General features: G+C 70.9%; 40 protein-coding genes (1 of these 40 running past the window's edge). 20 read left to right on the top strand and 20 right to left on the bottom strand.

Annotated features, from left to right (window positions below):
* The 4 genes from ACWDR4_RS33660 to ACWDR4_RS33645 all read right to left on the bottom strand — a co-directional run.
* A protein-coding gene (locus ACWDR4_RS33660; protein ID WP_450413995.1) for a hypothetical protein crosses the window boundary here: on the bottom strand, nt 1-197 show its 5' portion. 454 nt of this gene lie to the left of the window's left edge; 197 of the gene's 651 nt are visible here — the first part of the coding sequence; its start codon is at nt 195-197; its stop codon lies off the left edge, out of view.
* 153 nt (nt 198-350) lie between these two features.
* Nucleotides 351-2,786, bottom strand: a complete 2,436-nt coding sequence (locus ACWDR4_RS33655) for a glycosyltransferase (RefSeq protein ID WP_450413993.1) — start codon at nt 2,784-2,786, stop codon at nt 351-353.
* Nucleotides 2,783-3,757, bottom strand: coding sequence for a GntR family transcriptional regulator (locus ACWDR4_RS33650; RefSeq protein WP_450413991.1), 975 nt, complete (start codon nt 3,755-3,757; stop codon nt 2,783-2,785). The genes ACWDR4_RS33655 and ACWDR4_RS33650 overlap by 4 nt, the downstream gene beginning before the upstream one ends.
* Before the next feature lie 134 nt (nt 3,758-3,891).
* Nucleotides 3,892-5,247, bottom strand: a complete 1,356-nt coding sequence (locus ACWDR4_RS33645; protein ID WP_450413990.1) for an aminotransferase class III-fold pyridoxal phosphate-dependent enzyme — start codon at nt 5,245-5,247, stop codon at nt 3,892-3,894.
* Between the two features lie 476 nt (nt 5,248-5,723).
* Between ACWDR4_RS33645 and ACWDR4_RS33640 the strand changes: the two genes are divergently transcribed.
* Complete coding sequence (locus tag ACWDR4_RS33640; protein WP_450413988.1) at nt 5,724-7,100, top strand: protein kinase domain-containing protein; 1,377 nt, start codon at nt 5,724-5,726, stop codon at nt 7,098-7,100.
* An 85-nt stretch (nt 7,101-7,185) separates the two neighbouring features.
* Here ACWDR4_RS33640 and ACWDR4_RS33635 read toward each other — a convergent pair whose 3' ends face one another.
* From ACWDR4_RS33635 to ACWDR4_RS33625, 3 genes are all read right to left on the bottom strand, one after another.
* Nucleotides 7,186-8,103 (bottom strand): hypothetical protein, encoded by a 918-nt coding sequence (locus ACWDR4_RS33635; RefSeq protein ID WP_450413986.1) that lies wholly within the window; start codon nt 8,101-8,103, stop codon nt 7,186-7,188.
* Nucleotides 8,100-9,359 carry an RNA-guided endonuclease InsQ/TnpB family protein gene (locus ACWDR4_RS33630; protein ID WP_450413984.1) on the bottom strand — a complete coding sequence of 420 codons (1,260 nt, stop codon included), beginning with the start codon at nt 9,357-9,359 and terminating at the stop codon, nt 8,100-8,102. Before ACWDR4_RS33630 ends, ACWDR4_RS33635 begins: the two co-directional genes overlap by 4 nt.
* A 163-nt stretch (nt 9,360-9,522) precedes the next feature.
* The gene (locus ACWDR4_RS33625; RefSeq protein WP_450413982.1) at nt 9,523-9,852 is read right to left on the bottom strand and encodes a hypothetical protein; all 330 of its coding nucleotides are present in this window, start codon (nt 9,850-9,852) and stop codon (nt 9,523-9,525) included.
* Between the two features lie 147 nt (nt 9,853-9,999).
* Between ACWDR4_RS33625 and ACWDR4_RS33620 the strand changes: the two genes are divergently transcribed.
* A complete protein-coding gene (locus tag ACWDR4_RS33620; protein WP_450413981.1) occupies nt 10,000-11,394 on the top strand; it encodes a M20/M25/M40 family metallo-hydrolase in 1,395 nt (464 codons plus the stop codon).
* A 282-nt stretch (nt 11,395-11,676) separates the two neighbouring features.
* Here ACWDR4_RS33620 and ACWDR4_RS33615 read toward each other — a convergent pair whose 3' ends face one another.
* Nucleotides 11,677-12,450, bottom strand: a complete 774-nt coding sequence (locus ACWDR4_RS33615) for an SLATT domain-containing protein (RefSeq protein WP_450413979.1) — start codon at nt 12,448-12,450, stop codon at nt 11,677-11,679.
* Nucleotides 12,451-12,842: 392 nt separating this feature from the next.
* Here ACWDR4_RS33615 and ACWDR4_RS33610 point away from each other — a divergent pair, with 392 nt between their 5' ends.
* From ACWDR4_RS33610 to ACWDR4_RS33595, 4 genes are all read left to right on the top strand, one after another.
* The gene (locus tag ACWDR4_RS33610) at nt 12,843-14,855 is read left to right on the top strand and encodes a zinc ribbon domain-containing protein (protein WP_450413977.1); all 2,013 of its coding nucleotides are present in this window, start codon (nt 12,843-12,845) and stop codon (nt 14,853-14,855) included.
* 80 nt (nt 14,856-14,935) lie between these two features.
* The gene (locus tag ACWDR4_RS33605) at nt 14,936-15,283 is read left to right on the top strand and encodes a YbaB/EbfC family nucleoid-associated protein (protein ID WP_006373444.1); all 348 of its coding nucleotides are present in this window, start codon (nt 14,936-14,938) and stop codon (nt 15,281-15,283) included.
* Between the two features lie 114 nt (nt 15,284-15,397).
* Nucleotides 15,398-15,997: a recombination mediator RecR gene (gene recR, locus ACWDR4_RS33600; protein WP_450413974.1), complete on the top strand. Its 600-nt coding sequence runs from the start codon at nt 15,398-15,400 to the stop codon at nt 15,995-15,997.
* Complete coding sequence (locus tag ACWDR4_RS33595; protein WP_450413973.1) at nt 15,990-16,649, top strand: DUF5063 domain-containing protein; 660 nt, start codon at nt 15,990-15,992, stop codon at nt 16,647-16,649. Before recR ends, ACWDR4_RS33595 begins: the two co-directional genes overlap by 8 nt.
* Before the next feature lie 16 nt (nt 16,650-16,665).
* Here the strand turns inward: ACWDR4_RS33595 and ACWDR4_RS33590 are convergent, their stop codons facing one another.
* The 3 genes from ACWDR4_RS33590 to ACWDR4_RS33580 are packed head-to-tail and all read right to left on the bottom strand — an operon-like array spanning nt 16,666 to nt 19,021.
* Nucleotides 16,666-17,271: a hypothetical protein gene (locus ACWDR4_RS33590; RefSeq protein ID WP_450413971.1), complete on the bottom strand. Its 606-nt coding sequence runs from the start codon at nt 17,269-17,271 to the stop codon at nt 16,666-16,668.
* A gap of 25 nt (nt 17,272-17,296) precedes the next feature.
* Nucleotides 17,297-18,028, bottom strand: a complete 732-nt coding sequence (locus ACWDR4_RS33585; protein WP_450413969.1) for a sulfite exporter TauE/SafE family protein — start codon at nt 18,026-18,028, stop codon at nt 17,297-17,299.
* A gap of 21 nt (nt 18,029-18,049) precedes the next feature.
* Nucleotides 18,050-19,021: a hypothetical protein gene (locus ACWDR4_RS33580; protein ID WP_450413967.1), complete on the bottom strand. Its 972-nt coding sequence runs from the start codon at nt 19,019-19,021 to the stop codon at nt 18,050-18,052.
* A gap of 232 nt (nt 19,022-19,253) precedes the next feature.
* Here ACWDR4_RS33580 and ACWDR4_RS33575 point away from each other — a divergent pair, with 232 nt between their 5' ends.
* Nucleotides 19,254-19,751 (top strand): SgcJ/EcaC family oxidoreductase, encoded by a 498-nt coding sequence (locus ACWDR4_RS33575; protein ID WP_450413965.1) that lies wholly within the window; start codon nt 19,254-19,256, stop codon nt 19,749-19,751.
* 22 nt (nt 19,752-19,773) lie between these two features.
* Here ACWDR4_RS33575 and ACWDR4_RS33570 read toward each other — a convergent pair whose 3' ends face one another.
* Both ACWDR4_RS33570 and ACWDR4_RS33565 read right to left on the bottom strand, forming a co-directional pair.
* Entirely contained in the window at nt 19,774-21,129 is a 1,356-nt protein-coding gene (locus ACWDR4_RS33570) for a sensor histidine kinase (protein WP_450413964.1), read from the bottom strand.
* The gene (locus ACWDR4_RS33565) at nt 21,126-21,848 is read right to left on the bottom strand and encodes a response regulator transcription factor (RefSeq protein WP_450413962.1); all 723 of its coding nucleotides are present in this window, start codon (nt 21,846-21,848) and stop codon (nt 21,126-21,128) included. The genes ACWDR4_RS33570 and ACWDR4_RS33565 overlap by 4 nt, the downstream gene beginning before the upstream one ends.
* 252 nt (nt 21,849-22,100) lie before the next feature.
* Here ACWDR4_RS33565 and ACWDR4_RS33560 point away from each other — a divergent pair, with 252 nt between their 5' ends.
* The 4 genes from ACWDR4_RS33560 (at nt 22,101) to ACWDR4_RS33545 (ending at nt 26,990) form a co-directional block, all read left to right on the top strand.
* A complete protein-coding gene (locus ACWDR4_RS33560) occupies nt 22,101-23,381 on the top strand; it encodes an aspartate kinase (RefSeq protein ID WP_450413960.1) in 1,281 nt (426 codons plus the stop codon).
* A complete protein-coding gene (locus ACWDR4_RS33555) occupies nt 23,381-24,439 on the top strand; it encodes an aspartate-semialdehyde dehydrogenase (RefSeq protein WP_450413958.1) in 1,059 nt (352 codons plus the stop codon). Before ACWDR4_RS33560 ends, ACWDR4_RS33555 begins: the two co-directional genes overlap by 1 nt.
* Before the next feature lie 467 nt (nt 24,440-24,906).
* Nucleotides 24,907-25,482 carry a SigE family RNA polymerase sigma factor gene (locus ACWDR4_RS33550; RefSeq protein ID WP_450414033.1) on the top strand — a complete coding sequence of 192 codons (576 nt, stop codon included), beginning with the start codon at nt 24,907-24,909 and terminating at the stop codon, nt 25,480-25,482.
* Nucleotides 25,479-26,990: a hypothetical protein gene (locus ACWDR4_RS33545; RefSeq protein WP_450413956.1), complete on the top strand. Its 1,512-nt coding sequence runs from the start codon at nt 25,479-25,481 to the stop codon at nt 26,988-26,990. The genes ACWDR4_RS33550 and ACWDR4_RS33545 overlap by 4 nt, the downstream gene beginning before the upstream one ends.
* Nucleotides 26,991-27,023: 33 nt before the next feature.
* Here the strand turns inward: ACWDR4_RS33545 and ACWDR4_RS33540 are convergent, their stop codons facing one another.
* The 7 genes from ACWDR4_RS33540 to ACWDR4_RS33510 form a co-directional block, all read right to left on the bottom strand.
* Nucleotides 27,024-27,851, bottom strand: a complete 828-nt coding sequence (locus ACWDR4_RS33540) for an SURF1 family protein (protein ID WP_450413954.1) — start codon at nt 27,849-27,851, stop codon at nt 27,024-27,026.
* 53 nt (nt 27,852-27,904) lie between these two features.
* Complete coding sequence (locus ACWDR4_RS33535) at nt 27,905-28,333, bottom strand: nuclear transport factor 2 family protein (protein WP_450413952.1); 429 nt, start codon at nt 28,331-28,333, stop codon at nt 27,905-27,907.
* Between the two features lie 71 nt (nt 28,334-28,404).
* Nucleotides 28,405-33,048: an FtsK/SpoIIIE domain-containing protein gene (locus tag ACWDR4_RS33530; RefSeq protein WP_450413950.1), complete on the bottom strand. Its 4,644-nt coding sequence runs from the start codon at nt 33,046-33,048 to the stop codon at nt 28,405-28,407.
* 149 nt (nt 33,049-33,197) lie between these two features.
* Complete coding sequence (locus ACWDR4_RS33525) at nt 33,198-34,490, bottom strand: hypothetical protein (RefSeq protein WP_450413949.1); 1,293 nt, start codon at nt 34,488-34,490, stop codon at nt 33,198-33,200.
* Complete coding sequence (locus ACWDR4_RS33520; protein WP_450413947.1) at nt 34,487-35,068, bottom strand: sigma-70 family RNA polymerase sigma factor; 582 nt, start codon at nt 35,066-35,068, stop codon at nt 34,487-34,489. The genes ACWDR4_RS33525 and ACWDR4_RS33520 overlap by 4 nt, the downstream gene beginning before the upstream one ends.
* Nucleotides 35,069-35,395: 327 nt before the next feature.
* Nucleotides 35,396-35,695: a hypothetical protein gene (locus ACWDR4_RS33515; protein ID WP_450413945.1), complete on the bottom strand. Its 300-nt coding sequence runs from the start codon at nt 35,693-35,695 to the stop codon at nt 35,396-35,398.
* 128 nt (nt 35,696-35,823) lie between these two features.
* Complete coding sequence (locus ACWDR4_RS33510) at nt 35,824-38,076, bottom strand: hypothetical protein (RefSeq protein ID WP_450413943.1); 2,253 nt, start codon at nt 38,074-38,076, stop codon at nt 35,824-35,826.
* A gap of 227 nt (nt 38,077-38,303) precedes the next feature.
* Between ACWDR4_RS33510 and ACWDR4_RS33505 the strand changes: the two genes are divergently transcribed.
* The 9 genes from ACWDR4_RS33505 (at nt 38,304) to ACWDR4_RS33465 (ending at nt 57,586) form a co-directional block, all read left to right on the top strand.
* Nucleotides 38,304-48,632 (top strand): scabin-related ADP-ribosyltransferase, encoded by a 10,329-nt coding sequence (locus ACWDR4_RS33505; RefSeq protein ID WP_450413941.1) that lies wholly within the window; start codon nt 38,304-38,306, stop codon nt 48,630-48,632.
* Complete coding sequence (locus ACWDR4_RS33500) at nt 48,629-51,307, top strand: right-handed parallel beta-helix repeat-containing protein (protein ID WP_450413939.1); 2,679 nt, start codon at nt 48,629-48,631, stop codon at nt 51,305-51,307. The genes ACWDR4_RS33505 and ACWDR4_RS33500 overlap by 4 nt, the downstream gene beginning before the upstream one ends.
* A 61-nt stretch (nt 51,308-51,368) precedes the next feature.
* Nucleotides 51,369-52,283, top strand: coding sequence for a hypothetical protein (locus tag ACWDR4_RS33495; protein ID WP_450413937.1), 915 nt, complete (start codon nt 51,369-51,371; stop codon nt 52,281-52,283).
* Between the two features lie 79 nt (nt 52,284-52,362).
* Nucleotides 52,363-54,165, top strand: a complete 1,803-nt coding sequence (locus tag ACWDR4_RS33490) for a prolyl oligopeptidase family serine peptidase (RefSeq protein ID WP_450413935.1) — start codon at nt 52,363-52,365, stop codon at nt 54,163-54,165.
* A gap of 185 nt (nt 54,166-54,350) precedes the next feature.
* Nucleotides 54,351-54,977, top strand: coding sequence for an HAD family hydrolase (locus ACWDR4_RS33485; RefSeq protein ID WP_450413934.1), 627 nt, complete (start codon nt 54,351-54,353; stop codon nt 54,975-54,977).
* Nucleotides 54,978-55,088: 111 nt separating this feature from the next.
* Complete coding sequence (locus ACWDR4_RS33480; protein ID WP_450413932.1) at nt 55,089-56,276, top strand: helix-turn-helix domain-containing protein; 1,188 nt, start codon at nt 55,089-55,091, stop codon at nt 56,274-56,276.
* Nucleotides 56,277-56,373: 97 nt separating this feature from the next.
* Nucleotides 56,374-56,559 carry a hypothetical protein gene (locus ACWDR4_RS33475; protein WP_450413931.1) on the top strand — a complete coding sequence of 62 codons (186 nt, stop codon included), beginning with the start codon at nt 56,374-56,376 and terminating at the stop codon, nt 56,557-56,559.
* Nucleotides 56,560-56,954: 395 nt separating this feature from the next.
* Complete coding sequence (locus tag ACWDR4_RS33470; protein ID WP_450414032.1) at nt 56,955-57,179, top strand: hypothetical protein; 225 nt, start codon at nt 56,955-56,957, stop codon at nt 57,177-57,179.
* Between the two features lie 2 nt (nt 57,180-57,181).
* On the top strand, nt 57,182-57,586 hold the full coding sequence (locus ACWDR4_RS33465) for a DUF6415 family natural product biosynthesis protein (RefSeq protein WP_450413929.1): 405 nt from the start codon (nt 57,182-57,184) through the stop codon (nt 57,584-57,586).
* Nucleotides 57,587-57,671 lie beyond the last annotated feature (85 nt).

Raw genomic sequence — 57,671 nt, 5'->3', positions numbered from 1 at the left:
TGCAGCGCGTCGTAGTCGAAGCCCGCGATCGGGGCCACGTCGCCGGACAGGCCCGGCATGTACGAGTACACCGGCACCGGCGGCAGTCCGGCCTCGCTCAGCACCTTGTCGTAGAGGGCGAGTTCCTCGGCGAAGGGATTGTCGGGGGTGTGACACAGCACGTCGACGAGTGGGACCAGCCACAGGTCACAGGCCAAAGGAGCACTCCTCGCATCGTCATAGGCGTCCAGGCCCGCAGGCCTCTAGGCGTCAGGGAAGCGTAATGGGTCGTCGGCGGGTCAGTCCCCTGTGAGATGGGCCAGACACCGACAGGAACAGGTCACCCGGTCGCCCCGGACCCGGTCACCGGGTCATGCCCCGTCGTGCAGGTCCCACACCCACACCCCGCCCGTCCACTTCCCCTGCTTCCCCGTCAACTGCTCCAGCGTCTCCCGCAGCACCCCGTCGTTGCCCTGCGGGGCCAGTACCAGCACGCCCGCCTTCCAGAACGCGAAGTCCTTCTTGGCCTGCGCCCGCCAGTTGGCGCCGATCGTCGGCGCGACGCCGTTGTAGCGGACGTCCCGCAGCATGTTGGAGGTGAAGCGGGGCGCGGCGCCGTAGATGCCGACGCGGTCGTCGCCGTACGGGCCGTTGAAGTAGCCGCCCGGCAGCTTGAAGCCGAGGTCGGCCGCCGTCTGCCAGTGCAGCGCCTCCGCGTTGCCGGGATCGGGCAACGGCACCGGGACCAGAGACTCGCCCTTCCCGACGTACGACTTCCACATGCCGTCCGCGATGAAGGGCGGCACGTCCACGCGTTCCACCGACTTCAGCGGGGCCGGGACGATCGGCAGCACCGCCAGGACGACCGCCAGCATGCCGAAGTACAGCGTGGACAGGTTGGGGGTCGCCGTCACTCGCTCCACCGCGACGGCCAGAAGCATGCCCAGCGCGGGCGCGCAGATCATCGCGACCCGGCCCTCGATCACCGACTCGAACAGCGGCTGCTTCGCGAGCAGCGCCCACGGGCCCGGCAGCACGATGTCGCTGAGCGGGATACGGAACTCGGGGCCGAGGGAGAGGAGGGCCGCGGCGACCGCCGTGAAGGCCAGCGCCTTCACCAGCGTGCGCTCCCACAGCCGTACGACGATCGCGAGGGCCAGGGCGACCAGCGGCCAGCCGTAGAAGGCGTTCTGCTCGGTCGGGTTGAGGGAGAGGGCGTTGGCCCGGTCCGCGTCGCCCGCTATCAACGAACGCTCGGCGAAGGAGATCAGCGCGAGCGGGCTGTTGCCGGCGTTGTCGCCGTGCAGCACGCTGTGGTAGCTCTGCGGGCCGAAGAACTGCCAGTAGAGGGGGACGGCGACGATCGGCAGGCACACCGCCATACCCGTCAGAAGGCCGCGCGACAGGGGGCGCCAGGCCGTCCTCGCCACGTCCCGGCGTACGGCCGCGTAGGCGACCGCGAACAGGGTCATTCCCATCGCCGCCAGCAGCAACGGCTCCTCGCCGAGGAAGATCTGGTACGCCGTCATCAGGCCCAGGATCACGCCGTTGCGGCGGACCCTCTCGCCCTCGCACAGCCTCAGCGCGCGGTCGATGATCAGCGGCATCATGAAGAGGACGACGAAGTTCGGGTGTGCGTTGGCGTGGCTGATCATCGGGGGTGCGAAGGTCGCCAGGGTCGCGCCGGCGAAGGCCGCTCCCCGTTGCCGTACGACCCGCTTCACGATCAGCCAGTACCAGGCCGTCGCCGTCACCGCGAGGCCCAGCGTCGTCGCCAGGGCCAGGGAGATCGCCGGGCCCGCGAGGAGCGTGATCGGCGTCAAGGGGACCGACAGGCCGAGCATGACCGTGTTGGCCATGAGGTTCACACCGTCGGGGAAGCCCTGGAGGTCGGTGAAGAGGGGGTTCTGGAAGTGGCTGACGTTGTGTGCTGTGGCCGCGAAGAACCACTCCCACTGGTTCTGGTCCTGGAGGGAGTCGGGGAGATAGCGGCCGTTCGGGTCGGCCCAGCGGCCCGCGTACAGCGCGACGGCCATGAGGAGGAAGAGGGAGGCCGCGAGCAGGTCGGCCGGGCGGATCGCGCGTGCCTTGAGGGCCGTCAGTTCGGCGAGGACGCGGGCGTAGTCCAGCGGGCGTACCTTCGAGCCGGACTGGTGGGCCCAGCGGACCGGGATCTCGGCGACCGGCCAGTCGGCGCGGCGGAAGTGCTGGAGGACCTCGACGTCTATGCCCCAGCCGTTGAGCCGGGACGCGGCGAACGCCGTACGGGCCCGGTCGCCGTCGAACAGTTTGAAACCGCACTGGGTGTCCCGTATGCCGGGGACGGCGACCCCGCGTATCAGGAAGTTGCCGGCCCGGCCGAGGAGTTCACGCACCCTGTGCTGGTGGTGCTCGATCGTCGACCCGGGCACGGAACGGGAGCCGATCGCCGCCGCGTGCCCCTCGGTGAGCGCCTTGTCCAGGACCTCCAGCTCCGCTATCGGAGCGGCCAGATCGGCGTCCGTCACCAGGACGCGGGTGCCGCGCGAGGCGGCGACGCCGAGGCGCAGGGCGTGGCCCTTGCCCCGGTTGCGCGGGCTGGTGACCAGGTGGACGCGGGGGTCGGTGAGCGCGGTGACGAGGTCGCGGGTGCCGTCGGTGGAGCCGTCGTCGACGACCACCACCTCCCAGTCGCCCCAGCGGCCCTCGTTCTCCCGGAGATGGCCGGTGATGGCGGCGAGGGTGGGACCGAGGCGGGCTTCCTCGTTGTACGCGGGGACGACGACGGTCAGGCCGAGGGTGGCCGTGGTGCGGGTGGGAGCGCTCATTCGGCGGTGCCCCTCTTCCCCTCGTATTCCTTTTCCTTGTTCTCGCGCTTGTCGTCGAGTTCGTTGTCGAGTTTGTCGTCGTCGGAAGTGAGGACGGTGTTTTCGGCGTCGAGGTTCGCCAGGCCCTCGATGAGGGCGAGGGAGTGCATGTCGTACGTGTCGACTATCCGGTGCGCGTCGGCGAGGTCGCGGCGGGTCAGCGCGTCGACGACCTCGGTGTGGTCGGACCACAGCCGGCCGCGCAGATCGCCGATCCGGCTCAGGTGCTGCACCGCGCACACCCAGGACTGCACGCGTAGCCGGTGCAGGAAGTCGGTGAGGTACGGGTTGCCGAACAGGGCGCCCAGTTCGCGCCAGAAGCGCAGGTCGTACCCGATGAGGATGTTCAGCTCACCGGCGGTCGCGGCGCGCCGCGCCTCCTCGCCCCGGCGGCGGACTCCGGCGAGGGCGGCGGCGGCACGGGGGTCGCCGGCGCGGACGAAGAAGCCGCGCGGCCCTGGACTGTCGGCGGCGAAACCACCGGCCGTACTCGTGATGCCACCCGCACTGCCACCCGTACGGTGCCCCGCACTGCGACCCGTACCGCCACCCGTACTGTGCCCCGCACTACCCCCGGTACTACCCCCGACACTGCCCTCCGGGGCGGTCGGCAGGCCCTTCGCGAGCCCGTGGAACATGCCGTCGGTGACCAGGCCGCGGGCCTCGATCATGCCCCGGAAGTCGGCGAGCGAGTACTCGTGCACACGGAAGCCGCGGTGCTGGTCGGCCTCCAGCAGGCCCTGGGCCGACAGATCGACCAGGGCCTCGCGCACGGGCGTCGCGGAGACGCCGTACTGCTCGGCGATCTCCTTGACCGTGAACTCCTGGCCGGGCTGGAGACGGCCGGCCAGCACCTCGTCGCGGAGCGCGTCCGCGATCTGCTGCCGCAGGGTGCTACGGGTCACGGCGCCGTTGCCGCTGCTGGCGGGCATGGTCGGAACCCTCCCCCTTCGCGCGTGTGGATGACGTACTCGCATATGACTACGAGCACGTCACCTTACGCGTTCGGGTTCCGGCAGGAGTTTCCCGTGCGCTTACCCACATTCCCTCTTGCCGGGCTGTTCGCTCACTCGGTGTACTCGTCGGCGACCGACAGCGCGGCGTCCAGTGCGGCGAGCCCTTCCTTGGCCTCGGCCTCGGTCACGTTGCAGGGCGGGACGACATGCGTCCGGTTCATGTTGATGAACGGCCACAGCCCGTTCGCCTTCGCGGCGGCGCCGAACGCGGCCATCGGCGCGTTCGCCTCCCCGGCCGCGTTGTACGGCACCAGCGGCTCCCGGGTCTCCTTGTTCCGTACGAGGTCCAGGGCCCAGAAGACGCCCGTACCGCGCACTTCGCCGACGCTCGGATGCCGGGCCGCCAGCTCTCTGAGCGCCGGTCCGAGGATGGTCTCGCCGGTGCGGGCGGCCTGCCCGACGACGTCCTCCTCCGCCATCACCGTGAGCGTGGCGACGGCGGCGGCGCAGGCGAGCGGGTGCCCGGAGTAGGTGAGGCCGCCGGGGTAGGGGCGAGTGGCGAACGTCTCGGCGACGGCGCCGGAGATCGCCACACCGCCGAGGGGTACGTAGCCGGAGTTGACGCCCTTGGCGAAGGTCATCAGGTCGGGCACGACGTCGAACAGGTCGGCGGCGAACCACTCACCGGTCCGCCCGAACCCGGCCATCACCTCGTCCAGGACGAAGACGATCCCGTACTGGTCGCAGAGCGCGCGCACCCCGGTGAGATAGCCGGGCGGCGGGATCATGATGCCGGCGGTGCCGGGGACGGTTTCGAGGACGATCGCCGCGATGGTGGCGGGCCCCTCGAAGGTGATGGTGTCCTCAAGGTGCTGGAGGGCGCGGGCGCACTCCTCCTCCTCGGTCTCCGCGTAGAACCTGGAGCGGTAGAGGAAGGGCGCCCAGAAGTGGACGACCCCGGCGGTGCCATTGTCGGAGGGCCAGCGGCGGGGGTCGCCGGTGATGTTCACGGCCTGCTGGGTGCCGCCGTGGTAGGAGCGGTAGGCGGACAGCACCTTGGCGCGTCCGGTGTGCAGCCGGGCCATGCGCACGGCGTGCTCTACGGCGTCGGCGCCGCCGTTGGTGAAGAAGATCTTGTCCAGATCACCGGGGGTCCGCTCGGCAATGAGCCGAGCCGCTTCCGACCGGGCCTCGACGGCGAAGGCGGGCGCGAAGGTGGTCATCCGCCCGGCCTGCTCCTGAATGGCGGCGACGACCTTCGGGTGCTGGTAGCCGATGTTCGTGAAGACCAGCCCGCTGGTGAAGTCCAGGTACCGCCTGCCGTCGTAGTCCCAGAAGTAGGCCCCTTCGGCACCGGCGACGGCGAGCGGGTCGATGAGTTCCTGCGCGGACCAGGAGTGGAAGACGTGCGCGCGGTCGGCGGCCTTCACGGCCGCGCCCGCCTGGGGGTTGGGCTGAGGGGTCATGCCGGGGAGCGTAGGTGTCCCGGGCGACGGCGGGATATCGGCGTCCTGTCTGCGGTCCGGCGTTTTGCGCGACAGGTTGTCGCGTGTCCCGACGGGGTAGGGGGTGCGGGGCGCATGGGGAGGCGGGCATGGAGCGGCTCGGGGACGGGGATCCGGCACGGATAGGGACGTACCGGCTGATCGCGCGGCTCGGTACGGGCGGGGCGGGTGGTGCGGGTAGTACCGGCGGTGCGGGCAGTGCGGGCGGTGGGGGCAGTACCGGTGGTGCGGGCAGTCCCCGCGGTGCAGGCAGTGCGGGCGGTGCGGGCACAAACGGTGGTGTGGGCGGTGCAGGCAGTTCGGGCGGGACGGGCAGGGCGGGCGGTGCAGGTAGTACCGGCGGTGCAGGCAGTACCCGCCGTACAGGCAGTGCGGGTGGTACAGCCGGTCCGGGCGGGGGCGGGACGAGCGGGACCGGGACGAGCGGGACCGGGCAGGTGTATCTCGCGCGGTCCGAGCAGGGGCGGGCCGTCGCCGTGAAGGTCGTCCGGCGGGAACTGGCCGAGCAGGACGGGTTCCGGGACCGGTTCCGGCAGGAGGTCGCCGCCGCGCGACGCGTCGGGGGGCGCTGGACGGTGCCCGTGCTCGACGCCGACACCGAGGCCGCCGTGCCCTGGGCCGCCACCGGGTACGTCGCCGGGCCGAGCCTGCGTCAGATCGTCCCGTACGACCACGGGCCGCTGCCCGAGCGCTCGCTGCGCATCCTCGCCGCCGGGCTCGCGCACGCCCTCCAGGACATCCACGGCGCCGGGATCGTCCACCGCGGCCTCAAGCCGTCCAGCGTCCTGGTCACCATCGACGGGCCCCGCGTCGTCGACTTCGGTGTCGCCCGCGCCCTGGAGAGAGTCACCGACGGAGGGCTCACCGACGGCGGGCTCACCGGCGACGGCGATCCCATTGGCCACCCCGGGTACATGGCGCCCGAGCAACTGCACGGCGACCCGGTCACCGCCGCCACGGACGTCTTCTCCCTGGGCGCCGTCCTCGCATACGCCGCCACGGGCGCCCAGCCCTTCGGCGTGACCGGCAGGAGCGCCATCGCCTTGAGGTTCCGCATGGTCCGGGAGGAGCCCTACCTGGAAGGGGTCCCGCGGGGCGTGCTCGACCTCGTCCGCGACTGCCTGAGCAAGGACCCGGCCCAGCGCCCCACCCCGGAACAGATCCTGCGCCGTACGGGGGTGTCGGCGGACGCCGTCGCGGACGGGTACGAGCGGGACACCTGGCTGCCGGGTCCGCTGGTCGCCCGACTGGGACGGCACGCGGTGCGGCTGCTGGAGGTGGAGGCGGAGGCGGGGACGGCGGGGGAGGAGACAGTGGGGGAGGCGGGGGATGCGCCGCCCGAGCACGCGCCGCCCGAGCACGCACCGTCCGAGCATGTCCCGCCCGAGCACGCCCCGCCCGACGGGCCGCCCGCGCATCCGGCCCAGGGCCACCCCGCGCACCATCCGCAGCCCTTCGCCTCCGTCCCCGGAGGCGGCCAGCGGCCCCCTGTCTGGCCCGGGGACGGGGACCCGGCGCTCGAAGAGCCGGTCGTGCCGGTCGCGTGGAGCATGTCGCCCCCCGGCACGTCCGATGCCTACCGGGTGGGGCGAGCGCAGCGGGCGATGGGGCGCGCGCAGCCGGAGGAGCCCGCCAGGAGGTCCCGTATGTCGCTGGTGCTCATCGCCGCCGCGCTGGTCGTCACCCTCGCGGCCGGCGCCTCCGTCGTCGCCCTGCTGAACGGCGACGACGACACCGCACCCGTCAGGTCCCCCGCGCCGACCTCCAGCCCGTCGGTCTCGCCGCCTACGCCGACGTATCCGAAGGCGAGCTGACCGGCAGGCGAACTTCCTTTGCCTGCACGGGACTTCTTGCCTGTACGGGGCTTTGGGCCTGTACGGAACGTGAGGTGAGGTCGGGTCAGGACGCGCACGGCGGTCCCTGTTTCGCGCTCGACTCGTCCTCCCGGTACGCGCCGCACGCCACCACCGCCCGTGGCCCATCCGCCAGTTGGCGCAGCAGGACCAGCGTCTTGTCGACGGGCGGCGCGTTGCTGCCCTCGGCGTAGGAGACGGAACCGGTCGCCCCGTCGAAGCGGACCCCGTTGCGCAGCTCGATGAGCACGGAGTTGCGGGTGATGCCGGGATCGCTCTGATAGGCCTCGGACACCGCCTGGCTCAGCACGTGGAAGGCGTCGTACGAGACCGCCGAGTGGCCGTCCTGCCGCCAGGGGTCGGTGCCCTCGGTGGTGTCGGCCACGAAGTCCTTGTACTCCCGTACGAACTGCCGGGTCTTGACGCTCGCCCCGGCCGAGGCGTCGTCCGGCATCCGGTGCGCGGAGTAGTACAGCCGCAGCCAGTTCTTGTTCCGGAAGACACCGGTCTGGGCCACGTTGGTCAGCTCGTTGCCGCCGAGGACGGTGATGTCCTGGCCGAGACAAGTGCCCTCCAGATCCATGGAGTTGACGAACGCCGTGAAGTCCTTGGCCCGCGCCGACCAGTACACGACCGAGTTCGGCCGCTCGGAGAGCGTGTCGCAGATCCGCCGGGCGAGGATGTCGGCGCTGGTCAGATTGGCCTCGGCGGCGGGCGCCGGGGGATCGAAGTCGCCCTCCTGGTTGAAGTTGAGCACGGTCTCGCCGCCGGGGAAGTCCGCCATGAAGCGGGCGGCGAGACTGCGGCTGTAGAGGTCCGTGGAACTCTCGACCACGATGGCGTGCCCGGCGGGGGCGCACTCGTCCTCGCTGTCGGGCAGGGCGACGATGTTCTTCCGGTCGGCGAAGTCCGCCTCGATCCGGGCCTCCCGCGAGTTGGCGGGCGTGAACGGCCAGTAGGTCAACTACCCGGCGCGAAAAGCGCCGGATTTGCACAACGGGCATCACTGGCGGTGGTGCGTCGTTTGCGTCCAGTCCCGTCCCGGCCGGCTGGCTTCGGGGGTGGGTCGGGGGCCGTTGACTGGGCCCCGCGTCGCCACAACTCCCACGCGCGTGCGCGGATGTTGCGGGAGCTGTTCCGGTCCGCGTGATCAACGAATCCGCAGTTCCGGCACGCGAACCAGGCCTGACTGACCCGGTTCGCCTTGTCGATGTGGCCGCATTCGGCGCAGGTGCGGGAGGTGTACGCCGGATCGACGTACACCACCGGCACTCCCGCCCGGCGGGCCTTGTAGGCGATGAAGCTGCCGAGCTGGGCGAACGCCCAGCTGGAGTGGGTGGCCCGTTGGGGCTTCCTCAGCCGTACCCGCTCGCGGATGCCCGTCAGGTCCTCCAGGGCGATTCCACGACCGGTGCGTTCTGCCTCGGCCACCACATGCTTCGCGATCTTGTGGTTGATGTCCTTCGCCCGCCGCGCCTCCTTGCGCCTGCGCTTCTTCAAGCGGCGCTTGGCGGACGGGGTGTTCTTCTTCTGGAGCTTGGTCCGCAGCTCGCGTTCACGAGCCCGGACGCGGTTGAGTTCGCGTCCGGCCATGATCTCGCCGTCGGAGGTGGTGGCGATGTTCACGATGCCCAGATCGATCCCGAGGAAGTCGGACGGGTCGCTGTTCAGGGATGCTTCGGGGACCTCGCAGGTCGCGTTCAGGAACCACATGCCGTCCCGGCACACGAGGTCGGACTCGCCCTTGCGGTACAGCGCGAGGGTGGCCAACTGCTCCGGCGAGGCGGTGAACGCCACGTCCTTCACCCGACCCGCCACCGTCCACACGGAGATCCGCCGCTCGGCGACCTGCCAGGACAGCATCCGGTCGTCGTACGGCTGCGCCCCCTCCGGACGGAAGACCACCGGCTTCTCGGTGGCCTGGCGGTAACGCTTCGAGCCGGGCCTGCCCAGATTTCCGGCCTTCAGGCTCGCCCGCAGCGTCGCGTACGCGTCGCAGGTCTTCTTGATCACATGCTGGGCGGCCTGCGCCCCCAGCCCCCACCGCCCCTTCACCTCACCGTAGGTGTGCTCCCTCAGCGCGAAGTTCCTCTTCACATCCTTTTCGAAGGCCACCTGACTGACCCAGCATGCGGCCTCGTTGCAGGCGCGCAGAGTCGCGTCAAGTGCCGACGCCTGGGTAGGCGTCGGCAGCAGCTTCACCTGCACCACCAGCTTCACAACCGCGACGCTACTTACCCACCCACGCCCGCGCATTCGAACACCGCACATTCCCCTGATACCTCCCTCTCAATCGCAGGCCGGTATCTCCAACCCGTCCGGAGTTCGAGGGCGAGGCCTGTTCATGGCCGTAGCGGGGGACCTGGGGGCTCAGTCACCAGGCCTAGGGCGGGGGATGCCCGGTGGCACCCCGGCTCAACTCCGTCCCGGCCTCGGTGGAGAGCAGGTCGTGGTCGCCGGCGGTGGTGAGATGGGCGTACGGGACGCGTCGTGAGCTGTCGGTGCGCAGCGCGTCGATCAGCGGGTTGACGATGCGCTGCACACCGGTCTGGTACGTCGTCTCCGGCACCCGCAGGACGAAGAGAGGCGGGCTGGTGTTGAGGCTCGCGCGGCTGCCGTAGTCGGGGACCACGGCCGACCGGAACTCGCGGATGAAGTCGATGGCACGGTCACCGGGAAAGTTGCGGTCAGGTCTGTCGTCGTCGGATGGCATGCGGAACTCCCCCGCTGTCAACTGCGCCTGTCCGAAAGGAGGTTGAAGGTTACTCGGTGAACAGTGGTCACCACAACGAGTAGCGGCAACCGCTTCAACAATGGTGCCCTCTTGTCCCTGGTTGACGCGTACACAACCATGGGGCGCATGCGACGACCCAGCAGAAGAACCGTCCTGACGGCAACGGCGGCTGCTTCCGCCGCGACTGTCACTCCCGCGCAGGCCGCCGCCGCGTCGTCCGGCTCGCGTCCGCCCGCCACCGCCCAGCGACCGACCCCCGAACTCCGCGCCCTGCTAAGGGAGATCGACCCGAAACGAATCGAGACGACGGTCCGCAGACTGGCCTCCTTCGGCACCCGCCACACCCTCTCCACCCAGGACGACCCGGTACGCGGTATCGGCGCGGCGAGGGACTGGATAGCAGCCGAACTCCGGTCGTACGCCGCCGAGTCGGCAGGCCGGATGACGGTGGACCTCCAGTCGTACATCCAGGAACCGGCGAGCCGCATCCCGGTGGCGACGCGCATCACGAACGTGGTCGCGACCTTGCGCGGCTCGATTGCCCCGGAGCGCGTGTACGTGGTCTCCGGGCACTACGACTCCCGCGCCACGGACGTCATGGACGCGGTCTCGGACGCACCGGGCGCGGACGACGACGCGTCGGGCGTGGCCGTGGCCATGGAGTTGGCGAGGGTGATGGCGAAGCGCCGCCCGGCGGCGACGATCGTCTTCGCGGCGGTGGCGGGGGAGGAGCAGGGCCTGTACGGGGCGGCGTACATGGCGCAACAGTTCAAGTCGTCCGCTACGGACCTCCAAGCCATGTTCACGAACGACATAGTCGGCAGCCCGAAGGCGGACGACGGCACCGTGGACCCGTACACGATCCGCCTGTTCGCGGAGGGCGTCCCGTCTTCGGAGACCCCGGAGGAGGCGGCGGTACGGCGTTCGGTGGGCGGTGAGAACGACTCGCCGGCGCGGCAGTTGGCCCGCTTCGTGAGCGATGTCGCCGACAACGAGGCGACGGGGATGCACGTCCGGGTGGTGTACCGCAGGGACCGCTACCGTCGGGGCGGCGACCACATCCCCTTCCTGGAACGCGGCTACCCGGCCGCCCGCTTCACCGAACCGACCGAGGACTTCGCCCACCAGCACCAGGACGTACGGGTCGACGAGACCGGCAAACAGTACGGAGACCTGCCGGAGTTCTGCGACTTCCCGTACATCGCCCGGGTCGCGAGGGTGAACGCGGCGGCACTGTGGACGCTGGCCCAGGCCCCGGGCACACCACGCGGCGCCAAGATCCTGACGTCGACGCTGACGAACGCGACGCAGTTGGTGTGGACACGGGGTACCGAACCGGACCTGGCGGGCTACGAGATCGTCTGGCGCGAGACGACGTCCCCGGAGTGGACCCACGTGGTCCCCGTGGGAGACGTGACGTCGCACGAACTGGCCCTGTCAAAGGACAACGTGTTCTTCGGGGTACGAGCGGTGGGCGGGACGGGCCTGAGAAGCCAGGTGGCGTTCCCGGCGCCGGGGTAGGTCTTTCGCCCCCGCCGCCCTTACCCGTTCCCATCCTCGGGGGCTGCCGCCCCCGAACCCCCGCATCGCGCTAAAACGCGCTCGTCCTCAATCGCCGGACGGGCTGGATGGTGTCGGCCGGGGCTTGATGGTGCTGGCCGGGCTTGATCTTTCAGCGCCGGCCCGCATTTCCAGCCCGTCCGGCGATTGAGGACGAGGCCGTTCAGGCCGAAGGGGGGTCTGGGGGCGCAGCCCCCAGGAACGGGATGGGACGGGTAAGGGCGGCGGGGGCGAGAAAAACCCTTACCTCGCCTCCGGCGGCCGCTGCCGAGGCATGTTCGGTCGTGCCCCCGGTGCTGCGATCCCGAACCGCCCCTGGTGGACCGTCGCGTCCTGCCGGGGCACCCCCGCCCCCGCCGACTGCATCCCCAACGGCGCACCCCCCGCCCGGAACTCCACCATCCAGTCCGCCGTCTCCGCCCGCACCAACTCCGTCACGTCCTCCGAAAAGCGGCGCAGCACTCCCAGACACCGGTCCGCCGCCTCGCTCGCCGTCCCCTCCGTCGGGCCCAGCACCTCGCGCACGCTCTCCGACGCCCACTCGAACTGCAGCACCTGCAGCCGCCGCTGCACGGCCTGCGCGGTGGCGACGTCCCTTATCCAGCCCGAGGTGATCCCGAAGAACCGGTCCACGGCCACGCACGCCACCGCGAGCAGCAGCGCCAGATATCCCCAGGGGGCCACCTCGCCCATCACCCCGGTCAGGTCCAGCAGCGGCAGCGCCGCCCCGGTGACCGCCCCGAGCGCGGCGCCCGTACGCAGCGCGCGGGCACCCCGCCGCTTCCACACCCGGTCGGTGAGGTACCAGGCCGCCGTCTCCAGCGCCCCCTGCTCCACCCACCGGTACAGCTCGTCGAGGCGTGGTGCGGGCTCGCCCCAGTCGCCGAGGGGGAAGGGCCGGCCGGTGAGGTCCCCGGGCCGCAGCCCGGCGAAACCGAGCCCGGCGGGACCTTCGCTCCGCCCGTCGTGGGGCGGTCTCTGGGACGGCCCCTCGGGCTGCATCTCCGGCTGGCTCACCCGGCACTCCTTCAATCACGGTGCGTGACACCGTAAGGGTGCCCGCGTGACGTCTGATGCGGTTGTAAAGCTGTCGCGCCGCCCCATTCCTACCGCCCAATGGGTGGCGATGACCGGGCTTTCGTTTCTTTTCCGCTCGGAAGACGTCCTTGATCAGGTATGGCACCGTGACCGGCTCACTCGAAAGAGTGCCGGAGTAGCGCCGGAGCGACAGCCGGGCCGACCACGTAGGCTCATCTATTTTCTTAGGTATCCGTAGTGATTTGTCATCTTCTGGCGTCGTGCCTTGCGTCCGGCGCTGATGTCGAGTGTGAGTACGAGGATCGATTGCGTGACCTTTTCGCGAGGGGTGTCGTTGATCGGATGACAGCATCGTGTGTGGGGAGGGGGCGGTGGTGAGTCGGAAGGTGCCGCTGGTCGAGGGTGAGACGGCCCGTACCGCCTGTGCCCGTGGCCTGTTGCGTACCGGCGCCGATGAGAGGACGGGCGAGGTCCTGTCCGCAGGTGTGCTGGCGGAACGGGTGGGGTGGGCTGCCGATCTGGTGTCCGGCATGGTTGCTGTTCTGTTGGCCGAGCACTGGAACACCGTCGATGTGGGTGTGCTGGCCGGTGGTGAGGACGCCGGGGGCCGCGCACTGCCGTCGAACGCGTGGATGGCCCTGCGCCGCCTGGGCTGGACCGTCGGCCCGGCCGAGGGTGTCAGGGTCAACGATCGCATCGTGCGGATGGCGCAGGAACAGGCCGGGCGCACCCTGCGCTCGGCGAAGTGGCGCGCCGACCTGACCGCCGCAGTCGTCGCGGTCTGGCCCGCCGACCCCGCCCGGCGCACCGCTGCGGAGTGGGATGCGGTGCGTGCGGCGGTGTCCGGTGGCCAGTTCCTGCCGTCCAGTGTCATCAAGGGCCGGACCCGGCAGATCGCCGCGTTCGTGAAGCAGTACGGCCGGATGCCGGCCGATGTCTTCGAGCTGGAGACCGTGCCCCGCGTCGCGCGGATGCTGCTGCTGTCCGCCTGCGACGGGCAGCAGGCCACCATCGAACGCGCCGACGAAGGCGGTCGGGCGCTGCTGCGGTTGCAACTGCCCACCCGCCCCGACCCGGCCTCGTACAAAGACTGGACCTGGGTGGCCTGCCCCATTGTGCTGCCTCCGACGATCCCGGCCGGTGCGGTGCTGCATCTGCCCACCCTGCGTATCCACCAGGGCCGGGTGAGGGCGGATCTCGCCTACACCCACGCCGTCCCGAAGACTAGGCGCACCGGTCACACGATCGCGCTGGGCGTGGACTGGGGCCTGAACACCCTGCTGTCGGCCGGAGCCGCACGCCTGCACGACGACGGCCAGATCACCGCCCTCGGCTCCGGCGGACAGTTCCGCGCCGCCGGGGTCCTCGCCAGACAGCACCGGCTGCGCCGGCTGTCCGAGCACCTGCACACCAAGTCCGACCTCCCCCACGCTCGGCTTCGCTCGCGCGGGGGGACCCCCATCCAGCGGCTCACCGGCGGCAACGAGCAGCACGCACTGACCGCCAGACACGCGGTGCTGTCCGATGAGATCCGGCATGTCTGCGACCGGCGTTCCCGCCTCAACGACGCCCTCGCCTGGGCTGCCGCGCGCTGGACAGTGGATCAGGCCGTCACCGCCTCGGCCACGGTGATCTACGTCGAAGACCTGCGGTCGATGGAAGCCAAGGGCATGGGCCGCACCATGAACACCCGCCTCTCCCAGCAGGTGCGCGGGCAGATCGTGGACCGCATGCGCCACCTCGCCGCTGAGACCGGGATCGCCGTCGTCACCGTCCCCGCGCGCAACACCTCCAAGCACTGCCCCCGATGCCTCACCCCGCTGCGGCACCGCAGAGCCCCCGACCGGCCCACCACACCCGGATGGAAATGGGCCCTCTGCCCCAGCCCGGAGTGCGGGTGGCAGGGCGACCGCGACAACGGCGCCTGGCGGCGGATCGCCGCCCGCGGCCTGACCCATCAGACCAAGACCGTCACCGACCGCACCAGCGGCACGATGGCGATCCGCACGGTGATCGACAGGCTCGAAGCGGGCGCGGTCATCACACCGACCACACCGAAGACCAGCCGGACGGACCGGTCCAAGACCGGCCCCACCCGGCCTCGAACCACACGTCCGACGCCCAGGCGACGCCGGACACCCTCCCCCACCAGACCTTCGCGTCCGGTAGGCCAGCGTCCGGAGGGACACACTCACACGGACCGGAACCGGCTGCCCCGCGCAGCCCACCGGCACCAGGGCGTGACAACGATCAGCACACCCACCAACAGCCGACACCGGCCACGAGGAGCGACACTGGGCGCAGGCTTCCACCTGCACGCCCACGCCACCCCTCCACGATGGGAATCCCACCGCCAGACACCACGTCTGGCACGGGATCACTAAGCTGATTAGAGACGCTCATGCTGAACGCCGAATTCGTTCGTAGGTGAACGACGCGGAAGAGACCGAAAGAGGAGCTGATCGTGATCCCCGGTGGTGGCCAGCCCAACATGCAGCAGCTGCTCCAGCAGGCCCAGAAGATGCAGCAGGACCTGGCGAACGCGCAGGAGGAACTCGCGCGGACCGAGGTCGACGGGCAGGCGGGCGGCGGTCTGGTCAAGGCGACCGTGACGGGCGCCGGCGAACTGCGCGCCCTCAAGATCGACCCGAAGGCGGTCGACCCGGAGGACACGGAGACCCTCGCCGACCTGGTCGTGGCGGCCGTACAGGCGGCGAACGAGAACGCGCAGCAGCTTCAGCAGCAGAAGCTAGGCCCGCTGGCGCAGGGTCTGGGCGGCGGCGGAAGCGGCATCCCGGGCCTGCCGTTCTGACGTTCGCACCGCGCGCCCCCCGTCCCGCCTTCCTCAGGCGGGCGGCGGCCAACTACGGTACGTACGACAGGATCGAAGCAACCGAAGCACTAAAGGGAACAGGAAAGGCAGTCCGTGTACGAAGGCGTGGTCCAGGACCTCATCGACGAACTGGGGCGGCTCCCCGGCGTCGGTCCCAAGAGCGCGCAGCGGATCGCCTTCCACATCCTCCAGGCGGAGCCGACGGACGTACGGCGGCTGGCGCACGCCCTCCTCGAAGTGAAGGCGAAGGTCCGCTTCTGCGCGACCTGCGGCAACGTGGCGCAGGAGGAGCTGTGCAACATCTGCCGCGACCCGCGCCGGGACCTCACGGTCATCTGTGTCGTCGAGGAGCCCAAGGACGTCGTCGCGGTCGAACGCACCCGTGAGTTCCGGGGCAAGTACCACGTCCTGGGCGGCGCGATCAGCCCGATCGAGGGCGTCGGTCCCGACGACCTCCGCATAAGGGAACTCCTGGCCCGGCTCGCCGACGGCGCGGTCACGGAGCTGATCCTGGCCACGGACCCGAACCTGGAGGGCGAGGCCACGGCCACGTATCTCGCCCGCATGATCAAGCCCATGGGCCTCAAGGTCACCCGCCTGGCCAGCGGCCTCCCTGTGGGTGGCGACCTGGAATACGCGGACGAGGTGACCCTTGGCCGCGCCTTCGAGGGGAGACGACTCCTAGATGTCTGACGCCACGCTGCACGACACGACGCAGGACCCGGACGACTTCGCGGTCCAGATCGCCGACCAGGTGGAGAGCTTCCTGGTGGCCGTCACCGAGGTCGCGAAGGGCGAGGACCCCGACTCGGCGGTCCCCTTCCTCCTCCTGGAGGTCTCCCAGCTCCTGCTGGCCGGCGGTCGCCTCGGCGCGCACGAGGACATCGTCCCGGACGAGCGCTACGAGCCCGACCTGGGCCCGGAGCCGGACGTGGACGACATCCGTGAACGCCTGGCGGTGATGCTGGAACCGATCGACGTCTACTCGGAGGTCTTCGACCCGTACGAGCCCCGCAAGGCCCCGGTCCCGGCCCGTATCTCCGACGACCTGGCCGACGTCCTCGCCGACCTGCGCCACGGCATGGCCCACTACCGCGCGGGCCGCACCACGGAGGCCCTGTGGTGGTGGCAGTTCTCGTACTTCTCCAACTGGGGCTCGACGGCGTCGGCCACCCTCCGCGCCCTCCAGTCCGTGGTCGCCCACGTCCGCCTGAACCAGCCCCTGGAGGAGCTGGACGGCCTGGACACGGACCAGGACCTCGGCGACGAGACCCTGGCGGAGGAGGCCGGCAAGGTGATGGCGGAGGAGATCGCGGAACCGCTGGGCCTGCGGACGGTGAAGTAGCGCGCTCTCTGTCCCGTCACCTGTCGAGGACGCCCAGGACCGCGTCGGCCACCGCCCCCACCGACCGCCCGTCACCCGCGTCCACGACGCGGGCCGGGGCGAGGCCGAGCGCGGTCAGCTCGGCCCGCATGAGGGACTGGTAACGGGCGCTGCGGGCAAGGAACTTGTCCATCAGGTGCCGCTCCTCGGCCGTCGACTCCGCGTAGTGGCCGGCCTCGTGCACCCGGGCTCGTACGACGGCGTCCTCGGCGGTGAGCCATACGGCGGCCGTGCGCGGGACGGTCAGTGCCGCGACGTGGGTGGGCCAGAGGGCCGAGCCCTCTAGGACCAAGCCGCCCTGCCCGTCCGCGTGTTGGGCGATCAGCTCCTCGATCCGGGGCCACAGGCGTTCGTAGTGGTCCAGGACCGAGGAGACCAACTCCTCGACGGAGAGCGTGCGGTAGTGCTCGGCGACATGGTCTGGGACCTCCCACCCCGGCGTACGCCACGGCCGTCCCGGATGGCGGGCGAGGCCATCCGTCGACCGGTACGTGAACTCCAGCCGTTCCGCGACCACTTGGGCGACGGACGACTTTCCGGTGTTCGACGTGCCGCCGATCAGCACCACCCGCGCATCGCCCATACGGCGACTCTAGGGCCCCAGAGCCCTACGACCCCATGACCATCCCCCACACCCCCTTCCCCAGCGTCGTCACCCCGCCCGCCAGGGCCAGCAGCAGGACCAGGAGCCGGGCCCGGGGTTCCGGGATGCGGCCGGCGAGGGTTCTGCCGAGCAGGGTGCCCGTCAGCATGGCAGCGGCCGACGCTGTCCACAGGGTTGGGGGCAGGTGGGGGAGGCCGTTCGACGCGACCGAGACGGCGTTCACCAGGACGCCGTAGAACATGGCGTTCGGGACGAACTCCCGTACCGTCCAGCCCGCGTTGACCGCGTACAGCGACACCGGGGGACCGCCCACGCCCGCTGCCGAGTTCATGAAGCCGCCCGCCGCGCCCGCGGCCACCGCTCCCGCTCCGCCGCGCAGGGCAGGCACCCGGGTGCCGCGCAGGACCAGGACGGCGGCCGTCGTCACCAGGGCGCCCATCGCCGCGAGCAGCGCCGGCTCGGGCAGCCGGCGGGCCAGCCAGGTGCCCGCCGGTACCGTGCACGCCGCCGCGACGCACAGCGGCACCATCGCGGGCAGCCGGACCTGCCGCCAGCCGCCCGCCAGACCCACCAGACAGATGACCCCGGACGCGCAGTTGGCCAGGACCACACCGTCGGCGGGCCCCAGGAGCAGGATCAGGACGGGCACCGAGACCAGGGCGAAGCCCATTCCCGTCAGCCACTGCACGCACGAGGCGAGGGTGACCGTCGCGGTGAGTAACAGTCCCGTTGTCAACTGTCCGGTCTCCGGCTGCTGTTACTGCGAGTCCACGATCCGGTACTCGCGGGCGAGTACCGACGGCTTGCCCGTCTTCGGGAGGGTGGCCAGGGCCATGCCCTGGTAGGTGTTCACCACGGTGTCGCGGTCCCGGCCGTTGAAGACCGACTCCACCTCCGTCGGCGTGATGTCGTAGTTCTCGCGGTACGAGGCCTTCAGCACGAACTGGGAGGCGTGCGCGGTCGGCAGCGCGGCCAGGACACCGCCGTCCTTGAGCCGCAGGGCGTACACCGTGTCGAACTCGGCGGGTGTGGCGACGTACACCTTGGTCGCGTACGCCGCGCCCTTGCCGCTGTCGCGCTTCGTGTAGGTCTCGATCGCGTCCTTCGCGACCTCGGTGGTCTGCGAGATGCCCGTGCCGGCCTTCTTGCCGCCGGTCGCGTACAGGTCCTCGAACGCCGCCGAGATCTGGTTCGGGGCGAGTGTGCCGACGCGGGTGCCTGCGTCGACGGCGGTGGCCAGGCCCGCGTCGTCGGTGGCGATCGCCGGGAGGGGGACCTCCGAGTAGACGGCCGACATCAGCTTCCAGTCGTCGTACTCCTTGCCGAAGACCAGCAGCGCCTCGCTCTTCGAGCCGCTCGCCTTAGTCGTCACCGCGAACCAGTCCTTGCCCGCCGGTATCCAGTACTTCCGGCCGGTGTAGTGGAAGGGCTTGCGGTAGGCGGCCTGGTCCTCCTTCGACTCGGTCTCGAAGAGGCGGTAGTCGGCCTTGCTCTGCTCGTACACCTGCCCGCTCTCGACGGTGCCCAACAGGTCCGCGTCCTGCTGGGAGTTGGCCTTGTTGTTGACCGTCTCGTAGGTGTCGAGGATCTTCGCCGCCTGCGCCGCCGTGACGGCACCCTTGGCCGCGGGGCTCGCGGCGGCGCCGTCGGCACTGTCCGACGAGCCCGGTCCGCAGCCGGTGAGCGTCAGTGCGGCGGCGAACATGAGCAGTTTCTGCCGGGAGATCATGCCTCACCGTACTGGGGCGATTGTGCGCGTCCTGGGCGGGGCCGGTGGATCGATGGTGCAGCCCGCCGATCCGGAGCGTCACAGGTCCGTCACCTTGCGCGAATTGGAATCGTCCTTCCCGACCCCTGTACGTCCCTTGCACGGGCGCTAACCAGCGGAAAGCGAGGCTGGAGTCACTTCCACCGCAGGAGATGCGGAGGGAGCAAACCACCTCACCCGCACAGGAGTTGCGATGACCCGCAAGACCCGCATACGCGCCGCCCTCGTCACCGCCACCGCCCTTGTCACCGCAGCCACGGTGACGGTCGGGGTCAGTGCGGCGGGTGGCGACCAGCCGAAGAAGCCCAGCAAGAAGCAGATCGCGGCCCTCTTCGACGGCTGGAACAAGTCCCTGCAGACCGGCGACCCGGAGAAGGTCACCGAGCGGTACGCGGACGACGCGGTGCTGCTGCCGACCGTGTCCAACAAGATCCGCACCAACCACGCCGAGATCGAGGACTACTTCGACCACTTCCTGGAGAACAAGCCGGTCGGCACGAAGACCAAGACGATCATCAACGTCCTGGACAGCAACTCGGCGATCGACACCGGCTCGTACTACTTCATCCTCACCGACCCGAAGACCGGCGAGAAGAAGAGGGTCGACGCCCGCTACACGTACGAGTACGAGAAGCGGGGCGGCGAGTGGCTGATCGTCAACCACCACTCGTCGATGATGCCCGAGGGCTAGGCCCCGGCCATCCGTACCCGTCTCAGCTCGCGCGCTGTGCGGACCGGAGTGTGATCCGGACGCACAGGCCGCCCCCGGGCGCGTCCGCCAGGGTCACCGTCCCGCCGTCGTCCGTCACCAGCTGCTTGACGACGGCGAGGCCGAGCCCGGAACCGGAGCGCCCGGTGAGGCCCTGACCGCGCCAGAAGCGGTCGAAGGCACGGGACTTCTCGGCGTCCGACATGCCGGGACCCCCGTCCGCCACCGTCAACTCCATCTCCTCGCCCCGAGGCTCCGCCCGTACGGTGATCGTTCCGCCGTCCGGTGAGACCTCCAGGGCGTTGGACAGCACGTTGTCCAGCACCTGGTCCAGATGACCGGGGCTGGCCAGCACAAGCAGCCGGCCGTCGGCACCCCCACTCCCCCTGAGCGCGATGGTGACTCCGCGCTCGTCGGCGGCCGGCCTCCACACCGACAGACGTTCGTCCACGATGTCCCGCAGGGAGAGCGGCTCCGCCGCAGTCACCTTCGCCTCGGCCCGGGCCAGCACCAGCAGCCCGTTGACGAGACGGCTCATCCGGACCACCTCCGCGGTCGCCTGCTCCACGTCCTCCCGTACGAACTCGTCGTCCGTGCCGTCCGCGATGTTGTCCAGCGACAGCCGCAACGCCGTGAGCGGGGTACGGAGTTGGTGCGAGGCGTCCGCGACGAAGATCCGCTGCGAGGCGACCAGGGTGTCCAGGCGCTCCGCACCCTGGTTGAGGGTGCGCGCCAGGGTCTGGGTCTCCGGCGGGCCCGTCACCTGCGAGCGGGCGGTCAGGTCGCCGTCGCTGAACTTGCTTGCCATGCCGTTCAGTTCGCGTAGGGGAGCGGTGATCCGGCGGGCCGCGATGGCACCGATGGCGGCGGCAGCCGCGAGGACCAGCACGGCGAGAGCGGCCCGGAAACCCCAGATGCCCCACAGCCGTTGGGTCATGTCCGAGGTCGAGTACACGATCCGTACGGCCGCGTCCCCCTGCGCGGGGACGGTGATCGTGAGGTGCTTGCCCCAGACGAAGTCCGAACCCCAGTCGGTCGTCGACCTGTTGTCCTGCACGGCCCGTGTCAGCGCCGCGTCCGCGACGGGCGCCGGCAGGTCCGGGTCGCAGCGGCCGGTCGGGGTCACCTGGACGGTGTCGGGAGTCTTGGCGTCGTACGCCTTGGCCACCTTCTCCAGGGCGCCGCACGACGTCTTGTCCCCGTTGCCCAGGAGCAGCGCCATGGTCTGGGCCTCGCGCTGGACGGACACCTTGGTGTCGTCCCGCAGCTGCTTGGTGAGCGTGAAGGCCACCGGCACCGTGAACAGCAGGATGGCGACCGCGACGAGCAGGATGTAGCTGCGGATGAGCTGGCGGTTCATGAGGCGCCCGAGCCCCCGCCGTCACCCTCGCCGCCCGTTTCCTTCTCGGCGGCCTTGTCGATCTCCAGGCGGAACCCGACCCCCCGTACCGCCTCGATCGTGATCGCGCCCTTCAGCTTGCGCCGCAGCGCCGCCACATGGACGTCGAGGGTCTTCGTCGGCCCGAACCAGTTCGCGTCCCAGACCGCCTCCATGATCTGCTCGCGCGACATCAGCGCGCCCGGCTCCTCGGTGAGGAAGGCCAGCAGGTCGTACTCCTTGGGGGCGAGGGCGACCTCCTCGCCGTCCAGGCGGACGCGGGCGGCCTTGCGGTCGATCGTCAGACGGGTGCCGTACCGGTCGGGGCCGGACTCCGCCGTCGTACGGGGCTGGACGCGCCGCATCACCGCCCTTATGCGCGCGATGACCTCCCGTACGCCGAAGGGCTTGGAGACGTAGTCGTCGGCGCCGAGTTCCAGTCCGACCACCCGGTCCGTCTCGTCGCTGCGGGCGCTGATGACGATGATCGGGACGTCGCCGCGTTCGCGCAGCGCCCGGCAGACGTCCAGGCCGTCGGTGTCGGGCAGGCCGAGGTCGAGCAGGACGACGTCGTACGGATCGGTGTGGCTGAGCGCCGCGCCGCCCGTGGACACCCACGCCACCTCAAAGCCGTAACGCAGCAGGCCGCGGCGGAGCGACTGGGCCACGGGTTCATCGTCTTCCACCAGGAGTACGCGCACAGCCGAACCTTATGTCGTCGCAGTGGTCAGTCCTTGAAACTTAATTCACAGCCGCAACGAGTATCCCGTGGTCGGAACGCGTATCCCGTCGATGGATGGGCAGGAGCCGTTCGAGCGGCCGAAGATCCCTGCGGTGATCACTGTGGTGATTGTTGTGGTGAGCGGGACATCTCACCATGCGATACCCGGTAAGGGGATTTCGGCCGCTCGTTAAACTGAGCCGACCGCAGACGGACTGAGCGAGGAGTGCACGTGGGCCTTGTCGTGCAGAAGTACGGAGGCTCATCCGTAGCCGATGCCGAGGGCATCAAGCGTGTCGCCAAGCGAATCGTGGAAGCGAAGAAGAACGGCCACCAGGTGGTCGTGGTCGTTTCCGCGATGGGCGACACGACGGACGAGCTGATCGATCTCGCCGAGCAGGTGTCTCCGATGCCTGCCGGGCGTGAGTTCGACATGCTGCTGACCGCGGGAGAGCGGATCTCCATGGCGCTGCTGGCCATGGCGATCAAAAACCTGGGCCACGAGGCCCAGTCGTTCACCGGCAGCCAGGCAGGTGTCATCACCGACTCGGTCCACAACAAAGCCCGGATCATCGACGTCACGCCGGGACGCATCCGGACCGCGCTCGACGAGGGCAACATCGCCATCGTCGCCGGGTTCCAGGGCGTCAGCCAGGACAAGAAGGACATCACCACGCTGGGGCGCGGCGGTTCCGACACCACCGCCGTCGCTCTCGCCGCCGCCCTCGACGCCGAGGTGTGCGAGATCTACACGGACGTCGACGGTGTGTTCACCGCCGACCCGCGCGTGGTGAAGAAGGCCCGGAAGATCGACTGGATCTCCTCCGAGGACATGCTGGAGCTGGCCGCCTCCGGCTCCAAGGTGCTGCTCCACCGCTGTGTGGAGTACGCCCGCCGTTACGACATCCCGATCCATGTGCGCTCGTCCTTCTCCGGACTGCCGGGCACCTGGGTCAGCAACGAGAAGCCCGAGTCGCAAGGGGACCAGCAGGTGGAGCACGCCATCATCTCCGGAGTCGCCCATGACGTCTCCGAAGCCAAGATCACGGTCGTCGGCGTCCCGGACAAGCCGGGCGAGGCCGCGGTGATCTTCCGCGCCATCGCGGACGCCGAGATCAACATCGACATGATCGTGCAGAACGTGTCGGCGGCCTCGACGGGCCTGACGGACATCTCCTTCACCCTCCCCAAGGCCGAGGGCCGCAAGGCCATCGACGCCCTGGAGAAGGCGAAGGCGGCGATCGCCTTCGACTCGCTGCGCTACGACGACCAGATCGGCAAGATCTCGCTGGTCGGCGCGGGGATGAAGACCAACCCGGGCGTCACCGCCTCCTTCTTCCAGGCGCTGTCCGACGCGGGTGTGAACATCGAGCTGATCTCGACATCCGAGATCCGCATCTCGGTCGTCACCCGTGAGGACGACGTCCCCGGGGCCGTCCGCGCCGTGCACTCGGCCTTCGGCCTCGACTCCGACAGCGACGAAGCCGTCGTCTACGGAGGCACCGGCCGCTGATGGCCAATCCTGTGGGGCCGACGCTCGCCGTCGTGGGGGCGACCGGCACCGTCGGTGCGGTCATGCTCCAGATCCTGTCCCAGCACGCGGACATCTGGGGCGAGATCCGTCTGGTCGCCTCCCCGCGCTCGGCCGGCCGCAAGCTGGCCGTGCGCGGCGAGGAGGTCGAGGTGGTGGCGCTGTCGGAGCAGGTCTTCGACGGCGTCGACGTCGCCATGTTCGACGTACCCGAGGAGATCGCCGAGCGCTGGGCGCCGGTCGCCGCCGCCAAGGGTGTCGTCGTGATCGACAACTCGGGCGCCTTCCGGATGGACCCCGAGGTCCCCCTGGTCGTCCCCGAGGTCAATCCGCACGCGGTACGGCAGCGCCCGCGCGGCATCATCGCCAACCCGCACTGCACCACCCTGTCGATGATCGTCGCCCTGGGCGCGCTGCACGCCGAGTTCGGGCTGCGCGAGCTGGTCGTCTCCTCGTACCAGGCGGTGAGCGCGGCGGGCCGGGCCGGCGTGGACACCCTGCGCCGGCAGCTGTCCCTGGTCGCCGGTACGGAACTGGGGACCAGCCCCGGAGACGTACGGCGGGCCGTGGGTGACGGGACGGGGCCGTTCCCGGAGCCGGTCGCGCTGAACGTCGTACCGTGGGCCGGAACGGCTCGGGCGGACGGCTGGTCGTCGGACGAGATGCAGATCCGCGACGAGTCCCGCAAGATCCTCGGGCTGCCGAAGCTCCCCGTGGCCGTGACCTGCGTCCGCGTCCCGGTCGTCACCGCGCACGCGCTGACCGTCCACGCCCGCTTCCAGCGCGAGGTCACCGTCGCCGGGGCCCGGGAGATCATCGCCACCGCACCCGGGGTCGTGCTGTACGACAACCCGGACGCGGGGGAGTTCCCGACGCCGGTGGACGTGGTCGGTACGGATCCGACCTGGGTCGGCCGGGTCCGGCGGGCGCTGGACGACCCGACCGCGCTGGAGCTGTTCGTGTGCGGGGACAATCTGCGCAAGGGAGCCGCGCTCAATACGGCACAAATCGCCGAGCTGGTGGCCGCCGAGCTGTCCTGAGCCCTTCCCGGCGGCTTCCTGACGCCTTCCTGACCTGCGGGTTGTGCACCCCTCCGGTCCGCCGCGATTTATTGATCTTGTTATGGATCTTGTCGAAAATCACTCTGGTGGTGGCAGAAAACGTTTGTAGGATCCAGGTGACAACTTGTGGGGCTCCGAAGATTTTGCTCCCCGTTCTCCGCAACCGCGCGGAGGGCGGGGAGCGTCTTTGCGGACGCCCTTCCGGGGCGTTGGGGACGCCAAGGCCGTGCGGGGGACGCCGGTCACCATGGATTTAGGGGAAGAGCGGGACGCATGAAGGTGGCTGTGTCGTACGACGCAAACGTGATGCCGGATGCGTACAACCCTGAAGGGGGGAGGCGTGTCCAACATGCGTGGCAGCAGAGGTTCTCGACTTCACAGCGGCGACGCGCGGCACGGCCCTGCGTCCGCCCCGCCGACCCCGCGTGCCCGGTACGCCCGGCGGCATGCCGGTGATCGCGCCGATGCCCGCAGCGCGGCCGGCCCGCATACCCAACCAGCGCGAAGGCGCCGACGAGAGCGCGGCTGCGGGGACGACGGTCGATCACCTGACCGAGACGTACCGCGCCCACTACCGCTCGCTCCTCGGACTCGCGGCGCTGCTCCTCGACGACACCGCGTCCTGCGAGGACGTCGTCCAGGAGGCGTTCATCCGGGTCCACTCGGCGCGCAAGCGCGTCCGTGACCCGGAGAAGACGCTCGCCTATCTGCGCCAGACGGTGGTGAACCTCTCGCGCTCCGCCCTGCGCCGCCGCATCCTCGGCCTGAAGCTCCTTTCCAAGCCAATGCCGGACATGGCGAGCGCGGAGGAGGGGGCGTACGACCTGCTGGAGCGCGACTCCCTCATCAAGGCGATGAAGGGCCTGCAGCGCCGCCAGCGCGAGGTCCTCGTCCTGCGCTACTTCGCGGACATGACCGAGGCCCAGGTCGCCGAGACGCTGGGCGTGTCGCTCGGTTCGGTGAAGGCGTACGGCTCACGCGGGATAGCCGCGCTGCGCATCGCCATGGAGGAACCGGCATGAGTGACCAGGGTCAGGGCCAGGGTCAGGGCGAGGGCCGGGGCGGCCAGGAACGGGACAAGGACCAGGCGCGGGAGCGGCGGGACCAGCGGGGGCAGGACCAGCAGGGTCAGGAGCACGAGGGCCCGGAGCAGGGCCGGAACCAGGCCGAGGCTCAGGGCCAGGCCCAGGAAGAGGGCCCGGAACAAGTCCGGCAAGCCGACGGACAGGTCCAGGAACCAGTACCGGAACAAGTCCGGGAACAGGGCCGCGGCGGGCGTGAGCCGGGCGAGGACGCGGGCCCGGGGGTGCGCGAGGACGCGGGTGCGGGGACCGGCGGTTTCCGGACCGGGGAGTTCAGGGCCGGTAGGCTTCCTTCCAACGGGGCCCGATCCAACGGGAGTTGGCCGGCCGGAGTCCATGGACCCGGTCGCCACGAGCAAGAGCACAAGCAATCGCACGCTGGGAACGGAACTGTGAACCACGGCCCCGACGACCAGAGCCTGGACGGGCTCGACTCGGACGAGCTGGCACTGCGCAGGATGATGCAGCAGGCGGTGGGCGGGATCGAGCCCACCGACGCCGTGCTGGCCCATCTCCGACGCGCCGTGCCCGCCCGCCGGGCGCGCAAGCGGCACGCCGCCATCGGCGCTGCCGCCGCCCTGCTCTTCATCGGTACGGCCATCCCCGCGCTGCTGGTCTCGAACGTCACCGGCTCCGAGGCCGACCCCTCCGTCATCGCGGGCCACGGCTCGCAGACCGAGGGGGACAAGGGCTCGGGCAAGGACCCGGACGGCGGCGAGAGCACCGCCGGGGGCAGCTCCGGCACGGTCAAGGACAAGCCGTCGAGCAGCCCCACGGGCGGCGCGACCGACCCGGACAAGGGCAGCGGCGGCGGCAGCACGAACGGAGGCGGCGGTCAGCAGGACACCCCGGCGACCCCGTCCGCCTGCGATGCGACCCAGCTGGGCTCGGCCACCGGTTCGGTCGGCGACCCCGACACCACCGGCACGGTGTACGGCACGTTCCGGGTCGTCAACGTCTCCAGCGCCAGCTGTACGGTCGACGGCAGTGGCACCGTGTCGCCGTTCGCGCAGGGCGCGGCGGACGCGACGAAGGTCGGCGTCGCCGAACATGTGGCAGGGGACGCGGCGGGCGGCCTGCCCGACCCGTCGCTCTGGTCCAGCGGGCTGGTGCTCCAGCCGGGCGCGGCGTACACGGTGCAGTTCGCGTGGGTGCCCTCGGAGACGTGCCCCCCGAGCGGTGGCACCACCGACGGCGGCAGCACGGGCGACCCCTCGGCGTCACCGACGCCCACGCCGAGCGAGAGCACCGACACGGGGACGACCACCACGACCGGCAGCGACGGCACCACCACCCAGCTGGTCACGGAGGACGGCACGGTGGCCGACGGCAGCGTGGCGGTGTCCTACACGGCGGAGGCCGGCTCGCCCACGGTGTCGGCGACGGTGTCGAACGCGTGCGCGGGCACGGTGTACAAGACGGGGGTCATGGCGGAGACCACCGCGTAGTGGTCCCGTAGTGGCCCCCGCGCCCTGCGGGGATCAGACGCCGACGTCTTGGCGAGCGGGTGCGGGTTCCCCGCCAGAGGTGCTGGCGTCGGCGTCGACGTCGGCAGGGGCGAGCCCCAGCTCGGCGTCCCGCGCGAACTCCACCTCCCGCCGCACCAGCCGGAACCACATGAAGACGACGAACCCCGCGAAGACGAACCACTCGCCGGTGTAGCCGAGGTTCTGGAACGCCTTCAGGTCGAGCCCGGTGTCCGCGGGCGCGGTCGCCGGTACGGCCTTCATCCCCGAGTCGCCCTTGTCGAGGGTGACCCAGGCGTCGTACAGGTCGTACGGCACGAGGTTCACGAGCGAGGCCGCACTGATCGCGCCGGTCTGCCCGGCCGGGAGACCACCGGCGGCGCTCACGCCATTCGACCCCGGGGTCTCGGACGCCTGGAGCGCACCGGTGACGGTGACTTCGCCGGCGGGCGGAGCAGGTGCCTTGGCGGCGCCGGCGATACCGGGCAGCCACCCGCGCACGACGGGCAGTGCCTTGCCCTCATCGGTCCGCAGCAGGGTGAGCACGAAGTACCCGTCCCGGTCGTCGAGCTGCCGCCCCGGAACGAGCAGCTGCTTGCCGTACCGTCCGCTGACGGTGACACGGTCCCCGGAGGTCTTCTTGTCGACGGGCAGCAGCTCGGCGAGCGGCCGGGCGGCCTCCTGCTTCTCGGCGGAGACCTCCTCGGTGGCGGTCTTGTGGTCCTGCACCCGGTCCTCGAACCGGCTCAGCTGCCAGGACCCCATGAACACGCAGAAGGGGATGGCGAGCAGCACGAAGACGTTGATCCCCCACCAACGGGGCGTCAGCAGAAACCGGTACACGCCTTCCAAGGTACGGGGCGGCTGCGGGGCCCCGGTTCGCGGGGTCGGCTCGGTCAGTACCGCTCCGTCAGGTCCGTCAGATGGCTCCGGCTCGCCGGGGGCTCGTAGGGCTCGGGCCAGAAGTCGGTCATCGTGGTGATGTTCCCCTTCTCGTCGCCGGTGAAGAAGGAGATGGCGTGCATCTCCTCCGCCCCCTCGAACCCCACGGTGAACCGGAGCCAGGTGACGACCTGCCCCGGCTCGGCGACCACCCGCTCCGTCCGCAGATGCCAGTCGCTCGGATACTCCCGGTTGAACCGGACGAACCGCTCCTTGCCTCTGATCCGCTCCCGGCTCTGGGGCAGCGTGTAGACGACGTCGTCGGCGAGGGTGTCGGCGAACGCGTCCCAGTCGCGGGCCTCGGCGGTGGCCCAGAACCTCTCGACTGTCCTGCGCAGATCGGTCGCCTCGGTCGTGTCGGGCGCATTCATCGGGCTGGTCATGCGGGAAGTCTGCACCCGGCCACTGACAATCGGCCTTGACCTGCGAAGACGCTGCCGGATCCCGGCCGGGGTCAGGCTGTCGTGTCGTCCCCGTCGAGCACGGTCTCGGGGATCTGCACGTTGATCAGTTCCCCTGAGCGTGGGTCGACGGTGAGGCCCCGGCCGGATCTGCGGCCGCGCAGGTGGGCGTGGGCCAGGCGGGCCCCGATGAAGTCGCCCTCCAGGATGCTCTGCGGTCCGATGAGGACACCCTTGCGGTGCCGCTTCAGGGCGCTGAGCCAGCCCATCGCTCCTGTCATGGTCTCCCCGGTGGCGGCGATGACGATGCCGATGCCGCGGTCCCTGCCGGACTGGGCCAGGGCACGCAGGTCCTGGTCGATGTCCGGCAGGACGAACAGGTCGGCGTCGTCCACGACGACCACCCGGGGGCCGCTGCCGGCCTCCAGGGCCTCGGTGAACTCCTCGACCGTGGGCTCGGTCGCGGTGATCAGCCGGACGCCGGGATGGTTGCCGAGGGTGCGCAGCGGCGACTCGCGGGGAGCGAGGATCACCAGTCGGGTGCCGGAGGCGAGCAACGAGACGGCCAGTGAGGCGAGTGTGGTGCTGCGGCCGGAGCCGGGCGGGCCGACGACCGAGAAGGTCGGTGCGGTGTCCGCGAAGTCCACGCCCACGGGCGAGACGTCGTCGCCGCCGAGGCCCAGCAGACCCCACATCGGCCGGCGGAACTCCTTGCCCACCTTCTCGTACGCGTCCGTGAAGGTCACCTTCACCGGCAGGGTGCCGATGCGGGCGGGCCTGCGGTCCGCGGGGAGTCCGGCGTCGCGCCGGGTCGCCTCGGCGCCGATCCGGCGCAGCGCCTCGGCCTGGTCCTGTCCGGCGGCGCCGGGTGCGAGGAGCGCCACCTGGATCTCGGTGCCGCCGTGGGAGGTCCAGCCGCGGCCGGGCTGGACGATGTCGGGGATGTCGCGGGAGCGCTTGCCGACGGCGTGGTAGTCGGTCCGGTCGTTCAGACGCAGCAGCAGCTTGTTGTCGTTGAGCGCGGTGGCCCGTCCGGACAGCAGGGCGCGTTCGGAGGTGGCGACGACATGCAGGCCCGCGGCGGCGCCTTCTCTCAGCAGCCGGTTGAGCTGCTCCACCAGCCGGCCGCCGTTGTGGTCGGCGACGGCCTCGATCAACGCGTCCCAGCCGTCGATGAACAGCATGATGTGCGCGGGACGGGCACCGGCGGCGACGATCTCGCGCAACTCGGTGAGGTTGCTCGCGTGGTGCCCGGTGAGGAGTTCCTGCCGCCGCTCCAGCTCTGCGTCGAGCCTGGCGAACAGCCGCTCCAACCGCTCGATGTCACCACGGGGCACCATGGCGCCGCAGTGCGGGAGGACGCCCAACGCCGCCAGTGCGCCACCGGCGAAGTCGATGCCGTAGAGGTGGACGTCGGCGCTGGAATGACCCTGGGCCAGTGCTCCGGCCATGGTGCGCAGCACCTGGGAGCGGCCGGATCGCGGGATTCCGATGACGTACAGGTGTCCGAACTCGGCGAAGTCCAGGCGGACGGGCAGCTGGGCCTGTGCCTCGGGCAGGTCCGAAAGACCCCAGGACACCGGGGCCAGACGGGCGCCGCCGGGTGCGTCGGGCTGTGGCAGGTCGTCGATCAGGACGTCGGGGCCGAGGGCCGGCAGCCAGGGGCTGGGCTGCGGGACGCACCCGGCGAGTTCCGCCGCCTCGGACAGCGCCTCCACCAGCGCGTTCAGGTCGGTGGGGAGGTCGTCGGCGCCCAGGTCCGGTGCCGGGTCCCCGCCCGGCTCCGACTCGGCCGTGCCGGGCAGGCCGACGGCGCGGCCGAGGCGCTGCCAGTGGAGTGCGGTGCCCCAGACGCGGGACTCCTCCACCGGCTGCTGTTCCCGGGGCTCCGGGGAGGGCTTCGCTCCGCGCAGGGGGGTTCCGGCGTAGGCGGTCTGGAAGGGTACGACGGTGCCGTGGCCGAGGCGGGCGAGGGCGCGGCCGGGGGTGGCCGGGGAGATGCTGACGGCGTCCTTGGTGTCGATGACGTCCTGGCTCTCCGAGGAGTCCGTGACCCGCAACGCGATCCGCAGATTGGTGTTGGCCCGGATGTCGGAGCTGACCACTCCGGCCGGGCGCTGGGTGGCCAGGATCAGATGGATGCCCAGGGAACGGCCGCGCTGGGCGATGCTCACCAGGCCGGGGATGAAGTCCGGGATCTCCCGGAAGAGGGTCGCGAACTCGTCGATGATGATCACCAGCCGGGGCACGGGCGCCAGTTCGGGGGTCCGGCGGCGCATGCCCTGGTACTCGGGCAGGTCCTTGGCGCCGGCCTCGGCGAGGAGGTGCTCGCGGCGGGTCAGTTCGGCCGCCAGCGAGGTGAGCGCCCGCTGCACCAGGTGGCTGTCCAGGTCGGTGACCATGCCGAGGGTGTGCGGCAGGTCCACGCAGTCCTTGAAGGCGCTGCCGCCCTTGTAGTCGACCAGGACGAAGGTCAGCTCGTCCGGGCGGTTGACCGCGGCGAGCGCGGCCACGAAGGTCTGGAGCAGCTCGGACTTGCCGGAGCCGGTGGTCCCCGCCACCAGGCCGTGCGGACCGTCCTTCACCAGGTCGAAGGCGACCGGTCCGTCGTAGCCGGCGCCCAGCAGGACACCGGTGGACGCCGGCCGCTGTGCCCAGCGGGCGGCGATCTGCTCGGCGCTCGGCTGCGGCAGACCCAGCAGGTCCAGCAGTCCCACTTCGGCGGGCAGGCCCTCGGAGGCGTCGGGGGTGACGTCGCGGATCGGGGCGATGCCCCGGGCCACGCGCTCGCACCAGTCCGGCTCGACCAGGTCCGGCCGGATGCCGGGGACATCGGGCTGTCCGGTGCGGCGCAGGGTCAGCAGGTGGTTCTCGTGGCGGACCACGGCGGTGCACTCCTCCGGCAGGAGCCGTTCCTCCTGGTCCAGGCAGAGCGGGAAGATCCGGACGCCGGGGCCCTCCTTGAGGATGGAGACCACACCGGGTACGTCACGCAGGCGGCGGGCTCCGTCCATCACCACCAGGACGTCCGGTTCGCTCAGCAGCGCCTTGCTCATGGTGGACTCGGCGGCCCGCTGGCGGGTGCGCAGGGTGGAGACCAGCTCGGCCACCCGGTTGGCCACCGTCTCCGGGTCGTTGCCGATCAGGGTGACGGCACCGCCACGGGTGCCGGGCAGGCCGTCCCGGGAGTGGGGCAGCCAGCGGGCCCAGTGCCAGGAGTCCTGCGAGGCCTTGTCGGTGAGGACGACGATCCGCAGGTCGCGCGGGGTGTGCAGCACCGCGGCCTGGGCCGTCATCCACCGGGCCAGGGCCTGGACCGGGCCGGTCGCGCCGGCCAGGCCCACCACACCGTTGTCGACCAGGTCGACGCTCACCGGGGCGTCCGGGATCGTCCAGTGCACGGCGGTGTGGTTGTCCTCGCGGGCGGTGTCGTCGATGCCGAGCAGGGACGGCTGGGGGGCGGTGCCGATACGCAGGGCCAGGTGGTCCGGGTCGCCGCGGCGCCGTTCCCACAGGCGGCGGCCGGGGCCGACCGCCCACAGTCCGGCCACCGCCGGGTCGGGCGCGCTGTCGGTACGCAGCCGCCGCTCGGTGGCGATCTTCTGCCGGACGTCCTCCTCCAGCGAGGCGCGGCGCTGTCGGTAGACACGGGACTTCTCCTCGTAGTCCCTGCGTGCCTGGCGACGCCCGCTGAGGTAGTTCGCCGCCATCAGCACCGGCGACAGGAACATGAAGATCAGGTAGAAGTACGAGTTCAGGAACAGCATCATGGTGACGCCGAAGAGCATCGGGGCAAGGGCCACCAGCAGCGGAATCGGCCTGCGCCCGGGAGGGTCGGGCGGTCCGGGCAGCCGGAACCGCTCGGGCGCCAGATGCGGCAGGATGCGCGGCGGACGGTTGTAGTCCAGTCCGCCGCCGCCCTCGGACGGCACCACCGCGGCGTCCCTGGGAGTCGGTTCGGCCAGCCGCAGCAGGTACTCGCCGACGGAGAGCTCCGCGCCGACGGACCAGAGCGCCCAGCCGTCGGGGAGTTCCGCGCTGCCGTCGGCCGCCTCCTCGGGCTCGGCGTCCGCCGCGTCCTCGTCGTCCTGTTCCGCGAGGGGCAGCAGCACAACGCCGGGCCTGCCCCGGTGCTCCGGCGGCTCCGGTACGGAGAGCCGCGCCGGGCCGCCCTCGGGAAGCTCCACGACGGCCGATCCGTCCGGGCGTACGGTCACCCGGATGCCCTCGCCCGGCATGCCCCGGCCTTCGAGCGGGACGGCCGCGTCCGCCAGCGGGCCGATGCCGTGGGTGCCGAGGCCGAGCGGGTACACCCGTCCGGCGTCCGGGCCGCCCACCACCTGGAGTTCGACCACGGGTGCGTGGTCCACCCGGTGCGGCTGCGGCATGGCGTCGCGCTCGGGGCCGTAGGCGGTGGCGGCGAGTGGTTGCGGGGCACCGAGGGCGACGACGCTGCCGTCCATGAGGCGGGTGGCGGCCAGCGGGGTGCCCGGGGCGAGGGGCTCGTCGCCCAGGTAGCAGGACGGGGCCGGCCCCGGTTCGGGAAGCGAGGGCCCGGTCTCGTCGGTGTCGCCGGTGCGCAGCCTCGCCAGATGCGCGGCGACGTCCTCGACGGGGGTGCTGCCGGACGCGGTGAGCAGTACGTCCTGGCGGCTGGTGGAGTCGCCGTCGGCGACGGTGGTGATGAGGAGTTTCACGTCTCCCCTTCGGGACGGTTCGCGGGTGGATGGTTCGGGGGGTGTTCGCGGTGCGTGGTCCCCGCGATGCGTCCCAGGCCGACAGGGCCTGGGCCGCGTCCGCAAGGTCCCGTCGTCCGCCCGGGCAGGCGGGACCTTGCGGACACGGCCTAGTCCTCGCGTGTGCCGGAGGAGGCCGCGGTGGTGCGTTCCCGGGTGGTGGGGGAGGTCGGCTCGGCGAGCAGATCGGATCCACTGGTGGTCCGGGCGGGGTCCGTGACCTGGCGGGGCTCCGGGGGCCCCTCCTGAAGAATCCCGGTTTCCTCCAGTGACGGGGTTTCCTGGAGTTCCCGGGTACGGGGCCGCTGTGGAGCGGGTGTGCCCCGGCGCGGGGCGGACTCGCGGCGCAGCCTGCGGCGGTCCGCCCGGACGGCGGCGGCGACGGCTCTGCCCAGTGGAGCCGAGTCCGCGTCCAGTCCCAGCTCCGGTGCGGCCACCCGGCCGCGTGCGTCGACCCGGAGGGCCCAGCTGTGCCCCGCCACCCGGCCGTCGGCCAGACAGACGGCGGCACCCGAGGCGGCGAGGGCACTGAGCCGTCGCGCCTGCTCCGGGCTGGGGGCGGCGCAGACGAGAACCGTCGTGGCGGCGCGGCCGGACTCGTCGAACTCACCGGCTCCCTCGGTTTCCCTGTGCTCCTCGGCCGCCTCTTCCAGCTCTCGCAGTACGGTGTCGAGCCGCTCCCCCCGGTGCTGCGGATGGACCCCGTCCGTGACGGTGACCGAGGCTCCGCTGCCGGGCCGGTCCAGCTGTGCGGCCAACGCCTGGAGCAGCCGGGCCCGGGCGGCGATGTCGCCCTCCACGGTGATCAGCCGTGGTCCGGCGGCCAGATCGAGGTGGACACAGGCGTCGTCCGCCATACCGACGGCGACCGGCAGCGGACGGAGGTGCGCACCCGCGCGGGGTCGGCCCTGCGGCAGCGCGTCCTCCTCCGTCAGGGCAAGCTCCCAGCGCTGCGGGCCGGGCTCGTCGGAGGTCTCCCAAGGGGCGGGCGGCTCGGGCAGCGGGCGGGCGGCGATCTGCACGGCGGCGAGTCCGGGTTCCGTCCGTACGGCGTGGGGAACGGCGCCGGGCGCGTCGGTCAGGGCCGCGGCTGCCGCGTCCAGCAGCCGTCGTACGAGCAGGCCGCCTCGGGGGTCGGACAGCTGACGGGCCAGGGCGCGCACGCCGCGACGGTGGCGCCGGTAGGCGCGCAGGGGTTCGCCGAACGCCCGCCGGGTCAGGGCGAGTTCACGGCCCACGCCGCGCCGGAAGCGCCGCCATCCGCCCTGCTTGCGGATCACATGCCGTAGCAGCAGGAAGAGCAGCAGCAGGACGACCACGGCCACGATGACGACCGTGAGCAGCGAGTCGCCGGGTTTCCCCAGCGCGATGACGGAGCCGTGCGTCGCGGCGGCCGTGGTCATGCCGCCGCCAGCGTGTGCTCCGGGTGCCGGCGGCGCAGCTCCCGTATCGCGTGATGGGTCCGGGACTTCACCGTTCCCGGCGGAATGCCCAGGGCGTCGGCGGCGTCGGAACCGGTGCAGCCGAGGACGTAGACGTAGAAGAGCACTTCGCGGTGGGGGTGCGAGAGCCGTGAGAGGGCGTGGACCATGAAGCGGCGCTGGACGGCCTGGCTCATCGGGTCCACGGTCTCGGCATGCTGCTCCAGGGCGTGTTCATGCGTGATCTCGGTGTGCGGCCGCTCGCGCCGGGCCCAGTCGATCACCAGGTTGTGCGCCACCCTCATCAGCCAGGCCCGGGACGGCGACCAGCCCGGCGGCTGGTTCGCGGTGCTCAGCCAGGCGCGTACCAGGGTTTCCTGGACGAAGTCCTCGGCCCGTTGTCGGTCGCCGCGTATCAGGCCGGACACATAGCGGAGCAGCGGACCGTGGTGTTCTTCGTAGAGCACGCGCATGGATCCGTCGCCGGAGGGCGTGGGCGTTGCTTCGACGGCGACGGGAGCGCTCCCCGTCGGAACGGGAGTCGGCGTGGACGTTCTCATGGATTCCCCCAGGGCCGGCGTGAATCTTCTGAGCCGGTCCGGTCGGGCGCCGCGCGGCGGCGTCGGCTGGGCAGAGCTGAGCAGGGCTGAGCACGGGTACCCGGGATGACCTCACGATTCATGGGTGGAACGTGAGGTTCCGCAAGGGGGAGTCTATGAGGCGTTCTGTAGCTTTCAAGAGTTCCTGAGAGGAACCTGAGGTTACCGACGGGTTGTCCGAAATTCCGAACAGGGGCGCTGGTCCGGGGGATGGACCGGCGCCCCTGCGGAAGGGACGCCGACGGAGGGGGAGTTCGGGTCGGCATCCCTGCTCGGGGTGGACCGGGCTCAGGTGGGGATGCCGCCGGCGATCTGCGAGTCCAGGTTGTTGACGGCGTTGCAGACGTCGCGGAACTGCTTGGAGAAGTGGGTGATGTTGTTCACCGCCTCGGTCAACGACTTGTTGAAGTTCGCGTAGGACGTCTGCATCTTCGGGCTGGTCGCCGTCAGCAACAGGCCGCCCTGGAGGAGGTTCTCGACCTCGGCCTGCAGCGAGGACAGCTGGGGGACCAGCGTGTCGCTGACGGCGGAGTCGAGCTTCTTGGCCGTGCTCTCGATTTCCTCGTCGTCAATGACGTTCTTGGGCATGGTGTACCTCGTTCTCTGTTGCTGGGCACGCACCGGTCGGTTCGGTACGCGGCGGACCCGGCGGCGCCGAGGAGACGCGCGCAGGGAGCTTCGGGGGTGGGGCGCCGGACCGGCCGCCCTTCATGGGGTCAGCGCCAGTTCTCGCCGAGCGTCCCGAGGGGAGGTTCGTCGCCGTAGCGTTCGTGCTGGGTGACGGAGTCGCGCAGGTACCAGGTCCCGTCCTCGCTCCGCTGCCAGATCTCCTGGATCTCGTTGTTCGCGCCGGCCACGAAGCGGGTTCCGGTGTTCTCGTTCGTGACGACCTTCGTGACGGAACCGTCGGAGCCCGTGTAGTCGGTCCGGGTGACGCCCTCCTGCACCGTGGTCGTCTGTCCCGGAGCGGAGGAGCCGGACGGACGGCCGTCCCCGTCGACGAGCGGGTTCTCCACCGTGAGATACGCGGGGGGCCTGTCCAGCCGCTGCTGGACGTCCTGCTGGCCGGCCTCGGAGTTGAGGTAGGTCTCCTTGTCCATGGTCAGCTCCCAGTCGCCGTCCGGCCGCTTGGTCCAGATCTGGAGCGTGTCCTGGCCGGTCCCGTCGGTGACGTAGCGCTTCATCCAGCCGTCGGGCGATCCCTCGGGCGAGGAGTCCGTGTAGATCTTGGTGACGGAACCGTCGGAGCTGCGGATCGTCGTCACGGAGTCGCCGTCCCGCGTCAGGGGGTGGTACGTCTCGGAGTAGCTCAGCCCCGTGTTCTTGTTGGTGACGGTGGTCGTCGTCTCGGCGGGGTCACCGTTCTCGTCGACCTTGATCTCACCGTTCTCGTCGAGCTGGTACGACACCGTGGTGGTGCTGTTGGCGTCCTCGATGGTGTAGCCCTTGGGCACGAAGGCCTCGTCGGGCAGATCGTCCAGCTGACCGCGCATTCCCCTGAGCCGGCCGACGTCGGCGTCGCGATCCGGATCCCAGTCGCGCAGCTTGTCGTACTCCTCGCCGAAGCCGTCCTGGAGGTCCTGCTGCCGTTGCTGGCCGGCCTTCTCCTCCTCGGTCAGCGCGGTCTGCGCCTTGTCGGTGTCCGACTGGTCGTCCCACAACTCCTTCTGGCGGTCCTGCAGGTCCTTCGACTCCTGGTCGAGGGGGTCCAGCCGCGTCTGGAGGTCGGCGCGGTCGGCGTCCATGCCGTCCCGCTTCTCCTCCATGGCGTCCTCGACCTCCTTCTGGGTGGACTTCTCCAGGGCCCAGAGGTCCTTCTGCCTGGTCTGGAGTCCGTCCTGCCGCTCGGAGAGGGGCTCCTGGGCGCGGCTCAGCGCGTCACGCTCGTCGTCGAGTTCCTTCTGCCGCTCATCGAGCGGGTCGAACGCCTTCTCCTGGTCGCGCTGTTCCTGCTCCAGGGCGTCCCATCGCCCGGCGAGCCCCTTGCCCTCGGACTCCCACAGGGCGTCCCGGTCCTTGTCCAGGGCGTCCTGCTTGCTCTGCCAGGCGTCGAGGTCGCCCTGGGTGGCGTTCCCCTTGCCGAGCAGGGTCTCGCGCTCCCGCCAGAGGGCGTCCTGCCGTTCCTGGAGGGCGTCCTGCTTGGCGTCGTAGGCCTTCTGCTCCTGATCGAGGGCGGTGACCTTCTTCTCCATGGCCGCGTCCTGCTCCGCGCGGAGGGCCTTCTCGTCCGCCCAGAGCTGCTGCTGCTTGCGCTGGAGTTCCTCCTGCTGCTTCAGCAGAGGCTCCTGGTCCTTGCGGAGTGCCTCGTACTCCTGCTGCAGCTCGTCCCGCTCGGCCTGGAGCTTCTCGTCGCGCTGCTCGAGGAGTTCCTTCTCCTCCTGCCAGAGCTGCTGCTGTCTCGCCTGGAGTTCGTCCTGCTGCTTCAGCAGGGGCTCCCGCCTCCTGGCGAGGTCCTCCTGCTCCTTGTTGAGCTCTTCCTGCCGCTTCTGCTGGGCCGCGGTCCGTTCGTCGATCGTCCGCCGCTTCTCGACCAGGGCGTCCTGTTCCTTCTTCAGGCGCGCCTGCTGGGTCCTGTAACGGGCTTCCAGCCTTCCGGCCTCGTCCGCGCGGAGCTTGCCGTCCAGCGCCTGCTTGCGTATCTCGTTCTGCCGGGTGGCCTCGTCGCGGACCTGGGAGGTGACCTGCTGGGCCGCGCCGGCGGCTTGGGAGGCGTCCTGGTCGTAGAAGGCCTTGCCCGCCCTGTCGAGGAGGTTCCCGAGGTCCGTCATGGCCTGCCAGCCCTCACCGAACGACTTCTTCCAGGCGCCGTAGAAGTCCTCCATCGCCTCGGCCGTCTCCCGGCGGGGGCCGATGTCCCCCGCGGCGAACGTCTTGTCCGTGTGCGAGGTGACGTCGAGTTCGTCGCGGAGGTGCCACAGATGGCGCGCGAGGGCGGTCATCAGGTCGTAGTCGTAGGAAACGCGGACCATTTGTCCCATCCCTTCTTCGAAGGAGTCGTGTCTTCGTGAGCTGACCGTCGAGATCGGCGTCGAGTCGCCCTGTAGACGAGGACACGGGTCCGGATGGTTCAAAGAGATTTCGTCCGCAGTGCTCTGACCGGCGAAGACTGTGGCGTGCGCCACTTTTGTGAACCCTCGGCCTATGCCGGTACGTCTGCCTTCCGATACCCCGAGTCCTGGACACCGTGGAGGAACCGTTGGCCACCTCCGACGAGTGGAGCCGAGTCGGATTCACCGGCAATCCGGTGACGGGGAATCCGGGCGTCGTCGAGAACATCACCAAGGAGCTGCGCGGCCTCAGCGATCTGGCCGGCCGGGTCGACAGCGGCCTCGACGCCCTGCTGACCAAGGCCGAGGACGGGGGCTTCGAGGGGCGGACCGCGGACGCCCTGCGCACCTACGTCAAGGACGAACTCAAGACGTTCATGGCGAACGTCAACCGCTCGTTCGACATGGCGGCCAACGCGACGGCCCGCTATGCGCGCGCCCTCGGGGACTCGCAGGACCGGGCCGAGAACGCCGCGGACACCGTCGCCGCGCTGGAGCGGGTCGGCGGCCGGCCGCTGCCCGAGAACGATCCGGAGCTGACCCGCGCCCGGGGCGAGGTGGACGCCGAGACCGACGCCGTCCAGGCCGAGGCGAAGATCCTGGAGGAGGCCCTGCGCGAGGCCGCCCGGCTGGTGTCGCGGCCCGTGAAGAAGCCGAAGAAGAGCTTCTGGAAGCGGTTCGTGTCGACGTTCTTCAAGGTCCTGGAGATCGTCGCGCTGGTCATCACCCTCGTCGCGGCCGTCATCGGCGGCCCGCTGGGCCTGGTGGCCTTCGGGCTCGGCGCGGTGCTCTTCGCCAAGGCCCTCGTCGACTACGCCACGGGCAACGGCAACGCCCTCAGCCTGGGCCTCGCCTTCCTCGGCATCCTGTTCCCCTCGACGAAGGGGCTCACCACCCTCGGCGGACTGGCCCGTATGGCCTCTGCGGGTACGAAGGCCCTGGGCGGCGCCCTCTCCGCGAGCGGGCGGCTGCTGTTCCGGGGCGGCAGAATGCTGTTCTCCTCCCCCGGCCGACTCCTGTCGCTGGCCGGACAGGGCCTCGTGCGGTTCGGCGGCGGGCTCGGCAGCCGGGCCGCGGGCGGGTTCATGGCGCTGCCCCGGGTCCTGTCCAGGACGCCCGCGATGCTGGGGTCGGCCCTGCGCTTCATGGGCGGATTCGCCCGGAGCACCTTCCGGCAGGGCTGGTCCACTCTGTCCCGCGACTTCGTCGAGTCGACCGCGTTCGTCGGCGGCAACACGGCCGGGCGGCTCGGCGTCTTCACGGTTCTGAGCCTGGGCCGGCTCACGATGACGGCGCTGCTGCCCATGAGGTACTCGGAGATCGCCCGGTTCGGCTACCGGGGCGCCTTCCGTATGGGGTTCGTCGATCGCGGCCTGCACTTCGCCCCGCGGACCGTCGGTACGCTCGGCAGGACGGGCTCCCTGGCCGGGGACCTCACGGACCTGACGGGCCGCAACCTCGACCGCGGCGGAAGTCTGCGCCCGGTGACCGGCACGGACACCGACAGGCTCGCCGTGCCCGGGACTCCGGAGTTCAACGACACCCTCGACGAGCTGGCCGAGATCTCGGTGACGCCGGTGACGACTCCCCGTATCCCCGGATTCAGCTCCCTGACCGGCTCGGGCACCCCCCGGATGCCGGGCCGCCTCGACGACATGGGCGGCCGGCTGACCACCCTGGACACCCTCGACACGGTGGGGCTGCCGGTCGGCACGTTCCCCGGCGGACAGCGGCTCGGCGTGCTGAACCCCGTGACCGGCCGGGTGGGCGACGATCTGATGCCCCCTCGGCTGCGCACCACGCTCACCCTGTTCGACCAGGTGGACGAGTTCGGCGTCCCCCTCACCCCCGGCTCGCCCACCACCCTGCTGCCGCCCCGCAACACGGTCGACGAGCTGCGGGACCTCGACGAACTGACGGGCATGGAGCGCACCGGGGCCGGGCTGCTAAAACCCCTCGACGAGCTGTCGGACCTGGCGGAGCTGAGCCTCGACGGCAGGCTCGGCGGTCTGACCGAGTTCCAGGTGAGCAAGATCCTGGACGGCGAGATCGACCTGGTGAACGTCGCTCCGGACGGAGTCGTCCTGCGTATCGGGAAGACCGATCCGGTGGACGTCCGGGTGCGGTTGAAGGACGGGGTGAAGGTCGACGTCCTCGGACCGTCCGACCCCCGCGTCCCGACCTGGAACACGACGACCGGCGCCGACCGCCTGGACGAGCTCGGGATCAAGCTCGACGACCTCACCAGGCTGATCCCCGACACCACCGACGGCTCCCGCGCCGCACGTGATCTGCTCGGCCTGGGGCCGGCCCGGACGGACCTCACCACCCCGGTCGCCAAGAGCCCCGCCTTCACCCCGCTGACCCTGCGGGACATCGTCACCGGCGGAGCGACCGGCAAGCTCGCCACGGAACGCTTCCAGGCCTGGGTGCGCACCCAGGCCACCCAGCTCCAGCTGGACACCGCCGGGCGCAGGCTCGGCGAACTCGACGAGCTGACCGACCTGCCGCCGCTGAGCCGCGCCCGGGCCGAGCTGGATCTGAGCGCCGCGCGACTCGACCTCGACCGGTCCCGGATCGCGTTCGACCGGCTGGGGATGAACCTGGACATCGTCAACCGGGACATCACGGTGATGATGACCCGCGTGGACGGACCGGCGGGTGCGCTGCCCACCGGGGAACTGCGGCTCCTTGACGACCTGGGGCGGCCCACCGGTCAGTGGATCACCATGGAGCCCGGGCCGACCGTCACCTGGGTGCTCAGGTCGGACGCCGGGATCGTCCCCGACGTCAAGGTGCGGATGGCCGACGGCGTCTTCACGGTCACCACGCCCGAGGGTGTCGTCACCCGGTTCGGCGCCGACGGCCGTCCGACGGTCCTCGGCGATCCCGGATCGGTCACGCTTCCCCGGCTGCCCGGGACGGGCATGGACGAGGTGGTGCTGCCCGCGCCGCGCCGACCGGACCGGCTGGCCTTCGCCGCCGACCGCACCATCGACATCCAGACCATCACGCCGGCGCCGGTGTGGCGCGCGACCGACGAGACGCTGTGGCGCATCGGCGGCAAGCGCCCCCTCGACCAGATCTTCAGCGAGGGGTTCACCGTCCGCGACCCCCTGGAGACCAGCCTGGACGTCATGGTCAGGACCGGTCAGCCGTCGGCGTTCGTGAGCACCACGACCGACAGGAACCTCATCTGGGACGGCATCTTCAAGTTCGAGATCGAGGCATCCGGCGGCATCGACGTCGGCCGGACCTTCGAACGCTCCATGGGCACGGACGCCTGGCGGACGTCGGGCTGGGCGACGGAGAGCGAGATCGCCTTCCCCGGCGGTATCGCCTCGGAGTTCATCCGTGGCGCCTACCGGATGGACGGCCGGCACAACCTCCTCGAATGGATCCCCAACCCCAACTTCCGGGGCGACAACCCCCTCCCCGAGCTGGCGGTGGGTCTGAAGGGCGCCGGGGAAGGCACCTCGGGGATCAGCGCGCTGGACTTCCAGGGGCTGTCCCTCGACGACCAGCTGCGCATGCTGGACCAGCTCGATCTGGGCGAGGCCAGGGCCTTCGACGACATCGGCTCCCCGAACGGGAGCAACGCCCTGGACGAGGTCGGAAGCCAGTCGGACGATCTCGGGTATCTCTCGGACGAGTTCCACTTCGACCGCTTCGACGCGCCCGCGCCCCGGGCCGAGGCCGTGCTGGTGGACCCGCGGGAGTTCGCCGGCGTGACCGGCTTCCGGACGGAATGGCAGCGCACCCCGCTGGACGAGGGCGGGTCCATGTTCACCGGCCAGGCCGGGGACATCCGGCTGGTGTTCGACGCCGGCGAGGTCCTCCGGTTCAGTGATGTGCGGATCCCGATCGGCGACGGCTTCGTCCGCTTCGACGCCGATGCCGGGCCGGGCTCCCTGCCCCGGATCGTCGGGCAGGACGGAGTGCCGCTGCCCGGCGGTGCGACGATCGAGCCGGTCAGGGGCGCACTGGGCGTGGTCACCGGTGTACGGGTGCAGTCCCCGGACGGCGCCTGGATCGGCCGGTTCGACCTGGACGGTACGCGGCTGTCCGAGCAGCTGACCCTGTCCGGCCCCGTCGGCGGGCCACTGACCGGCTCCCGGCTGATCACGAAGTTCACCCAACTGCCGGGCGGCGCGCAGTCGGCGACATTCCGGCTGACCGTGCCGGGGCTGGGCGACGGCGCCTTCGATGTCGTACGACTGGACGGGGATCTGGCCCAGCGGCTGCCCGGCGGGTTCTCGGTGACCGACACGGCGACCGGGGGGCGGTTCGTCCTCGACCGGGGCGGACGGTTCGTGGACCTTCCGGCGGAGGGGGCGACGCCGATACGCCTGGACGTGTCCGGGTCGACGGTGCCGGACACGAGCGCGGGCCCGCTGACGACGCTCGACGACCTCGCCAGACTCGGTGACCTCGGTGAACTGGGCACGGTGAACCGCCTCGCGCTGCCGGATCTGCCGCGTACGAACCTGATGCCGGAGCCCTCGGGTCTCGACGCCCGGTTCGGGGCGACCGTGACCGACGGCACCCCGACGCCGGTGAATCCGGCCCGCTTCGACGGCATGCCCCTGTCCGGGGCGGACGAGCTGACGGATCTGCGGCTGAGGGTCACGGAATTCCCGGCGACCGATCTGGCGCCCGCGTCGTTCCGGATCGACGTGATGGACTTCGGTGCCCCGGGTGGTCCGGTGCGGCTGGATAACGTGACGGTGACCTTCCGCGAGGGCGGTGGGCTGAGCATCACGGGCCCGCAGGGCGGCGTGCGCTGGCAGTTCGACGGGCTCGGGCAGCTGGAGTACCGGGATCTGCCGCTGACCGGCACCGACTCGGCGCTGCGCTTCACCGACGACGCCGTGGACCCGATGCCGAGGGTGGTCGGCCCGGACGGTGTGCCCGTCCAGGGTGCGACGCTCACGCCGGTCCGGGACACGGCCGGCGCGCTGAGCGAGCTGACCGTGCGGGTGCCCGTGCCGGACACGGACGGGCTCACGGCGGTGTGGCGGTTCGAACCCGGCGGCACCCTGCGCCAACAGGAGCTGCCGCTCACGCTGCCGGGCATCGACGGCCCGGCCGGCCTGGGCGTCAAGGTGACGATCACCCCCGGACCGGGCGGCACCATGACCAGGGTCCTCGAACTGACCGGGCCGTCGAACCTCACCGGTTCCTTCCGGCTGGGCGCGATGGACGGCTCCCTCGCCGGGCGGCTGCCGAACGGCTTCACGGTCACCGACACCGTCACCGGCGCCCGCTTCCACTTCGACGCCGACGGCCGCCTCGCGATACGGGACATCCCCGCCCGGGACGGCTCCGGCGTCCTCCGCTTCACCGAGGACGCCGCGCCCGGCACCCCGCCGGTCCGGCTCGACGAACTCGGCGATCTCGGCGACTTCGCCGGTGACCTGGGCGACGTGGCGCGGATCTTCGACCGTACGCTCGACGAGGCGGGCGGCGTGCGAGGCCCCCTCGACGACCTCAACCGCCTGACGGGTCCGGACGCGCCGCGCACCCACGCGCTCCCGGCCCTGGACGATTTCGCCCCGGGGGAACGTGAGCTCTTCGACGACCTCTGGAACAGCGTCGTCCAGGACGTACGGACTCTGACCCCGGAGGAACTGAACCGCGTCTGGGGTCCCGACTCGCCGCGCACCGACACGCTCTCGGACCTCAGCGACCTGTCGGACACCGAACTGGCGGACCTCCAGGCGCGCCTCGACAACATCAGGCGGATGGACGACGGGCCCCTGGGCGCGGACGAACCGCTTCGCGTCCCTCTGTCCGGTGTGGACGAACTGGCGGACCTCGACCTGCGGGTGACCCGCCTCCCGGCGACCGACGAGGCACCGCAGGGCTCGTACCGGCTCGACCTGACCGACCGCACGCCCGGCGGGACCGGACCGGTGCGCGCATCGGACTTCACGGTCGAACTGCTCGACGACAGCGGCAGGTTCGCCGTCATCGACCCGACCGGTACCACCCGGTTCACGCTCGGGCCGGACGGCCGTTTCCTCGGGCGGGAGACCCTTCTCACCATCGACGGACTGCCGGAGGGCATACGGCTCAATGCGACGGTCGTTCCCGGAGCGGACGGCACCGGGCGGATCGTGATCGATCTGCTGGTCCCCTCCGGTGCCGCCGGCTCCGTCCGGTTCACCCCGACGACCGGCCCGCTCGCCGCACGCCTGCCCAGCGGCGTCACCATCACCGACACCGTCACCGGCTCACGCTTCCACTTCGACCACACCGGCCGCCTCGCCTTCCGCGACCTGCCCGACCCGGACGGCTCCGGCTTCCTCCGCTTCACCGAGGGCGCCGGGCCCGACACACCGCCCGTCCGGCTCGACGAACTCGGCGATCTCGGCGACTTCGGCGGCGACCTGGGCGAACGCTTCCCACTCGACTCCATCCCGGAGAACGACGTCCTGGACGACGCCCTGGACACCATCGACCTCGCCCACGTGTTCGACCGTACGCTCGACGAGGCCTCGGGCATCCGCACGGTGCCCGACGGCGCACAGGTCGACCTGTCGGGCGTCGCGGGAGCCATGGACTTTCTGCGGGTCGCACCCGACTCCCACGCGGTCCAGGCGCTCGACCTGACCGGCCTCCAGCGCCTCGCCGACGACGCGACCGCCTCGCTCGACCGGTTCGGCCTGCGCCCGGAGCTGCTGAACGACCAGCTGCGGCAGATGACGGGCCAGGCCCGGCAGACGCTGCGGCAGCACGCCGTGACCATCCTCGGCGACTATCTCGACCTGCCGTTGGCGACCCGTCTCGACGACCTCCAGTCTGTGGCCCAGGGCGCCGGCGGCCGTGTCTTCGGCGACTTCACCGTCACCCCGACACCGCACGGCGGCCCCGGCGGCAGCCGCTACACCGTCCACCACAACCCGTCGGACATCACGCTGGGCTTCGGCCCGAACCGCGAACTCCGCTACCAGGAGGTGTTCCTCCGCGGCGGCCCGGAAGACCTGGACGGGCTGAAGACCGGCGTCACCGGCCGTTCGGCCGACGGCGGGCCGTGGACCCCCGACTCGCTCGACTTCGTGGGCACCCGCACGGCCGACGGCTTCACCCTCACCCCCGGCACCGAACCGCGCGGCGGTCTCACCCTCACCGACGCGGCGGGCACGACCAGTTGGCACTACGGCCCCGAAGGCGTGCACACCCTGACGGACGTGAAGCTGCCCGGCGACCGGGGCGTCCTCCGCTTCGACGCCGACGCCCCCGGCGGCGTACCGCGGGTGCTGGACTCGGCGGGCCATCAACTTCCCGGGACGCGTGTCGAGTTGCTGGACGACGGCCGGATCGCGCTGGTCCCCACCGGAAAGGGCGCCCACCCGCTGGAGCGGACGGTGTTCGACCCTGCGGGCACACTGCTGGAGGAGACCATCGCGGTCCGTGGCAAGGGCGGCACCCTCACCGGGGACTTCTGGAAGATCGACCACGTCTCCGGCACGGCCGTGCGCACCGACGCCGCCGGCACCCCGTTCACCGGCCGCTTCGCCACCGCCCCCGTGGAGCGGTCCGGCACCGGCCAGTTCAGGCTGACCGGGGCCGACCCGGGCAAGGTCGCCCTCTTCGAACGCGAGACCCTGAAGAACGGCAACGTCCTGCACCTCTCCCGGGACCGCTTCGGACAGGCCCGCTGGACGGAGTTCGACGCGGCCGGGAACATCTCCCGGCACGGCCGGCGCATCGGGGACGCCGACATGCGCACCTTCCACGACGTGCCCTCGGGCTCCTGGCGCCGACTGCTCGACAACGCCGGTGACGTGCGGACCTACACCAAGGGCAGTGACGGCGGCCTCGTCCGCGCCGAGAAGGGCCCCGGCGGCGAGTGGTCGTGGCAGCGCTTCGGGAAGGACGGCACCGAGTCGCTCTCCGGCACCCGGCAGTGGACCTGGGACCACGTCGGCTTCAAGGACACCTTCCTCGACCCGGCCACCGGCCTGGAGACGGTCGCCCAGCGGCGCGGCATGACCTGGCCGTTCGGCGGCGAGCACGGTTCCCGGATGTACCAGGAGTTCTCGGTGGTGCCGGGGCACGCGCCCGCCGGCGGCCGGATCGACGCGGGCGGGTACACCGGGCACGGCCTGGCGAACGCCCAGATCCAGAGCCTGGAGACGCTGGCGGACGGCGGCAGCCTGCTGGTGAAGAGGTTCGCCGAGATGCGCCCGCCCGCGTTCCTCTGGAAGAGCGCGGCCGGCCGCAGCCCGTTCGACGGCTTCTTCCGCGACCTGTTCGCCGGGGACTCCCTGCACCGGGTCAGCCACTGGACCCAGACCGCCGCCGACGGCACCCGGCTCACCGGCGTCCGGCTCAACCCGACCGGCCCCAACTGGATCGACATCGACCAGTACGGCCGCGTCGTGCGCGAGACCCGCAAGCTCGACAACGGCAACACCATCGAGATCGGCCGCAGCCTGGACGACCCCACCCGCTGGGCACCCGCCCCGGAGTACCGCAAGGGCGGCTCGTACGAACTGTCCTGGCGGGACACCACGAGCGGCACCTCCGGCACCCGGCACGTCGACGGCAACGGCCGCTGGCGGGACCTCTTCACCGACGAGAACGGCGTCGAGCGCGTCCGGCTGCGCAGCGAGGGCCGCAACACCCGCGAGTACCTGTTCGAGGCGCCCTCCACCCGGGACCTCGCGGCCGACGACAGGGCGGGCACCTGGGTCGACAAGAACTCCCTGCTGCACGTCACCGGCCGCCGCGACCTGATCGACGGCCGGATCGTCGAGTCGTCCGGCAGCCCGTACCGCACCTCCTGGACCTGGCGGGCCTTCTCCTCCGACGATCCGGCCACCGCGGTCGCCGAGGGCGTCCGCAAGCAGAACCGCGGCTCGTTCTACACGAAGACCTGGGACGACTCGTTCATCGACCTGGACCGGCTCGGCAACCCGGTGCGCGAGCGCAACGCCACGGACACCGGCAGTTCCTGGGTCGACGCGTTGAAGCAGCCCGACGGCACCTGGAAGTGGACGAAGACCGCCGCCGACGGCACGGTCCACTCCGAGGGCACGCGCGTGTACGACGACATCGCGGGCGGCGGGCGCTGGCGTGACCTCGTCGACGGCCAGGTGGTCCGGCAGCGGGAGTCCGGTGGCCGGGTCCGCGAGTTCGACTACAAGATCCTCACTCCGGAGCGCCCCGCCACCCTGCCGACCACCGGCTCGCTGCGCGATCTGCTCGCCCACTCCGCCCGTCAGTTCGAGCCACCGAGCACGGTCCAGGTGAACACGCAGGTCTGGAAGGAGTACGACCTCGGCAAGGTGTTCCGCGAGCGGGTCGCCGCGGACGGCACACCCGGCCGGTTCCGCGAGGTCGACAAGCAGTGGGGCCAGTGGCGGGAGTTCCAGGACGGCCACCTGGTGGAGCAGCGCACCTTCACCGGGCGGGTCTGGAAGACCGACGCGTTCGGCCGGCTCAGCACCTCCGGCCCGGCCTTCATACCCGAGTACCTGGCCGGGGCCCTGCCCCGCATCGGCGACGAGGTCGGTCTGGCGGGCGACACCGGCTGGCGGCTCATCGGCCGGGAGACCGACTTCCGGGGCGCGGAGATCGAGGCACTGGGTCTGCTGCGCCAGGTCCAGGACCCCTGGCACGGTGTGCTCACCGGGGTGAAGGACGGCATCTCGGCCGAGATGCCCGTGTGGCAGCGCGAACTGCGCGGCGCGCTCACCTCGTTCACCACCGGCTTCGTCACCGAGTTCACCGCGAGCCTCGCCATCACCGCCGCCACCACCGGCAACGGCGACATCACCCCGCTCGACGTCTACAAGGCGCTGCTGAACGGCGCGGTCGGCGGCACCTTCAGCAGCGGGCTCAACGTTCTCTACAACCGCACCGCGCTCGGCTACTTCAAGACCAGCATGGGCGCCCGCGACTGGGGCGGGCACCCCAAGCAGTCCATGGCCGGCAACACGGACGACTGGGCCACCGACTGGGCCGCCCAGGAGAAGCCGACCCGCTGGCGCAACGCCACCTACGCCAACACCGTGGGCATCGCCACCAGCGCGCTCAGCGGCTTCGTCAGCAACGCCATCAGCGCGTCGGTCTTCGGGGTCAACGGCCACGAGGTCAAGGGCGCGGACGCCCTGCTGGCCGGTCTGTGGGGCGCGGGCGCCTCCGCGTTCAGCGGTGTCACCACCGGTCTGGCGCGGAACGCCTTCCACCTCACCACCGGCGCCCGGGTCTTCCACAAGGGCGGCATCCCCGAACTGGGCGTGACCTGGGGCGAGGCCGCGCTGACCAAGTACATCAACTGGCTGATCGCCGAGCAGGACAAGAAGAACGGCGGCAACCTGCCCTCCCCCGGCCGCTCGTTCCCGACCGCGCCCACGACGACCACGTCCACCACCCCGACCGTCCCGTCCACCACGGCGCCGCAGCCACCGGCCGCCGTCACGGCCGACTCGCCCGCCTCGCCCATCGAGGGATCGGAGTTCCTGTGACCCCCACCGCCACCGTGCACCGGGTCGCCCCCAAGGGCCGCGGCACGCACCGCAGCATCGCCTCCGCCGTGCGCGCCGCCCGCGACGGCGACGAGATCAGGATCGCCCCGGGCGAGTACGTCGAACAACTGCTCCTCGACCGCGCGGTGAGCCTGCTGCCGGAGGACGGGCCGGAGCACGCCGTACGGGTGCTGGCCGCGTCCCCCGGGCGGCCCGTGCTGGAGGTCACCGCGTCCGGCGTACGGATCGAGGGCATCGCCCTGACCGGGCAGGACCCCGGGCAGCCCGCCGTGCTGGTCGGCGCCGGCGGCCTGGAACTGGACGCCTGCGCGATATCCGGCGGCCGGGTCGAGGCGGGCGGCGACGCGTCGCTCGCCCTGACGGACTGCCGGGTCCGGGGCGCGGAACTGGCCGCCGTGCACATCAACACCACCGGCTCGGCCCGGCTGACGAGGGTCCTGGTCGAGGACGTCGAGGGAACCGGTGTCGTCATCGGCTCCCGGGCGGCCGTCCAGGCCACGGAGCTGACGGTACGGCGCGTCACCGGGTCCGGTGTCCGTGTACGGGGCGGCGCCCATGCCGTCCTGCGCGACTGCCGGATCTCCGGTCCCGGCCGCAGCGGGCTGCTGGTGGAGGACGAGGCGGCCGTCGCCGCGCTGGACTGCCGGGTGGAGGAGACAGCCGCCGAGGGCGTACGGGTGCTGGGCAGCTCGCCCCGCCCCGAGGACCGGGAGAGCACGGACGGCGGGGTCCTGCTCGTCCGCTGCGAGGTCCTGCGTACCGGCACGGACGGAGTCGCCGTCTCCGGTACCGGGGACGTGCTGCTGCTGAACTGCCGTCTGCGGGACGGCTCGGGGCCCGGGGTGAGCGCGGACGGCGACAGCCGCGCCGAGCTGGTGGACTGCCAGGTCGACCGGGCCCACGGCTCGGGTCTGGTGGCCCAGGGCACCGCCCGGCTGACCGCCGAGGGCACGTCGGTGACCGGCAGCCGGGCGAACGGTCTGCTGGCGGGGGACCGTTCCGAGGTGCGGATGGCCACGAGCGACATGACGGAGTGCTCGTTCAGTGCGGTCCACGCCTGCGAGGACTCCCGGGTGACGCTCACCTCGTGCCGTATCGGATCGACGGCGGAGCACGGGATCCGGGCCACCGACCGCGCCGGGCTCACTGTCGAGGGCGGTCGCATCACGGACTGTGGACTGTCCGGAGTGCAGATCGACAGCGCGGCCGACGCACGGATGCGCGGCCTCTCCGTGGTGCGCGGCCGGGCCGGCATCACCACCGAGTCGACCGGCACGGTGGTCCTGGAGGAGTGCGACGTCGCGGACGCCGAGCGGGCCGGTATCTCCTGCGGCACCGGGACGACGCCGGTACTGCGGGACTGCCGGATCACCGGGACCGGCACCGCGGGCCTGGTGATCGGCGAACGCGCCGCCCCCAGCGTCGAGGGCTGCACGGTACGGGACGCGGCCGGCTCCGGTCTCGTGGTGGGCCCGCAGGCCGAACCCCGGGTCAGATCCGTCACGGTGGCCCGGACCGGCAAGAACAGCCTGTTCGTCGGCGAGAAGGCCCGCGGCACCTTCGAGGACTGTGTCTTCGCCGGGGCGGGCAGCGACGGCGCGGCCTTCCCGGCACTGCATGTGGCGGCCGGGGCCGCGCCCGTGCTGCGCGGCTGCCTGGTCCGCGACACCGAGGAGGACGTGGCGCTGGAGAAGGGCGCCCGCCCGGTGTTCGACGACTGCCTGTCGCGGGACGTGAGGAACCCGTCCCTGCCGACCGGCGCCGACCAGTCACTGGCGGCTGCCTCGGGCACGGGCACGGCGGGCTCCGGAACCACCGCGCGGGAGACCGAGGCACCCCCCGAGGACACCATCGAGGACCTGCTCGCCGAACTCGACGGACTGGCGGGCCTGGACCGCGTCAAGCAGGACGTCTCCTCGCTGGTGAAGCTGATGCGGATGGTGCGCCGCCGCGAGGAGATGGGCCTGGCCCCGCCCCCGCTCAGCCGCCACCTCGTCTTCACCGGGAACCCGGGCACCGGCAAGACCACCATCGCCCGGCTCTACGGCCGCATCCTGGCCGCCGTAGGCCTCCTGGAGCGCGGCCATCTCGTCGAGGCCGACCGCTCCGCCCTGGTCGGCGAGTACGTCGGCCACACCGGCCCGAAGACCACGCGGCTGTTCCAGCAGGCCCGGGGCGGGGTGCTGTTCATCGACGAGGCGTACTCCCTCACCCAGTACGCCGGGTCCAACGACTTCGGCCAGGAGGCGATCGCCACCCTGCTGAAGCTGATGGAGGACCACCGCGACGACGTGGTGGTCATCGTCGCCGGATACCTCAAGGAGATGGAGGTGTTCGTCCGCTCCAACCCCGGTCTGGCCTCACGCTTCAACCGCACCCTGCTCTTCGAGGACTACGGCAGCGCCGAACTCGTCAGCATCGTGGAGCACCAGGCCGCACAGCACCAGTACGAACTCGGGCCGGCCACCCGCGAGTCGCTCACCACGCGCTTCGACACGATGCCCCGGGAGCGCGGCTTCGGCAACGGCCGCACGGCACGCCAGCTGTTCCAGGCCATGACGGAACGCCAGGCGTACCGCGTCGCCGAGCTGCCGGACGCCTCGGAGTCCGACGTGATGACGCTCAGGCCCGAGGACATCCCGCGGACGCTGTGAGCCGGTCAGCCCTTCCCACGTCCCCTTGCCCCTGCAGAACGACCTCGTAAGGACCCACTCCATGCCGCACACGCCCGCTCGCCCGGACGACCGGGAAAGCGACCACAGGGAAGGCGAGTTCGCCGACCTGTTCGCCCGCAGGACACGCACTCCGCTCCGCGGCTTCCTGCCCGGCCGCCGGGTCTGGAACGCGGTCGGCGGCTCCGCGGTCGCGGTCCTGGTGATCGCCGGTTCCGCGACGGCCGTCGCCGCCATCGACTGGAGCGGCGGCTCCTCCGAGAAGGTGACCACGGCGGCGGACGAGCCCACGAAGGAGAAGTCCTCTTCCGGTGACACCGGGAAGGCGACGGTCGTCCCGTCGCCGAAGGTGCGGGACAGCGGCACCAGCGGCAAGCAGGACCCCGAGGTCGTCTACGTCCCCGTCTCCGGCGGAGCCGGCGGAGACGGGGCCCGGTCCGCGCCGGACTCCGACACGAATTCCGGCGCCACCGGCACCACGGGTACCGCCGAAGGAACCACCGGCAGCACCGGCACGACCGGCAGCCAGGAGAAGCAGAGCTCGACGACCGCGACCCAGAACACCGGGTCGCAGTCGACGACCGACTACCTGTGGGCCGACGGAAACGTGGACGCGGACTCCAACGACTACTGGGACCAGAGCTCCGTCACCGTCAAGTCCACCACCCCGCTCACCGAGCTCAAGGTCGTCGTACGCCTCGCCCAGACCGGCGGCGTGGCGCACACCGGTTTCTGGAGTTCCCTGGGGGACAAGGTGAACATGTCCCAGGCCGCCGACAGCAATCAGCTGGCGTACGTGGTGACGCTGAAGCCGGGCGTCACGCTCGGCGCCGGCACCTATGTCCTCCAGTTCCAGTACAACCACGACCAGGGCGGGCGCGACGCGGGCGGCGACCGCTACAACGTCACCACCACGTCCTCCGGCTCCGTCGACGCGTTCCGCGCCGGCGCCTTCTGACGACCGGCTGACGGCCTGCCGTCAGCCGGCCCATGGTGATCCGTGGAACTCCCCAGTGCCGATCAGGTTACATAGGGACATGAGTGACGCAGAAGCCATGCCCGACTGGGAGAAGCGGTTCCGAGCCCCGCGCGTCTCCCTCCCCGACTGGGCGGAAGACGCCCCCGACCGCTGCCTCTTCGTGTCCAACGCGACAGGCACGTACGAGCTGTACGCCTGGAACCGCGCGACAGGCGAGCAGCGCCAGGCGACGAACCGGCCCAACGGCACGACGGACGGCGTCCTGTCGCCCGACGGCGAGTGGATCTGGTGGTTCGACGACAAGGACGGCGACGAGTTCGGCGTCTGGCGCCGCCAGCCGTTCGGGGGTCGCGAGGCCGGAACCGAGGACGAGTTCGCGACTCCGGGTCTGGAGGCCTCGTACCCGGCAGGGCTGGCGCTCGCCCGGGACGGCCGTACCGCGGTCGTCGGCCGCTCGACCGACGAGGAGGGTACGACGATCCACCTGGCGGTGGCGGAGGCACCCCCCGTGGTGATCTACCGGCATCGCGAGTCGGCCGGCGTCGGCGACCTCTCCCACGACGGTTCGCTGATCGCGATCGAGCACACCGAGCACGGGGACGCGATGCACTCCGCGCTGCGCGTCCTGCGCCCGGACGGCACGACGGTCGCCGACCTCGACGACACCAAGGGCGGCGCGGAGGAACTGGGCCTGGAGGTGCTGGGCTTCGCACCCGTGGAGGGCGACGCGCGGCTCCTGGTTGGGCATCAGCGGCGGGGCCGCTGGGAGCCACTGGTGTGGGACGTGGCAACGGGGGAGGAGACGGACCTCGCCCTCGACCTGCCGGGCGATGTGAGCGCGGAGTGGTACCCGGACGGCTCCGGCCTGCTCATCGCGCACAGCTTCGAGGCCCGCAGCGAACTCTTCCGCTACGACCTGACCGACCGCGAACTGGTGAAGGTGGAGACCCCGCCCGGCTCGGTCTCCGGGGCGACGGCCCGCCCCGACGGCAGCGTGGAGTACCTGTGGTCGTCGGCGGCACAGCCGTCGTCGGTGCGCTCGACGACGGGCGCGGTGGTCCTGGACCCGCCCGGTCTGAAGTCGCCGGGTTCGGTACCGGTGGAGGACGTATGGGTGGAGGGCCCGGGAGGCCGTATCCACGCGTTGGTCCAGAAGCCGACGGGCGCGGAAGGCCCCCTCCCCACGGTCTTCGACATCCACGGCGGCCCCACCTGGCACGACAGCGACGCGTTCGCGGCGGGCCCGGCGGCCTGGGTCGACCACGGGTACGCGGTGGTGCGGGTCAACTACCGGGGCTCCACCGGGTACGGGCGTGAGTGGACGGACGCCCTCAAGCACCGGGTCGGTCTGATCGAGCTGGAGGACATCGCGGCGGTCCGGGAATGGGCGGTGACCTCGGGCCTCGCGGACCCCGAGCGGCTGATCCTGACCGGCGGTTCCTGGGGCGGCTACCTCACGCTGCTCGGGCTCGGCGTCCAGCCCGACGCATGGGCGCTGGGCCTCGCGGCGGTGCCGGTCGCGGACTACGTCACGGCGTACCACGACGAGATGGAGGCACTGAAGGCGATGGACCGCACCCTGCTGGGCGGTACGCCGGAGGAGGTCCCGGAACGCTTCGAGGCGTCGTCGCCCCTGACGTACGTCGACGCCGTGAAGGCACCGGTGTACATCTCGGCCGGCGTGAACGACCCCCGCTGCCCGATCCGCCAGATCGACAACTACGTGAAGCGGCTGGAGACCCGGGGCGCGGTCCACGAGGTGTACCGCTACGACGCGGGCCACGGCTCACTGGTCGTGGACGAACGGATCAAGCAGGTACGGCTGGAACTGGAGTTCGTGGAGCGGCACTTGGGGGCGTGAGCTTCCCACCCCGCCCACCCCGCCCACCCGTCCTTGCCCTGAGCCAGGCAGGGCGAGGACGGGCATCCTCGCGCTCAGAGTCGGCGGAACGTTCCAGTTTGATCATTCGTCGGGGGCGTCTGTCACGACCCGGAGCCCCAAGCCTCCGCGACCTTGTCTAGGCTCGCAGGGTGACTGAGACAGTTGTGCTGGACGTCGGAGAGACGATCACCCGGGACGACCGCTACTGGGCTTCCTGGGCCGAATGGCTGGCTGTCCCCCGCCACACCCTCTCCGCGCTCGTCGGCGCTGTCGTGGCACAGGGCCGCGACAATGCCGACGCCCTTCGTCTTGTGCGGCCGGACATCGACATCGACGCCGAATATCGGGCCCGCGAAGCTGCCGGTCGTGGTGAGCAGCTCGATGAGAGCGATCTCTACGGTGACGTCCGGTCTTCTCTGTCTGAGCTGCGAAGGCTGGGCGTGCGCGTCATCATCGCGGGCAACCAGACAGCTCGTGCAGGTGAGTTGCTGCGCGGCCTGGATCTTCCGTCGGACCTGATCGTGACGTCGGGGGAGTGGGGTGTCGCGAAGCCGCAGCGGGCATTCTTCGAGCGTGTTCTGGACGTGGCCCAGGCGGCACCGAGCGAGACCGTGTATGTGGGCGACCATCCCGCCAACGACGTCTTCCCGGCGAAGGCGGCCGGGCTGCGTGTCGCTCACATTCGTCGCGGCCCGTGGGGACATCTGTGGGCGAACGACCCGGATGTCGTCGCGACGGCGGACTGGCGGATCGACAACCTCACTCAGCTCACGGAGATCGTCGGCGACTGACAGTGAACCGGCCCCACCAGCCAGGATCTTAGGTTCCAGTGGGGCCGTTCGCGTCTTCACCGCGTCTCGGCACAGGTACGGTTCAGCGTGAAGCCCTGAACTGGAGCAACCATGGCTGCACCCACCGGCGGCGGGGTAGGAAAGCGGATCGCCTACTACCGCAGTGTCGTCCGTCCGAAGATGTCGCAGCAAGAACTCGCGGTTGCCGCCTGCGTGGCACTCGGCACCATCCGCAAGATCGAGCGTGGTGAGCGCGGTGTCAGCGACCCCACCCTCGAAGCCATCGCCGACGCCCTCGGTGTCGATCCCACTCTCCTCCTCGCCGACCGAGACACAGCTCGCACACGCGTCCACGATGCGCTGCCCGCGCTGTCTGCGGCGATCGCCACGTACGACCTTCCCGACGACGGCCCGGTCCGTCCTGTCCCTGAGCTGCGCGCCGCTGTCGCGGAAGCCGCCCGCTGGAGACTGGCAGCGCAGTACACCCGCATCGCCCGCGAGCTGCCTGAACTCCTCGGCGAGCTTGCCCGCGGCTATCACGCGGCTTCCGCCGTAGAGCGAGCCGAACTGGCTGGATTGCTGGTCAGGGCCTATCGCTCCGTGGATGCCGTGGCCTACAAGTTCGGTGCCCGCGACCTGTCGGCGCGCCTGATCGACCTCATGCGGTGGGCCGGGCCCGAGGCGGGCGATCCGCTTCTGTCCGCGTCCGTCGCCTACGTGCGTACCGAGACCTTCTTCGCCGCACGCGCACATGCTGCGGGACTGCGTGCCCTGGAACATGCCCTGGACTCCGCACCAGCCGCTCGTACGACGCCGGAGATCGCAGCACGCGGCGCACTGCACATGCGGGCCGCCGTCATTGCGGGCCGGGCACATGATGCCTCCGCCGCCGCCACTCACCTTGGTGAGGCTCGCTCACTTGCCGACCAAGTGCAGGAAGACGTGTACTGCGGCACTGCGTTCGGTCCCGAGTCCGTCCGCATCCACGAGGTGTCCGTCGCCGTCAGTCTGGGAAATGACCACGTTCACCGCGCCCTTGACATCGCAGGGGAGTGGAAGCCGCCCCAGGGACTTCCGGCTGAACGACGCTCCGGTTTCTACATCGAGCTTGCCCGGGCCCAGTTGTGGTCCGGGCTCGCGGATGATGCTTTCGAGTCGCTGAAGGTCGCGCGGCATATGGCCCCGCAGCACACGCGTGAACACCTGTGGGTCCGTGAGGACGCCGGAACGCTTCGTCGTCTGAAGCGTTCCGACTCGGAGAGCCTCACCAAGTTCGCCGAATGGTGCGCTGCCATCTGAGCGACCTCCCCCAACTACCCCTCACTGGGGTACTTGTGCCTCTTGTCGGCCCCCACCATCTGTCCCACGCGTAGGAACCAGCAGATGGGAATCGGGGATGCCCAACGCACTCCCGCTCGTGCCGATGGTCATCGACGAGCGCGTGAGCCTCGTTCGACTGCACGGTGAGGCCTGCTTCCACTGCGGGGCCGTCAACAAGACCCTGCGCACCGCCGGACACGTAGTGGTCCGTGGCAGCACCTGCGTGTGGCAGATCGTCACGTGCGGGTGCCGAGCGGCATGACCACGGCGTGACCTCCGTTGGGAGACGCCGACAGACCCCGGCGGTGCGCGAACACCCCGGGGCGCGGCCGACTACGAAGGAGTCGACGTGAACCTTGTACCACGATTGCTCGAACGGGCCAGAGCACTCCTGCTCGGGCCGCCTGAGCCCAGCCGCCCCACTCCTGACGCGGACCGGGAAGACGGCTCAGGCGTGACCGTGCGCGATCCATCGCCGGAGATGTGGGGAGCCATCCTCATCCACGCCCGACGTCGCAGGGCTCAGCGCCAAGGGTTGGTGTCGGCGCCCGCGCGGGACACCGAGCCGGGCGCAGCCATTCCGGGGCGCGCCTACGTCTTTCCACCGAATGGACAGGCGCGAGCGCTGGCCTTGTCGGCGCAGGAGGCTCGGTGACGATGACCGTGTACAAGCCGGATCTGGGCGACACCGTTGAAGACACCGGCACCAGGAAGGTCGGCAAGGTCATGGGCTTCGAGGGGCCGTACGTCCAGCTGCGGCCGGTCGGCGGGGGCCGGGAGTGGGACGCGCGGCCGGAGAACCTGCGGCCCGTCACCGCCGCCGACGCGCTGAGTTCGGCCGTCGCGGTGGCCAACTCCCGCTCACGGGGAGAGCAGTTGTGACCATGAACGTTCCTCTCCCCGTCGACATCGAGACGATGCGAACCAGCGCACGCCGCCTGTTCACGCCGGACGCCGAAGTGCCCTCCACGGAGGAAATGGAGGAACTGGAGACCCTGACGCTCACCCTGCGGGGCCACCTGGCGCTCATCATCCCTGAGGTGGAGCGGGTTGCCGCAGGGCGGGGCGATGACGACGACATGCCCCGCGTGTGCGCCCGGACGGCCGTCGCCGAGAGCCGCAGGAAGCTGAACATCGAGCCGCGCCCCGGCCCGAGTTCACACCTCGCGTACGCCCGCCGCCTCTCCCGCTCCCTCATCGCTCTGTGCGACCACTACGAGCAACTGAGCAGCCGAGCATCCGGGGCTCGGTCAGTGAGCGCCTCCTGCGGCTGCCCCTGCCACTCATGAGGCGGTGCTTTCTGAACCCAGCCCGTCCGGCGTTTGAGGACGAGGCCGTTCAGGCCGAAGCGGGGGCCCGGTCGGTGATCAGCAG

The sequence above is a fragment of the Streptomyces sp. NPDC000878 genome, assembly GCF_053599695.1.
The sequence above is the reverse complement of the archived record's forward strand: the minus strand, read 5'-3'. Positions and strand labels throughout refer to the sequence as shown.

Bases quoted from the DNA above. Each gene is read 5' to 3' on its own strand.
- ACWDR4_RS33490 (WP_450413935.1), top strand. From the start codon at position 52,363: ATGAGTGACGCAGAAGCCATGCCCGACTGGGAGAAGCGGTTCCGAGCC.
- ACWDR4_RS33620 (WP_450413981.1), top strand. From the start codon at position 10,000: ATGCGACGACCCAGCAGAAGAACCGTCCTGACGGCAACGGCGGCTGCT.
- ACWDR4_RS33520 (WP_450413947.1), bottom strand. From the start codon at position 35,068: ATGAGAACGTCCACGCCGACTCCCGTTCCGACGGGGAGCGCTCCCGTC.
- ACWDR4_RS33655 (WP_450413993.1), bottom strand. From the start codon at position 2,786: ATGAGCGCTCCCACCCGCACCACGGCCACCCTCGGCCTGACCGTCGTC.
- ACWDR4_RS33555 (WP_450413958.1), top strand. From the start codon at position 23,381: ATGGCCAATCCTGTGGGGCCGACGCTCGCCGTCGTGGGGGCGACCGGC.
- ACWDR4_RS33625 (WP_450413982.1), bottom strand. From the start codon at position 9,852: ATGCCATCCGACGACGACAGACCTGACCGCAACTTTCCCGGTGACCGT.
- ACWDR4_RS33545 (WP_450413956.1), top strand. From the start codon at position 25,479: ATGAGTGACCAGGGTCAGGGCCAGGGTCAGGGCGAGGGCCGGGGCGGC.
- ACWDR4_RS33535 (WP_450413952.1), bottom strand. From the start codon at position 28,333: ATGACCAGCCCGATGAATGCGCCCGACACGACCGAGGCGACCGATCTG.
- ACWDR4_RS33650 (WP_450413991.1), bottom strand. From the start codon at position 3,757: ATGCCCGCCAGCAGCGGCAACGGCGCCGTGACCCGTAGCACCCTGCGG.
- ACWDR4_RS33645 (WP_450413990.1), bottom strand. From the start codon at position 5,247: ATGACCCCTCAGCCCAACCCCCAGGCGGGCGCGGCCGTGAAGGCCGCC.
- ACWDR4_RS33525 (WP_450413949.1), bottom strand. From the start codon at position 34,490: ATGACCACGGCCGCCGCGACGCACGGCTCCGTCATCGCGCTGGGGAAA.
- ACWDR4_RS33570 (WP_450413964.1), bottom strand. From the start codon at position 21,129: ATGAACCGCCAGCTCATCCGCAGCTACATCCTGCTCGTCGCGGTCGCC.
- ACWDR4_RS33480 (WP_450413932.1), top strand. From the start codon at position 55,089: ATGGCTGCACCCACCGGCGGCGGGGTAGGAAAGCGGATCGCCTACTAC.
- ACWDR4_RS33595 (WP_450413973.1), top strand. From the start codon at position 15,990: ATGTCTGACGCCACGCTGCACGACACGACGCAGGACCCGGACGACTTC.
- ACWDR4_RS33515 (WP_450413945.1), bottom strand. From the start codon at position 35,695: ATGCCCAAGAACGTCATTGACGACGAGGAAATCGAGAGCACGGCCAAG.
- ACWDR4_RS33470 (WP_450414032.1), top strand. From the start codon at position 56,955: ATGACCGTGTACAAGCCGGATCTGGGCGACACCGTTGAAGACACCGGC.
- ACWDR4_RS33465 (WP_450413929.1), top strand. From the start codon at position 57,182: ATGAACGTTCCTCTCCCCGTCGACATCGAGACGATGCGAACCAGCGCA.
- ACWDR4_RS33510 (WP_450413943.1), bottom strand. From the start codon at position 38,076: ATGGTCCGCGTTTCCTACGACTACGACCTGATGACCGCCCTCGCGCGC.
- ACWDR4_RS33550 (WP_450414033.1), top strand. From the start codon at position 24,907: ATGCCGGTGATCGCGCCGATGCCCGCAGCGCGGCCGGCCCGCATACCC.
- ACWDR4_RS33495 (WP_450413937.1), top strand. From the start codon at position 51,369: ATGCCGCACACGCCCGCTCGCCCGGACGACCGGGAAAGCGACCACAGG.
- ACWDR4_RS33475 (WP_450413931.1), top strand. From the start codon at position 56,374: ATGCCCAACGCACTCCCGCTCGTGCCGATGGTCATCGACGAGCGCGTG.
- ACWDR4_RS33575 (WP_450413965.1), top strand. From the start codon at position 19,254: ATGACCCGCAAGACCCGCATACGCGCCGCCCTCGTCACCGCCACCGCC.
- ACWDR4_RS33580 (WP_450413967.1), bottom strand. From the start codon at position 19,021: ATGATCTCCCGGCAGAAACTGCTCATGTTCGCCGCCGCACTGACGCTC.
- ACWDR4_RS33590 (WP_450413971.1), bottom strand. From the start codon at position 17,271: ATGGGCGATGCGCGGGTGGTGCTGATCGGCGGCACGTCGAACACCGGA.